Below are 57,671 nucleotides of genomic sequence, written 5' to 3'. Positions count from 1 at the left end.
CTTTCAATTTGGAATTGGACGGGTCGACATTATCGGGAAGGCTGCCTTCCTTGATGATCCATTCGGCCGGATCCTCATAAGCGGGCAGTACAAGATCAGGCTCTATGCCAAGCTGCGTGGCGATACCGTTCAGTAATCGCTGCGCATCTTCGGGCAGGACCTTGGTGTCTGAGCCTTCCTCGGCGATCAGTGCCGGGTTTTGCCAGATCGGCAGGCCGTCCTTTCGCCAATAGAGCGAAAAGGTCCAGCGCGGCAGGCTTTCGCCCGGATACCATTTGCCCTGCCCATAATGCAGAAAGCCGCCCGGCGCGAAACGCTCGCGCAGGCGGCGTATCAGGGCGTCTGCCTTCTCGCGTTTTGTCGGTCCAACCGCGCCGGTGTTCCATTCTTCGGATTCGAAATCGTCGATGGAAACGAAGGTGGGCTCGCCGCCCATGGTCAGCCGGACGTCATGCGCGTTCAGGACGTTATCGACCGCCTCGCCAAGCGTGTTGAGGTCTTCCCAGCTGTCATCGGAAAACGGCTTGGTGATGCGCGGGGTTTCGGCAACGCGCCGGACCTGCATGTCGAAGGCGAATTCGGTATTGGCGTGGCCGAAATAACCGCCCGAAATCGGTGCGGCGTTGCGATAATGTGGTGTTGCCGCCAGTGGAATATGGCTTTCACCGGTCAGAAGCCCCGATGTGGGGTCAAGACCGATCCAGCCAGCGCCTGGCATATAGACCTCGGCCCAGGCGTGCAGGTCGGTGAAATCCACCTCGGTGCCGGAAGGGCCGTCCAGCGCCTTCAGATCGGGCGTCAACTGGATGAGGTATCCGGATACGAAACGCGTGGCGAGACCAAGATGCCTCAGAACCTGTACGAGCAGCCAACTGGTGTCGCGACACGATCCCTTGCCGGAGGCCAGTGTTTCCTCCGGCGTCTGGACGCCCGGTTCCATGCGGATGACATAACCGATTTCCTGTTGCAGGCGGGCATTGAGGCCCACGACCATATCGACCGTCGGCTGGCCGGGCGTGTGGTCGACGGTCGCCATGAAGGCGGCGAGCAGCGGGCCGGTCGGCTCCGGTTTCATGTAGATGGATAAGTCGTCCCGCAATTCCTGCGGATAATCGAACGGCCATTTGGTCGCTTCTTCCTCGACGAAGAAATCGAACGGATTATAAACCGTCATATCGGCGACAAGATCGACCTCGATCTTGAATTCCGTTGCCGGCTCGGGAAAGACGAAGCGGGCGAGGTAATTGCCGTAGGGATCCTGCTGCAGGTTTACGAAATGATTGGATGGCGAAACCTTGAGCGAATGGCTGATAACGCGGGTTCTGGAGTGCGAGGCGGGCTTTAATCTGATGATTTGTGGTCCAAGGCGAACCGGATTGTCATATTTATAATGCGTCAGATGATAGATGCTCGCTTTGATCGCCATTAATCTGCCTTGCCCGGTTTTTCCGGTCTATGCGGTTTATCCGCCCCTCTGAAATTATTTGGATTTTGTGCAATGCAGGAAAAGAAAGCAAGGATCATTTCCAGGGACATCCGCATTGTTGCTACGGGCCGAAAGGTTTGCTCGCGCGAAGATTTATCCGCGCTTTTCAATCGCCGCCGCCGGGATTTCGCCGGGATTGTGGACAAGGTCGAACGGCGTGTTATTGCTTGGCATCGCAAGGCGCAGAATCGCGACCCGCTTTCTTTGCCGACAGACGTTTCGGAATGGAATGAATGGCAACAACGGTGACCGACGATCAGCGCAAGAGCGCGGCTAACCCTTCGGGCTTCGATCTCGATTTTCCTGCGCAATTGCGCATGATGGGCAATGCCTTCTGGACCTCGCCGGTGCGCAACCGGCTGATATTGCTGTCGTTTGCCCTATTGACGGTAATATTGCTGACGGCCTATGGCCAGATCCGCCTCAACGAGTGGAACGCGCCTTTCTACAATGCGCTGGAGCGGCGCGATCTTGATGCCTTCATTCACCAACTCGAGGTCTTCGCGATCATTGCCGGGCTGTTGCTGCTGCTCAACGTCATCCAGACCTGGCTCAACCAGATGACGGCGCTGAACATGCGCGAGGGTCTTGCCAAGGATATGGTGGACCAATGGCTGAAACCGGGCCGCGCCGCCCGTCTTGCCGGTTTCGGCACGATTGCCATCAACCCCGACCAGCGTTTGCACGATGATGTCCGCAACCTTGCCGAAAGCAGCACCGCGTTGTCCATCGGTCTCGTGAACGCAACAATCCTGCTTATCAGCTTCATCGGTGTTCTCTGGGGCCTGTCAGCGGGCTTTTCCATCACCATCAACGGCGATCTTGTCCCTATTCCCGGCTATATGGTTTGGGCGGCGATCCTTTATGCCGGTTCCGCATCTTTGCTGAGCAACCTTGTCGGTTATCGTCTGGTTGGGCTGAACGCTGAACGTTATTCGAAAGAGGCGGAACTGCGCTTTTCCCTGATGCGCGCCAGCGAAAATCTGGCCGCGATCGCTTTGGCGCGCGGTGAAAAAAACGAGCGGCGGCGGATCGGGGTCGATATTGATGCCGTGCTCGGTGTGATCCGGGGGCTGGCCATGGCGCTGACGCATCTAACCTGGGTCTCGTCGGGTTATGGTTGGCTGGCGGTCGTTGCGCCGATCCTGATCGCGGCGCCGGTCTATTTTTCCGGCAACCTCACCTTTGGCGGGCTGATGATGGCTGTCGGCGCCTTCAACCAGGTCAATACCGCGCTTCGCTGGTACATCGACAATTTCGGCCCGATTGCCAGCTGGAAGGCGACGTTGCAGCGCGTCTCGGTGTTTCGCAACGCCTTGATCCAGATGGATAGTGTCGAACAGCACGGGCTGGCGATCGATCTGCAGCGGAGCGCGGAGAATGAAAAGGTCCGCCTTCAGTCGGTCACCATCTGCCGCGATGCAGGCGGGCAGGATGTTGAGCGCGGTTTCAGGCTGCGCGAGGCGAATGTGGAGATCGGGCCGGGCGAGCGGCTGATGATCAATGGCGAGCAGGGCGTGAACCGGCGGCTGTTATTTGCCGCCATGGCGGGACTGTGGCCCTGGGGGCAGGGCAGAATAGAAATGCCCGAGCAATCCGACACGCTGTTCATTGCCCAGCATGGCTATTTGCCGACGGGTTCGCTGCGCGAAATTCTCGCCTATCCGCGCGCGCCGCAGCGGTTTGCCGAGGAGGATTATGTCGCGGCGCTCACCGCGTGCGGGCTGGGCGATATGGCGCCCCGTCTCGATGAAAACATCCGCTGGGACAAGAAACTGGATCCGGATGAGCAGGCCAGCATCCGTGTCGCCAATGCCCTGTTGCTGAAGCCGAAATTTGTCGTCATCGACGATTTGCTGGAAGGGCTGGAGAAACAGACGCAGGATACGCTGGCTGCAGTTCTGAACGGCATCGATGGCGCGGCGATCATCTATATTGGTCGCTCAGAGACGTTTCTGTCGGTTCTTTCTCCGGCTGTGGCGCATCTCGACCACGCCGTACCGAAGGAAAATATCGCCAAGCGTGATGGCAATTCGCAATAGCCGTTTCGCTATGTCATCATTTGGGTCGGTTGCGGCGGATCAAAGCCGCAAATGCCACTTTTCCAGGTCGAGCCGCTGCTGTTTGGCGAGATTTATGGTGGTCTCCGGTCCCGCCTGCGAGCGCAGCGCAATGGTTCCGGTCGCCAGACTAACTGCGATAACGCTTGCGACCACCACAATGATGCGGTCGTAACGTTGCTGTATCGTGTTGTTCCCACTCCAGTCATAGGCCATTCGCACGCCCTCGCGTTTTTTGGAATCGTGCCCCATCATGGTTAACCGAAGCTTACGATGGCTTTGTGATTCCTTGCTGTTTTGGAAGGGCTGCCGCGATAAATCGGCTATTGGCTGATGAGGCGCGGTTGTCTAAATCCGGCAGCGGGAGGTTTGTGAAAGGAATTTGACATATGGACCAGCAACCGCCCGCCGACATGGAACTTACCCTCAGAACGCTTGCCATGCCCGCCGACGCCAACCCGGCCGGCGATATTTTCGGCGGCTGGGTGATGTCGCAGATGGACCTTGCCGCTTTCGTCCGCGCCAATGATGTGGCCGGCGGCCGCACCGTGACCGTGGCTGTCAACGAAATCGTCTTCAAGAAGCCGGTCAAGATCGGCGATACATTGTGCGTCTATACCCGGATAGAGAAGGTCGGACGCACCTCCGTCACGCTCAAGATCGAAGCCTGGACCCGCAGGCATTATCAGGATTCACGCGAAAAGGTCACGGAAGCCGTCTTCATCATGGTCGCGGTGGACGATAAGGGCGAGCCACGTCCCGTCCGCAAAGAGGTGTGATGCCGTTCCAGTTCAGTTCGAAGCAAATTTCGAAGCGCTGAAAGAAGCTCAGGAGAGTAAGAAGCGCTTCGGCTCCGGCAATTCGATCGTCGACCGCTCAATACTTTAGAAATATCCAATTTATTTATCAATTTTTGCGATCAAGGTATGGAATAGGACGGGGATCAGGCTTTGACCATTCCAGGTGTTGTTATTGTCGGCGGTGCTCACGGCACGCTTGCCCTTGCCCGCAGCCTCGGCGCCCTGAATGTGCCTGTCTATTATCTCACCCATGATTCACCTCTGCCGGGCTGGTCGCGCTTCGTGCGGGAGACGATCCGCTGGGCCGGCCCGCACGATGCCGGGGCGTTGCCCTTTTTGCGGGAAATGGCCGAGAAACGTCATCTGAAGGGCTGTCTGCTCGTGCCATCCGGGGATGGCGAGGTACAACTCGTTTCGCAACATCGCGACGAACTCTCCGCCCTTTACAAGATCATCCTGCCGGATTGGCCATCCCTGCAATGGTTGTGTGAGAAGCCGCTGCTCTACAAACGCGCGGCGGAGCTTGGCGTCTCGTTCCCCCGGACCTATGCGCTGACATCGGCCGATGACATCGATGCGCTGGACGTTACGTTTCCCGTTATCCTCAAGCCGAATATGGGTGGCGGGGATACCGTGATTTCCCGCGCGAAGGTGATCCGCGCCGATGACCGGCAGGCGTTGAAAACCGCCTTTGCGGATGCGAGCGCGGAGATCGGCGCGGGCAATGTCGTGGTGCAGGAACTCATCCCCGGTGGGGGAGAATGCCAGTTTTCCTATGCGGCGCTATGGCGCGACGGCAATCCGGTTGCCGAGTTCACCGCCCGGCGCACGCGTCAATATCCCGTCGATTTCGGATATACCAGCACCTGCGTCGAGGTTGTCGACAACCAACAGGCGATCAAGGCGGCCCGGACGATATTAAAATCGGCCGGTCACAGCGGTCTGGTCGAGGTGGAATTCAAACGCGACGGCAGGGATGGTTCGCTGAAGCTTCTCGATGTCAATCCGCGCCCATGGTCTTGGTTCGGCCTCAGTTCGGCGGCTGGCGTCGATCTTGGCGCGTTATTATGGCAGGTTGCCAATGACGTGCCCACCGGCCCGTCCCAGGCTGCGCGACAAGGCGTCTCGTGGTCCTATCTTGTCCGTGATACGGTTGCCGCCTTTACATTAAGCCGGCGCGGCAAGGCAAATATCGGCGACTACGTCGCATCTCTGGGCAAAATCCGCAGCTGGGCCGCTTTTGCGCTGAATGATCCCTTGCCGGGTCTTATCGATCTGCCGCTCACCGCCTGGAGAGTCGCCAAAAAACGGGTTCTGCCCGGCCTGAAGTCAAAACAATCCGCAACGGTTTCCGGACAGGCGGCAAAGCGCCTGTTGAAATACGGAGCCATAAGGGCCGGGCTGGAGGTGAGTTCTCTCCCCGTGGTCCGCGCTGCATTTCCGTCGCTTGCCGGGCGTGGCGTGATTTTTACGCTTCATCATGTGCGCCAAGGGGAGGCCATCTCGCCTTTTGCGGCCAATGTGCAATTGTCCGTCACGCCGCAGTTTCTGGAAGAGGCGATACAGGCAGCGCTCGAATGTGGTCTCGTTCCCGTCCACCTGCATGATTTACCGGCATTGCTTGCCGACAATCGCGAAGGCCGGTCGTTTTGCGCCTTCACGCTTGATGACGGTTATCGCAATAATGCCGTTCATGCCGCGCCGGTCTTCCGCAAATATGCCGTTCCCTACACGATTTTCATCACACCGGGTTTTGTTGAACGGACGCGCAGCCTGTGGTGGGAAACCGCGGCTGCACTGACGCAGAAAGCCGCATCGTTTGACTTCGATTTCGGCTCCGGGCCGGAACATGTGGCATCCGCCACGCCTCAACAGAAGGCGGAAGCATTCACGCGCCTTGAAAATTTCGTGCAGAACTTTTCAGAGGATGAGGCAGTGGAAAGGATCGACCGCGCCGCGAGACAGCACGCCATCGATCCAATCGCGATCGTGGACGAGCTTGTCATGGATGCGGATGAACTCAGGGCGTTGTCGAACGATCCTCTGGTGCATTTCGGCGCACACACCATGACGCATGTGAACATGCGCAAGATCGATGCGGCGCGTCTGGCGCACGAGATCGAGGAATCGACCCGCCGGGTGGAGGCCTATGTCGGCCGTCGGCCACAATCCTTTTCTTATCCCTATGGCTGGACAAAAGCAGTGGCAGAGCGCGAGGCAAAGGCGGTGTTCGAGGCGGGATTTTCCGTGGCGGTCACCACGCAGGCCGGTGTTCTTGGCCCTCATAGCCTCGAAAAGCCAACGCAGTTGCCGCGTGTTTCGCTGAACGGGCGCTTTCAAAAGAAGCGTTTTGTCAAAGGGCTTATCTCAGGGCTGCCTTTCCGGTTTATCTAGCGGCGATACCCTGTTTGCCGTCTTTCGCCTTGCCTGCGGAGCCGCATGCGTATTGGCCGCGTTTGCCCTTTTCTGAATCTAGCGATGGCCTAGCGGTTCGCTTCATCGCCAGCAGGCCAATTCGAAAGTCTGCATAATAATTTTTGTTATTCACATCTGTTTATCTATTGATTATAAATAAATTTATTGAGGTAAAACATTACAACTTTTTTGAAGGCTTCGCCCGTGCTGCTGATTTTCGCCGATGATCTGACAGGCGCGCTCGACGCCGCCGCACCCTTTGCCGGGCGTAGGCTGGCGACCGAGGTTGCGATCGGGCTTGACGGTGTGCCCACGGCCCTCGCGGATGCGCCTGCTGTCCTCAGCGTTAACCTGGGTTGTCGAGACGGTGATGCGGAAGAAGCCAATCAACGCACGCGGTCACTATTGGCGCTGGTTCCAGCGGATACGATCCTGTTCAAGAAGGTCGACTCCCGGCTGAAGGGGCACATTGCGGCTGAAATGGATGCGATGTCCTATCGGCACGCACTTGTCGCGCCCGCCATCCCCGATTTCGGACGTGTCGTTATGGGCGGGGCCGTATCCGGCTTTGGCGTTGACGTCGCCATTCCAGTTCATGAGAAGCTCGGCGGACACGCTGGTCGCTGCACGATACCCGATACGCGATCGCAGGGTGACATCCGCGAAGCTCTCGCCGTCGCACAGGCTAAAGGCGTCGATCTTCTGGTCGGCGCACGTGGGCTTGCCGAGGCTCTTGCCGAGGCTATGACGGGTCGGACTGTTGCCGAAACGGCGATTATTCCGGCTGGCAAGGGACTTTTCGTCGTCGGTTCGCGTGATCCGATTACGGTAGAGCAAATGGAAGCGCTTGAGCGGGCCGGGCTTGTGTCGGTTATCGATGCGCCCAACGGTGTCGTATCCTCCCCTACACATAATGGTTCCGGCCTGACACTTGTTCGTGCAACGCAAGGGGCAGAAGATCTTTCACCACTTATCGTTTCCGATCGGCTGGCGGAAGGCGTCGTACCGCGCTTCACGGCGGCTGCCGGCAGGCTGCTTCTCTCGGGCGGGGCGACGGCCGAAGCCGTGCTGTGCGCCATGGGCATTTCTCGCCTGCGTCTTGCTGGCGAATGTCTGCCGGGTCTGGGCGTCGGCTGGGCGGGCGACCAATGCATCATTGCGAAGTCCGGCGGTTTTGGGCAAGCTGACACGTTGAAACACATTGCGAAAATGATGCTTGGCGTAAACGACGCCGGAGAGAGCTGACCAGATGGGGCTGATGAAAGAAACGGCGCGTAAGGCACTTCCGGACATTATTTTCGAGAGAATGCACCGGGCGATCAAATCCGGTGCCTACAAGCCGGACGAACGGCTGCCGACCGAACATGAACTCGCGATGGAATTCGAGGTCTCGAGACCAGTGGTGCGCGAGGCTTTGCGGCGGCTGCGCGAGCAGGGCTTCATCTATTCCCGAAGAGGTTCCGGCAGCTATGTGCGGGCTTTTGGCCTGCGCGAGCCGCTTGGCTTCGGGCAGCTGGAAAATGTCGCCGACCTTCTGAATTGCTACGAATTCCGGCTGACGCTGGAGCCGGCCGCGGCCGCTGCGGCGGCATTACGGCATGATGGCGAGAGGCTTGCGGCGATCAAGAAGGCGCTCGAATTGATGCGGGACGCCACCAATCGCCAGTCCCACCGTGAGGATGCCGACTATCAGTTCCACCTCGCCATCGCGCGGGCGGCAAGGAACAGTTATTTCTCCACTGCGATGGAGGCTCTGAAAGATCATATCGCGATGGGCATGAAGTTCCACGGCATGTCGGTAAAGCGCGAGGCCTCCGGCCTGACGCGTGTTTTTGCCGAACATGAGGCCATTGCAAAGGCTATCGCCGATGGGGATGCGGAGGCGGCGCGTCAGCTGATGCTCCAGCATCTGACGGGATCGCGCGACCGTCTGTTCGAATCTTCGCATTCGGATTGAGGCCGGTACGCCCGGAGGCGTGCCGCCCCTTCTTTCAAAAGGCGCGTCGGTAAATGCCGAGCACGTCTTCAAGGCTCATATCGACCGGATTATTGTCCATCAGCCGGCGGATGGCGTGTGCGTCCTCGGCATAACGGGGAAGATCGGTCTCGGTTGCCCCGTGCCTTGCCAGTGACATTTCGATGCCGAGCCCGGCGCAGAAATCCGTTGCCGCCTTGCGCAGGTCATCCGGCGAAAGATGCTCGCGAAGGCCGAGCGCACCTGCCACTTCCGCCGTTTTTGCCGAAACAGAGGGCTGGTTGAAGGCCAGGACATGCGGAAAAACAATGGCATTCGCCAGCCCGTGCGGCAGGTTGAGGAGCGTGCCGAGCGGATAGGCGATGGCGTGGCCGGCGGCCGTATTCACCGGGCCGAGGCAGATGCCGCCATAATAGGAGGCGAGCATCATGCCTTCCCGCGCTTCAGTATCCGTGCCATCGCGGACGGCGCGTGCCAGATATTTGCCGACCAGCGCAAAACCCATGCGGGCAAAACCGTCGATCATCGGGTGAGCCTTGCGGTTGGTGAAGGCTTCGACGCAATGGGCCATGGCATCCACGCCCGTTGCCGCCGTCACGGCCGGCGGCACGGAATAGGTGAGTTCCGGATCGAGCACGGCGAAATCGGCGATGAGGTGGGGGCTTTCGACTGCGATCTTAACGCCCTTGACGGGATCGGTGATCAGCGAGCGAATGCCGGCTTCCGAGCCGGTGCCGGCGGTCGTGGCGATCTGCACCAGCCTGGCGTCGCGCTCGATGACCCTGTTCGGTCCGGCCACATCCTCAAGCGTCTGGTCTGATTTCCACAATGCGGCAACCAGCTTTGCCACATCCATTACCGAACCGCCGCCGAGGCCGATGACGAGATCGGGTTTGGCATTGCGTGCCGCGTCGAGTGCTGCATCGAGTGTCGCCGTGTCCGGCTCGCCGGGAATGGCATCAAACACCGTGAATGGACCCTGCAATTGCAAACGGTCGACGAATTTCGCTGTCAGCGGCGTGGCGATCACTAAGGTCGAGGCAGTTTTGCCGGCGAAGGCGCCGACCTGTGCGATGGTGCCGGCGCCAACGGCAAGCCTGCGCGGCTGATGGATGAGAATGGGAGCTGTGGACATGGTGCTTATCCTTTCGCGCTCTTGCCCGCCACGAGTTTGCGGGCATAGGCGATGGCCTCTTTCATATTGCCGTGATTGGCGATGCCCTTGCCGGCAATGTCGAAGGCCGTGCCGTGATCGACGGAGGTACGGTCTATCGGCAGATCGACCGAAACATTGACGGCCGTATCGAAGGCGACAAGCTTGATCGGGATATGGCCCTGATCGTGATATTGCGCGACAACGAGATCAAAAGCGCCGGAATAGGCCCGGTGGAAAACGGTATCGGCGGAAATCGGTCCATGCACCTCGATGCCTTCGGCGCGGGCAGCGGCGACTGCGGGCGCGATCTGATCGTCATCTTCGGTGCCGAACAGGCCGTTCTCACCGCAATGCGGATTGATGCCAGCGACCGCGATGCGCGGCCGCTCGTAACCGATGCGTTTCAGGTGTGCATTGCCGGCGCGGATGGTCGCCAGCACCCGTTCCGTCGTCGCCCGGGCAATGGCGTCCTGCAGGGAAACATGGGTCGAAACGTGAATGACCTTCAGCCGCTCGGAGGCGAGCAGCATATAGGCGGCCGAAGAGCCGGTGAGGCTGCGTAACATGCCGGTGTGGCCGTCATAATGGTGGCCGGCAAGGTTAAGCGCCTCCTTGTTGATCGGTGCGGTGACGATACAGCCGATTTCGCCCGCTTCTGCATCACGCACGGCCTTTTCGATGAAACGAAAAGCGGCGTCTCCGGCGACCGGCGATAGTGTACCCCACGGCAGCGGCGCGCCCTCGATGGGCAGGTCGACCACATGCCGTGTCAGATCGATATCGACGCCAAGCGCATCCCGTGCCGCCTGAAGCGTGGCCAGATTGCCGTAAATCCGCGTGGCGGCCTGGTCCGGGGCGGACATTTCGGCAAGCGCCCTGACGGTGATTTCCGGACCGACGCCGCAGGGGTCGCCCATGGTGATGCCAATGATGTTGCTCATGTTTTTCTCCCGTCCCTGGCCTCGGCCCAGCCGGGCGCCAGCCGGACATATTTGATTGCGCGGCGATGATAGGTGTAGCTGGCGTGCAGCGTACCGTCCGGTGCTTCCAGAAGCCATGGATAGGACATTTCCAGATTGCGACCATCAGTCGAATCGTTCGACAGGCAGGTGCCGGGACCGTCCTCGATCAGGATACGGGTGGGGAAGCTGAGCCCGTCGTCATCGGAGATGCAGATGGAAACCGGCGCGCGCGGCACGCCCCAGACCGGCACACATCCGCCTGTCGGATCGGCATCCGGTCTGCCGTCATCCTCGCCCAATTCGTCATAAAGCGAGGCACGCCGGTCGCTCGATTGCGCGGCGCTGACGGGGTTGCAGATCATCGCCAGCCGGCCGTCGCCGAGCCTGATTGCGGCAATGGAGGAATTGTTGTTCGGCACGTCGGTCGGCTGCGGCTTTGACCATGAGCGGCCGCCATCAGCGCTTTCCGTGCGATAAACGAAATCGGCCTGACGACGGCGGAAGAAGGCGGAGTAGCGTGCATCACCGCCGGAAACCGGACTCATATGCACGCAGCCGGTCGAATTTTCGAGCTCCTGCAATTGCCATGTCAGGCCATTGTCCTTGGAGATGCCAAGTGCTGCGGTGTCGTGGCTGCCGTTCCATTTCTGGCCGGGGCGCTGGATGCAGCGGAAGATTGGTAGCAGCCATGCGCCGTCATCACGAATGCGCAGCGGGGCGCGGATGAAGCAGCCCTTCGGAAGATCGAGAAAACGACCCTCTTCGGAGATGAGCTTTTCCGGTGCCGTCATATCACGGGTAACTCGCGCCATGCGAATGCGGCATTCGTCCTGGTTGCCGGAAGGCTGGGCGGTGTGAAACAGCCACAGGGCACCATCCGGCGCGGTGAAAAGAACCGGGTTCTGTTCGGAATGGGCAGGGTCGTAGCTCAGGCGCTGTGGTGCGCCCCAGCTTGTCGCGCCGGGCATCAACACGGAAGCGAAGATCGAAATGTCCGATTTTCCTTCCAGCGTGCCGCCGAACCATGCACACAGCAAGGCGCCGTCATCAGCCAGGTGCAGAAAGCTTGCATGGTTCTGGATCATCGGCGACGGCAGCAGCGCTTCCTGCCGATTTTCTGACGTGGTGCGGATGGCTCCGGTCATGGCGTGAGCGATGTCATCAGGGGTCATCGTGGTCTCCTCTTGGCCTGATGAAAATGACATATTCGAAAAGTTGTCAAGTTTATTTAGATACAAATCGAACATTAGATTTTTTGATTTTTCAATTTAATTATTTGTTTTAAAACAATAAAAATTGCTATTTTGGCGCTGGTAAAAAATGCTTACGAAAAATAAATTGACAAAAAATGTGATAGCATCGATGCTCTGTTCACGGGTGGAGGAGACAATCATCCGCACGCCATGCTCCTCGATGCAGGAGGCGGGGCTTTTTTTAAAACCCCTTGCGGCACGCCGCCATGTTGCTGAATTTCTGATCTGGGAGGAGAACGGAATGAAGAAGTCATTGATTGTGGGCGCCCTTGTCTTGGGTTCCCTCAGCGCCGCGGTTTCGCCGGCGCTTGCGGCCTCGGGGCCGATCAAGATCGTGCTGGCGGAAGAGGCTGATCTGCTGGAGCCCTGCATGGCGACCCGCTCCAATATCGGCCGCATCATCATGGAAAATGTCAGCGAAACGCTGACCGAGCTTGATGTGCGCGGCAAGAACGGCGTTCAGCCGCGGCTTGCCGAGAAATGGGAGCAGAATGCCGATGGCAGCTGGCGCTTCCATCTGCGTGAAGGCGTGAAGTTTTCCGATGGCACCACCTTCGACGCCAAGGACGTGAAGCACAGCTTCGAACGCATCATGAGCGACAAGAACGCCTGTGAATCCCGCCGTTATTTTGGTGGGATGACGGTGACGCCTTCGATTGTTGACGATCACACAATCGACTTCAAGACCGACCCGGCCCAGCCAATTCTGCCGTTGCTGATGTCACTGCTCACTATCGTTCCCGAAGAAACCAAGATGGAATTCATCCGCGAGCCTGTTGGCACCGGACCTTACAAGCTGACCAACTGGACACCAGGCCAGCAGATCGTTCTGACTGCCCGTGACGATTATTGGGGCAAGAAGCCGCAGGTGACGGAAGCGACCTATCTTTTCCGTGCCGATCCCTCGGTTCGAGCCGCCATGGTGCAGACCGGGGAGGCTGATCTTTCGCCCTCCATTTCCCAGCTCGACGCGACCAATCCGAAGACCGATTTTTCCTATCTCGATAGTGAGACGGTCTATATGCGCCTCGACCACAACATCGCGCCGCTGAACGATGTGCGGGTGCGCCGCGCGCTCAACCTCGCCATCGACCGGCAGGCCTTCCTCGGCACGCTGGTTCCCGAAGGTGCGGTGCTGGCGACCGCGCTCGTTCCGCCGACCACGCTTGGCTGGAACCCCGACGTCAAGGTTTTCCCTTACGATCCGGATGGCGCAAAGAAGCTGCTCGAGGAAGCCAAGGCTGCCGGCGTGAAGGTGGATACGCCGATCACCATCATCGCGCGCACGGCGAATTTCCCGAATGTCACCGAAATCATGGAGGCGATCCAGCAGCAATTGCAGGACGTCGGCTTCAAGATCGACCTGAAATTCGTGGAAGTGGCCGAACACGAGAGCTATTATTCCAAGCCCTTCAAGGAAGGTCGTGGACCGCAGATCGTCGCTGCCATGCACGACAACTCCAAGGGCGATCCGTCCTTCACCATGTTCTTCAAATATGCCACCAAGGGCACGCAGTCCGGCTTCTCGGACCCCAAGGTGGATGACCTGATCGAACGTGCTTCCGCAGCCGTCGGTGACGAGCGCGCCAAGCTCTGGTCAGAACTCATCGCCTACCTGCATGATGATGTCGTGGCGGATGTGCTGCTGTTCCACATGGTCGGTTTCTCCCGCGTTTCCGAACGTCTGGACTTCAAGCCCACCATCGCCACCAACTCGATGCTGCAGCTTTCGGAAATCGGCATCAAGTAAAGCCCGCATCTTATAAGCCAATGAGCGGCGGCAGGGCGAAAGCCTTGCCGCCGCGTTGAAACCCGGAGGCAACCATGCTGAGCTTCATCCGAAAACGATCCATTGCGAGCCTGATCTCCCTGATCGGCCTCATCGTAATGGTTTTCTTCCTCTCCCGCCTGACGGGAGACCCGGCCGCGCTGTTTCTGCCGGTGGAGGCTTCGGAGGAGTTGAAGCAGCAGTTTCGTGCGCTGCACGGGCTAAATGATCCGCTGATGGTTCAGTTCCTGCGTTATGCGGGCGATGTGATGACGGGAGATCTGGGTGAATCACTCAGAAAAGCCCGTCCGGCGCTGGATGTGGTGCTGGAGGCCTTCGTCTGGACGCTCTGGCTTGCAGTCATCACCATGTCGCTGGTCACCACCGCGGCCATCGTCGTCGGCTCGCTTGCGGCTTTCCGCTCCGGCGGCTTTTTCGATCGCATGGCCTCGACCATTTCGTTGATCGGCGCTTCGGTTCCGGATTTCTGGCTGGCCATCGTCGCGATCGTCGTCTTTTCCGTCAATCTCGCCTGGCTGCCCACATCAGGCACGGGCTCGGTGCTGCACTGGATCTTGCCGATCTCGGTGCTGTTCGTGCGCCCCTTCGGCATCATCGTGCAGGTGGTGCGCGGCTCGATGATCGGCGCTTTATCTTCCGCTTACGTCAAAACGGCGCGCGCCAAGGGCGTGAAATCCGGGCCGATCATCTTCATCCATGCCCTGCGCAACGCAATGCTGCCGGTCATTACCGTCATCGGTGATCAGGCCGCAAGCCTTCTTAACGGCGCCGTCATCGTTGAAACCATCTTCGGGTTTCCGGGCGTCGGCAAGCTGATGATCGACTCCATTCTGCAGCGGGATTTTAATGTCGTTCTGGCCGCCATTCTCGTCACCGCGCTGGCGATCTTCCTGATGAACCTCCTGATCGATATCGCCTATGCGCTGCTCGATCCGCGTATCCGGCATTGAGGGGGACATTTAGCCATGAGCCTTTTGAACGCCGATACCGAGATCATCGATGAGCCATCCTTCGCAATGCGCATGCTGCGCATGTTGTGGGCGGATAAATTCGCGCTCTGTGCCGCGATCTTTCTCGTCGTCATCGTCATACTCGCCTTTGTCGGCCCGGCCTGGCTTGGCGATCTCGCGACCAAACAGAACCTGCGCGGACGCAATCTCGCGCCATTCGACTGGCAGCGTGAATGGTACTTCTGGCTGGGAGCGGATGCGCTCGGCCGGTCACTTCTGGCGCGCATCGTTGCCGCCACGCAAAACACGCTGATGATTGCAGCCGGCGCCGTGCTTCTCTCCGCAGTCACCGGCACGGTACTCGGCCTTATCGCCGGGTTTTCCTCCAACCGCGTCGGCCAGATCATCATGCGGCTTGCCGATGTGATCATGTCGTTTCCGTCGCTGCTGATCGCGGTCATCGTCCTTTATCTGCTCGGTTCCTCCATCCTCAACCTGATGCTGGTTCTGGCGATCACCCGCACTCCCGTTTACATCCGCACCACCAGGGCGGAGGTGCTGGAGGTGCGCGAGCGCATGTTCGTGCAGGCGGCGCGCGTCATGGGCGCATCCGGCAAACGCATCCTGTTTCGCCACATCCTGCCCGTGGTGCTGTCGACGCTGACGACGCTTGCGACGCTCGATTTCGCTTATGTGATGCTGGCGGAAAGCGCGCTGTCCTTCCTTGGCATCGGCATTCAGCCTCCGGAAATCACCTGGGGCCTGATGATTTCGCAGGGGCGGCAATATCTCACCAATGCCTGGTGGCTGTCCTTCTGGCCCGGGCTTGCCATCATTCTCACCACCCTGTCGCTTAACCTGCTGTCCAACTGGCTGCGCATCGCGCTTGACCCCGTGCAGCGCTGGCGGCTGGAAATGAAGGGCCGCAAGCATGGCTGACCACCTTCTCGACGTGCGCAACCTTTCCGTGGAGTTCCACACCGCAAGCGGTGTCGTCCATGCGGTGAAGGATGTCTCCTACCATATCGACCGTGGCGAAACGCTGGCTATCCTCGGCGAAAGCGGTTCCGGCAAGTCGGTATCGTCCTCGGCCATCATGAACCTCATCGACATGCCGCCCGGATATATCAGCAGCGGCCGGATATTGCTTCATGGCAAAGACCTTCTGACCATGCCGGCAGAAGCGCGTCGCGAGGTCAACGGCCGGCGCATCGCCATGATCTTTCAGGATCCGCTCAGCCACCTAAATCCCGTCTATACCGTCGGCTGGCAGATCCGCGAGGCGATGACCACCCATGGCATGGGCAAGGCGGAAGCTGAGGCGGAGGCAAGGCGGCTTGTCGCCCGTGTCGGCATTCCTGATCCTGATGGAGCCCTGAAGAAATATCCGCATGAATTTTCCGGCGGACAACGCCAGCGCGTCATGATTGCAATGGCGCTGGCGCTGCGGCCCGACCTGCTGATCGCTGACGAACCGACCACGGCGCTTGACGTGACGGTGCAGGCCGAGGTGCTTTCCCTGCTCAAGGAGCTGCAGCGGGAAACCGGCATGGCCGTGCTCATCATCACCCATGATCTCGGCGTCGTCGCCGAGATAGCCGACCGGGTGGTGGTGATGGAAAAGGGCGTGCTGGTGGAGGCCGGCACCGTTCGCGAAGTTTACCGCAATCCGCAACACCCCTATACCCGCAAGCTCATCAGCGCCGCCCCCGGCCGGGGCGAAATGCACGAACCGAAAGCAGGGGGTGAACCCTTGCTCAGTGTGCGCGATGTGCGCAAGCGCTACGGCACCTTCGAGGCCTTGAAGGGTGTTTCCTTCGACCTGATGGCCGGCGAGACCATTGCCGTCGTCGGCGAAAGCGGCTCCGGCAAGTCAACGCTGGCGCGCATTCTGCTGCGGCTCGACGAGCCGGATGCCGGCAGCGCCCTGTGGAAGGGGCAGGATCTCTTCCAGCTTTCGCCAGCGGAGCTCTTCGCGCTCAGGCGCGATCTGCAGATGGTGTTTCAGGATCCCACCCAATCGCTCAACCCACGCATGACGGTATTTCAGCTCATCTCCGAAGCCTGGGTCATCCACCCGAACATATTGCCCAGGACAAGATGGCGCGAACGCGCCGCGGAACTGCTGCATCAGGTCGGCCTGTCTCCGGAACATATGCGCCGTTATCCGCACCAGTTCTCTGGCGGCCAGCGGCAAAGGATCGCCATTGCCCGCGCCTTGGCGCTGGAGCCGAAGCTCATCATCTGTGACGAGGCAGTCTCGGCGCTCGATGTGTCAGTGCAGGCGCAGGTCATCGCGCTGCTCGATAAACTGCGCCGCGAAATGGGCCTCTCCTTCATCTTCATCGCCCATGACCTGCCGGTGGTTCGGGATTTCGCCGATCACGTCATGGTCATGCAGCGCGGCGAGGTGGTGGAATTCGGTACCGTCCGGCAGGTTTTCGAAGCGCCACGTGAGGCCTATACCCGCGCGCTGCTTTCGGCGAGCCTCGATCCCGACCCCGATATGCATTCCGCGCGCAGCCCGGCCGATGCCGGCCATGCCGTTGGAAATTCAAGTGGAGTTCTTTCATGACCAAACAAGCCTTCGTCGCGCTCGTCACCTGTTTCAACGAAGACGAAACCATCAATTACGAAGCCACGCGCGCGCAGGTGCGCCGCCAGGTGGCGGCCGGCAACAACATCATGTGCGCCGGCACCAACGGCGATTTCACCTCGCTGACCCATGAGGAAAAAATCCGCCTGACCGAAGAGGTGGTGGACGAAGTGGCCGGCCGCGCCAAAGTCATCGTCAATGCCGGCATGCCCGCCACATTCGAGACCATACAGCTTGCCAAAGCCTTCGACCGTATCGGCGTCGATGGTATCGCCGTTATCACGCCCTTCTTCATCGCCTGCACGCAGGATGGCCTGATCCGCCATTTCTCGACGGTGGCCGATGCCGTTGAGACCCCGACCTATCTCTACGATATCCCCGCCCGCACCCAGAACCACATAGAGCCGGAAACCGCGCGTAAACTTGCAACCCATGGCAATATCGCCGGCATCAAGGATTCCGGTGGCGCGCAGCAGACGCTTGAAGCCTATCTCCAGGTGGCGAAGGAGATGCCCGGTTTCGAGGTCTATTCCGGCCCTGATCACCTCGTCTTGTGGTCGTTACAGAACGGTGCCGCAGGCTGTATTTCCGGCCTTGGCAATGCAATGCCGGATGTGCTTGCCGGCATTCTCAACGCATTCAACGCCGGCAATATCATAGAGGCCGAACGCCAGCAGGCGATCTACACAGCCTTCCGCACCGATCTCTATGCGCTGGGTTTTGCGCCCGCCATGGTCAAGCGCTCACTCTACCTGCAGGACCCGTCCGTCGGCGCCAGCCGTCAGCCGGCCCTGCTGCCGGACCAGCAACAGGACGACCAGATTGTGAAAATCCTGCAGCGCTATCAACTGCTCTGACACCATTGCCGAATGTGACGCGCACGGCTGGAGGTCGATGCGTGTCATCTTGAAAATGCCTGTGAAAACCGCCGAAAGCCGAAGCATTTCTCCAGTCTTCTCTATGACGAATAATTTGTGACATAAACACGAAATTCCGCTTGTCAGCCCGGCCATTGATGTTTAAGAGGAGCGCGCAACGCAAGCGTTCGCGCATGCGGAGAGGTGGCAGAGTGGTCGAATGCACCGCACTCGAAATGCGGCATACCTGCAAGGGTATCGTGGGTTCGAATCCCACCCTCTCCGCCATAATTTTCCTTGGGTAGGCAAGGTTTCTCCGTTAGCAAATGAAATCTGAGCTGATTAGTATCGGCATCCATGTGCACTTTTATCTACCAAAGGGCCACACTCCCGGCACGTTCTTACCCTTGGATTTCGATTTCCTGATAGCTGAGCGGCCCATAGGGTCGTCTGATAGCCAACTGCGCTTGCATGTTAATGGTTGTTTTGTATCTTTAGCATAATCTCCTTAAACGTGTATCGCGGATCGGGTGGTCTTTTTGCATAATACTAGCGTTTATCTTTCAGTTCTCCTTCGTTTGATGAAATTGACTCTCGCAGATAAGATCGACCTAAGATCTTCAGAAGGGATTGAAGCGCTTTCGGTGCTGACCGAGCAGACGAAATCAGTTGCCCAATTGGCTGCATCTGAGGTTAATGGCATGCGTGTATCGGACAGCCTTCCTGTTGGCTATTTAGTAAAGCCTTGCGGCGCCTGGACTGTGGCGGTTCCATGGCCCTTGGTCGAAAGCTGCCCCTCGGAAGATCTTTTGTCTGAATTTTGCAACTTCGCCTCCGAGGCGCGTGTCGGAAGTGATAGCATCATGTGCATATCTGGAACTTCGGCTCGAGCAGGTGGGGTAGGGCAGATAGGCGACATCGACCTATCCGAGTATGTGTTCGACGATGTTGAGGCAATTTCCGCTCGTTATGTGGGACTTCTAACCATGCAGCGATCATTCACTCTCGACGTGCAGGCAATGATTTTTTCTCATGTGCCAGCCGAAAGAGTAAACATACTGTGCCCTTGGCCCGATGACGTTAATAAATATGAAGCAGAACATCACCTTTTCCTGGAACGAGTTAAATCAATTCAAACAAAATTAGATTTCATCGGAAATTCTTCTTCTTATGGATATATACCTATTACAAATATGATATTCCCATGCGGGGTGGCGGGCGCCACCGAAAATTATTCGATGAAAACTCCTATGGCATATTCAAGTTTTAGTTTTCAGGAGGCCGTTCTATTTGAGACTGAATCAACTTGGAAAGCGTGGCCTCTTATAGATGTCCACGAATACGTTTATTACGTTAAGTTTCTAGTCAAAGATACTTTGTCATATCTAGATAAACGTCCCGTAAAAGCCCTAAAGCGCGCCAGCGCGCTTGCTAGAATGCTCCGAATTGATGAATTTGACTTGGAGTTTGAGGAGATACTTCGGTCTGATTTCGCTAACAATGATGCCGTTGCGAGTCGGATAGGTGAGGTGCGAAGGCTTGCTGCAATGCGCGGGAATGGAAGCTTGTCTTATTTTGACAGCGAAACGGTGCTTGCTGCCTTGGACAACGCAGCGTCTGACGCAGGGTTGACCGTAAGCGATTTGACTTTTGACCGGTTTAGGTGTCGTCAGGTTGTTGAACGGCTGCTCAGCCACATTAGATCTAATGTGAAAACGGTTGATGATCGTCTTGAGATAGATCTTTTTGGCACGTCTACGGTGGGTATGGTAAGATGATTGAAAGAGCTGAACGTTATGGTGACTTGGAAGAGATTATTGAGCTCGCTCTCAACGAGATCGAGGTTGCTCCAAGCCTTCGCGATCGGGCCCGGGAGAATCTTCGACGCATAGCTAGATCGCAAGGTGTGAATTCGATTATAGAGAAGATAGAAGAAGCTCGTGATCGTAAGCACAGGGCTCAAGCTTGGTTGTCTGGCGTTATGGCGCCTGAGTCCGATATCGACTGGAAATTGCGCCAAGCGAGAAACTTAGACCCTGCATTGGTTCAACAAAAAGCATGGATGGCACTTGCTCGGTTGGCGCAAAAAAAGCCTACCAAAGCATGGGCGCAGCTTGTTTCTAACGCTGTAGCAACATTATCGAGCCTTGACGAAGTATCGGTGCTGCGAGACGTAAATGGAGCAGAGAGGGCATGTATAGACCTTATCGCTGCTGCAGAGGCTCCTGATTTTAAAGACGAGTCTGACGTTATTCAAGGTCTTGTATTCGCGGAAACGGCGAACCTTTACACAATCTGTGCCAAGGTAACGCGGGAAAAGTCTTTCGTTGAAAGAGGACTGTTTCTTTACAGTATGGCTGCAGATGCCATTTCCAAAGGAAGCTCGCCACTTGCGCTGATGGTCGTGCAGATCAACCGGGGGGCCGCCTTAACTTGTTATGCTCACCTAATACAGAAACAGCATTTTGATAAATATAAACGTGATATATTTGAAGTATTTCAATACATAGGTGACGAGGTAATGCATTCGAATAATAGTAACGAATATAATGATTTGGCGAAGAGTGTTTATGATGATTTAGGTATAATTTCCAGCTTTGGCAATAGTTTTTCGGAATGGAGCAGGTGGTCTGACATCGGAAGCTGTTCGATAGATATGCTTGTTGACAACGAAGCTGAGAAAATCGGCTAAAATATCAATATATTGCGGTAATGCTTAGCGCACCCTCAGGTGCGCCCCACGTGTGATCTTCAATATCTGATTGGAGGTCACATGGCGACGATCCGGAAGCTCAGTGAAATTTTGCAAGCGCTTGGATATTATCTCTGCACGTCATTAAAACTTAAAGCTGTCCAGTTCATTAGGGCTTACAGAGATCAGCAGTGTCCCAGGTGGCATTGAATTCGATCCTTCCAGTAACGCCGAAGCCAGCGGAGACGTCGACTACAGTTCCAAACTCTTTGGGACGGGCGGGCATCCCACAAACAGCCATCTTCGCGTTTGTCATCAGCTCGCTCATCACTTCGGTCATGCTCTCGGTGCTGGGCATGTAACCCTGAAGTGCGCTGACACCCTTAATTTTCGAGACTGTCTCACCCTCACCAACATTATCAAGCATAGTCTCGGGAGGATTGACGCCGCGTGGAACGACGTAGACCGAAGAGATCGCCCCGCCTGGCTCAGACTTAACCCAAAACTCCTGTTCCTTGAGTTGCTCAAGTAACTGCTGCCGGTTCAGGTTCAAATTCAGCGCCTCCGCCATCAGCGTCTGCTGCTTATCCGCTGGTGATTGTTCGGATCGGATCGGTGGTGTGGGTTCTGTGCCAGGCACGACCTTGAGCGAACCATCAAGTTGCTTTTCAACACTAAAGCGCAGGTGCTCCTTGGCTTCCTGCGCAAAAGCGGCTGAAGGGAGGACCGCACACGTCAACATGCATACTACGTATTTCAGCATCAGATATTCCATCTCTCAGTCCAAGCTTATGATCTTGGCGGGTGCAAACCGTTCTAGCTTTTTCAATCCGGATACCATCCCTTTGCCCGACATGGGCGTTCCAACCGCGCCTTTCAGCCAGCATTCTTTTTTCGGCTTGATATAGGTGAAGGCGACGCACTGCTTCTCGTCAATGCAAGCCAGACGACATTCCAGAGGGGTTTTCGCCGAACGTTCTGGACGTCGGGATAAATCGCCACCCTGTAAATCGACGTCATCAAACAGCGCTGATTGCGGATCGATCGTTCCAAGCGTGATGGCAGATGGATCTGCTTCGGCTCCACTCAGAAAGCGGCCCGAAAATGCAATGCTATTTCCATCGGCTCGTCCTGCGTTCGATTTCAGGAAGCAGTTCGGGCCTCTCTTGATTTTGGGATTGGCATTGTATGTAAAAGCTTTGCACTGGCCGTTCATAGTCAGGCAACGTTGAGCACATTCGCTGGCGTCGGCGACACGCTGCGATGAGATGTCGTCACCAAATAGGTCTAGCCCAGTGTAGATCGCAATGCGATTGGGTCGCTTGGTAAATTCGTCGAGGGTCGATAGTTTTGCCTGCTGTTTTGAGTCTGGCGCAGGGGTTAACGTGCGACTATCTTCCAGAAGGTTCGCATCACTTGGTTTCTGGTCGCTATATTGGCCAGCGACTGCGACGGGAACATCAATAGTCGTGGGTGTCGTTAATTGTTCCTGCGCCGTTCGATTGAGCTTGTATTTATCCACCTCGTCTTGGCTGAATATATGCATGTCATCAGGGGGCGTCTTAAACATGACGTGCATCACATCCACCGGCGTCCCAAAGCGATTGAGGACGTCGATGATGTCCGAGATCGCGAGTTGTGCGCCCACTAGGTCCGGCGAGTCGGACGAAATCTGATGAACACCCAAGGCTCCATCGACCTTCCGCTCATTACCGGCGAGAAAGACGAACGCACAGGCGGATAAGCACTTGCTTTCTTTTGGAATGTAGGTCACCAGCTTGCGTTGATGGATATCGTCTGCAATGAGCAAGCCCATCTGGACATTACCACCGTGACTATTGAGGGTGACGAGCTTCGCATTTGGCGCTGCTTGAAGCGCGCGACGAAAATTTAGACCAGAGTTGACGTCGATATCGCCATTCAAAGCAATCACGTCCGGACTTGCGTCACTTACAGCAAAAGGGCCGAATGTTCTCTCTCCGGCAAACGCTCCGGAAAAAGTTGCCACCAGAATAACGCTGGCACTAACAAAGCGAAGTAATCCACGCATACTCGATACCCTTTACCCATGCATATCAAACTATACTGACGTCGCGCGTGCAAGGCGCTCAATCATAAATCGCCTATGATTTTTGATTGCAGTTAATGCGTGTGATTGCTGCGCCCGGATAATCCTTGGTTCCTTCTCCGGGGCATCCTACGCATGATCGACAATGAACGTTGGAGATCACGATGGCGACAATCAGAAAACTCAGAGGACGCTGGCAAGCACAGGTTCGTCGTCGTGGCTTGAAGCCCAGATGCAAATCCTTCGACACGAAGCTCGAAGCCGAGAAGTGGGCGCGCGATCTCGAAGCACAGGTCGATAGGTTCGGCGCTGCCCCGGACACGAAAATCCTTGAAAGCACGACGCTCGGGCAGCTTCTCGAACGTTACCAACGCGAAGTTTCGCCTCTGAAGCGCGGGTCCGTCCAAGAGATACAGCGGATCGACGTGCTTCGTCGCCACGAACTCGCATACAGGACGATGATCGGACCGAGCCAGCAGGACATTGCGTCCTTTCGTGACGAGCGGCTTCAGTCGGTAGCTCCATCTACCGCTGTCCGCGAACTAGCGATCCTAAGCCACGTCCTTGAGGTCTCCATCCGCGATTGGGGGCTACCGCTCGCAAAGAACGTCGTGAAGTTGGTTCGTCGTCCTGTGATCCGTAACGAGCGCAGCCGACGTCTGACTGGCAACGAAGAGCAGTGTCTGTTGGACGCATGTGACAGTGGCAAGATATCTTTCTTCAAGGCGCTCCTGATCCTCGCCATCGAGACAGGGATGCGCCGGGGCGAGATCCTGGGGATGCGGTGGTCTGACATCTCTCACAATCGGCGGGTCATCACGCTCGCCGTGACCAAAAATGGATACGGACGCCAGGTGCCGCTGTCACAGCGAGCATTCGACGCGCTCTCCGAATGGAAGTCTCGCGCCGACGGCGATCAGCTCAGGGTTTTCCCCATTAGCGCTAGTTCGCTGGAGCAGGTCTGGCGCCGTCTGCTGATACGTGCCGACATAAAGGGGCTGCGCTTCCACGATCTGCGCCACGAAGGCGTCAGCCGTCTGTTCGAGCGCGGTCTCAACGTAATTGAGGTGAGCAGCATTTCCGGTCATAAGGAGCTGCGGATGCTGAAGCGCTACACTCATTTGAGCGCCGACGATCTCGTAGGTCGCCTGGGTTAGATGGTCTAAAATCACAATATACACGCTCAGGTATGTTGCACTAAGTTTACATTCTTCCATTGATTGCGGTCGAATGACAACATTGAGCGCGTTTTGACGGACGAAATGTCAACTTTTCAGACCTTTAGACAGCCAAAATCGCACTTTTGGTTGCGCTACGTTTACGTTTGGTTGACTGTTTTCGACAGAATTGCTGTTTTTCCCGAAGTGTAAACTTAAGCATTTTCTAAATTAACTCTGCCCCAGACCTCAAGGATCGGGCGATCTTCAATACATCAAATTCGTCCGCGCGCGAACAGCTGTTGGAGTGCCTTCCGGTCCAGTCGTCATCGCGGAAGCCTTGCCGGGCAGCGTTAAAAACATATTCAAGCGGTTGCCGATGAGCGCGTCAAGACGACGCCCCGAGTGTTATCACTCAGCACTGAAGCCCACAGATACTGACATCGAGAGCCACCAGTGCCATGAGGTGTTTTACCTTCAATACATTATGGACGTTGTGGATTTGCGCACCGCTCTTTTGTGGGCAACCTTCTTTTTGCCGTGACCCTCCTGCGCCGCGAGATTCTGCCGTTCATCTTCCATGACGCAGTGCTGCCGCCAGGACACGAAGTCCTAGAGGGTTTCAAGGCGCTCCATGGGGATGGCTTTTGTATCCACCAAGATCCGACCTCGGATCCTCCCTCCCCACAGAAATCACCGCAGGCGCTTACAGACGCGCTTCAGTCTACAGAGCGAGTGCTTATCGGAAAAGTTATCGGGTCGCACCAGGTGATCAACCCTGAGTCAAAGCGCAGCCGCCGCGCGCAATCTCCTGCATCTCATGAGGTTCTGGCTATAAAGTAAGTAAGGCGAGGAGGCTGTGACTTGCGTCACCGCTAGCTGACAGTCGCCCGCTCACGACTTGCGTCATCTCACACAGCACAGCGCTATAAGAAATATAGCCGCTACAAAACGAACTTTCACAATGGATACCCAAGTATCCAAAGGAGAACCTGTGACCGGAAATCACCATTCATTCGAAGATCGTCTTCGCGATAATATCACGGCCCTCAGGCTTGTCATGCCCGACGTCCTCATGCGGGAACGAGAGCGCGCTCACACGAAGTGGTATGCATATCGCTTTATGTCGCCGCTCGAGGCGACAAAGCTTTTCGCGGATTTGTATCGAGCCGCATTTAAGCGGTATGTGCGCACCCATCGTGATGTTAGTGACGCCGACGCCGCCAATGGCCTCGGAACCAGGATTTTTGGTCGGCCGAACAGCTCACTCACCGAGGTCTGGAACGCGAGACAGCGCCGACGAACTTGGCTTGCCTTATAACCTGTTGATGGATTTCAGCTTTGATTTCGCAGGTCGCCGCACAAGGAAGCGCGCACCTCGCCCTGGCCAGCTGTTCGATAGTGGAGAGGCCGGCATTGCATGGCCGCTCGAACTTGAAAAGTGGATTGTGGATCCGTTGCATCTTGAGGTTCAGCGCCTCAGCATGCCGCAGTATCGGCATGAGAATTATCGGTCCTTTCCTGTTCAGAGAGAGTTTCACGAATACATTCTGGAGAGCATTGAGGAGAGGGTAGGGGCCTGGGGCCCAAAGTTGGCCCACCATTGCGTGAGCCGCCATCATCTTCCCATCAGTAAGGCAATAAAGCTTGTGCCGAAGGGAGCGCGCGCGAATGCCCTCCGCCACATTCGCGGTGAGCTTGAGCTTGCCATCGAAGAGAATGGTGAAGTTGAGTGGTTGCCCGACATCGCCGTTGCCCCAGCATGCTTCGGTCTCCCCTTTGCTACGCACGTGACGTCACCGGAATGTATGGCATGTCCTCTGGCCGATCTCTGCTCTAACGCAGTGCGTGTGGCGTCCGACCACATGCATGGCAGCTATGGCGCTCTTTCTCCGGTCCAGCAGAACCGGAAGATGAACACGAGGCAGAAGACGAAGTTGCGGGTCCGAAAGTTCCGGGCGGGGAAGCAGACGCTTGCTTCAGACTGCTCTCAGCAGCCGGAGGGCATCCCGATGTAACGCTCAGCCAAATAGGGTTTCTTTTAAAGAGAGATATAAACTTAGGTTGAGCGTTACATCTCCTTCCTTCTCCGGGAAACGGAGAATCCTTATCCCCAACCGCCGAACAGATAATACCACGCCGCCTTCCGGCGTCGTGGACCATGGCTTGCAAACAGAAGGAATCCACGATGAAGAACGAAATGTTGAACCTCCGCCGGTTTTTTCGGAACCGGTTCGAGTGTCTGATCGACCATAATGACGCGGACGGCTCCGGCACTGGTGACGGTTCCGCCATCGGATTGGCTGAGGTGTGCGAACTCTTAGCCAATGATGACGAGAGTTTCCCGCGAAACTACGACCAGGATCTTCGACGATTTTGCGGTCACGAGGCTTCTATCTGGTTTCGCGAAGTGCGCAGCTACGGCGATGTCGCCCGGCATGTAATTTGTATGCTGGAAGCGGGCAGCAACGGAAATACTCGCCCTACTGGCTTTTGGGTCAGTAAGGTTCTCCATTGCGACAGTCCCATCATCCATATGCGTAGCGTAGAGAATTTCAATTGGGAGCGAAACAATGTTGAGCGCTGAGCTGAGAGAGCGAGTGTCCGCAATGGCGGAAAAGTATCGTCAGCATGAACTGGACTTCCTCGAGATGCTCGGGAGAATCGATAACCGCAGAATGCAGCACCTCAAGCCCAGGATCCGCGTGAGTGCTACATCGTATCGGTGGTCGATTGCGGATAATTCAGAGACCGGCATCGCAAAGGGGCAATAGTCCTTGCTTGAGGCCCCGCACGAGGGTGCGGGGATGCACCTGGTATCGCTCGGCAAGATCGCCAAGTGATACCTTGTCGATCGTCATGGCGTCCCGTGCTTCAATGATCTGCTGTGGCGTGAGTGCTGGGGGACGGCCGATGAAACTCCCCCTTGATCGTGCAGCCGACATCCCTGCCTTCGTCCGCTCGCTGATGATGGCGCGCTCAAATTCAGCCATCGCCGCCATGATGTGGAATGTCAGCCGCCCGCCCGAGGTAGACGTATCGATAGCCTCGTTAAGCGAACGGAACTCGACCTCTCGCTTTCCCAGATCGTTGATCGCACCGATAAGGTCAATCAGTGATCGGCCAAGTCTGTCGAGTCTCCATACGATGAACATGTCACCTGCACGAACTGCATTTAACGCCTCCGCCAATCCGGGCCGATCGAACGTGGAGCCTGATATACCTTGATCTGTAAACGTGCGATGACAGCCATTGGCTTCCAGTGCCTTGAGCTGGAGGTCCAGATGCTGCTCATTTGTCGAGACTCGGGCATATCCAATTTTCTGCACGACAACCTTCAATTCTGCTCTTCAATAGTCGGCACTATACCCGGTAACCCATTGACTAAAAGGAACCTTTTTGTCCGACGACGGGTTTCTTGTGCACCTTGAACGCGAGCCAAATGGAAACAACGGCTTACGTCGAGGACGATTATGGTTGCGAGCTATGGGATAAAGGTTCCCTTTTGTCGGGCTGAAATCCTCGGATCGCCAAGTGAAAATCTTCAAAATGCTAACCGTCGTTGCTGCTGTCTCGTCTCTCTGGACTTCGGCCAGCGCTGGCGAAGCTCCAATCCATCTTTTCCTCAACGAGGACTCCGCAGAAACGAAAATCGACGGAATGAACGTCAGGCTGCGAGCTGAACTTTCAGACAAGGATCGGAAAGAACGTGATTTCGCTCGAACCCCGCGTGTGTGGATTACCTGTTTTGACAATGGTCGGCAGATTATGAGCATCGATACCGCTGACGATCTCGATCCATGGCCGTCTGTTACCGACGGCCAGGATGTCAGAGCAAGCGCGGTTCTGAAATCCCAGACTGGCTCGTTCAAAGATCTCACCACTCAAGTCAATGCATCGCGAGTAAACGATCTTTTACAGATCAATGTAGACATTACCGGGCGAGCAGAGGACGTTGCGCGCTCTTGGCTCCAAGGCTTTCCGATCAAACTTACCGCCTCGCCCGACGGCGGGGAACTGGAGGCTCTTGAACTCGTCATTTTCCCTGAATCGAGAAGCTCTGTATTCAGAACAGAAGCCTCAGCACTCGTTCGAGTGTGCGAGGTTCTGGGTGGTTAGTAAGTGGCACGCGCCAGGGCGACTCACCGGCGCGCTCGGCATATCCAGAGCGACAAAGCGACATCCAGCTGCACCAAGCCAGCCAGCAAGCTCCCCTGAGTCAAATAGCGCTACGCCAGAGCCAACCTGTTCTTCTCAAGCGCTGCCTGCGCCCATCCTGCCCATTGATCCTGGGGTGGCAGCCAAAACCAGCCGCCTTTATCGTCGCCCACGACCTCAGCTTCGCCAGTTGCGGCGCATCCCGCGGTGAGTAAGCAGATCCATGCAGCCCGCTTTTCGTGGTCGCGCTCGCCAAGAACTGCGGTCAACAGCTGAGGATTACGCCAGCCAATCTTTTGAAACAGGTCTGAAAGAACGCCGCTATCGACGGCATGCTCATACAGCCAATCAAACTTCTTGCGTTTACCTGCTTTCGGCAGGGCAAAACGTGCCTCTGGCAGCAGAACCCCCCAAAAAGGCGTTTGGAAATGCTTCAATCATGAAGGTGTCCTGCCGGATCGCCCTCGATGCGCCTGCACTGTGTTCTGCCAGATGGAGCACTTGATTTGCAGTTTCCGCCGCAGCCCGACGTAAATCTTTGCCGTAACCATGATTACTCAGACCAGGCTTGCATCGCGTCTGGAATGCGCCGCGAATGAACAGGCGTTCGCAGAGACGGTCCAAGCTATCATCGGAACCGACAGGGACGAGCGGCCCGTCGATGGCTATCACCGAGAACTTCGTAGACGCTGGGATGTGCTGGCTACGGCGTTCCCAATCGGCGTGCGTCCTGGCTGCTCCAAAATCGCCATTCTTGCTCCATGCGATGCCGGTGGTCGCCCTCGATTTCGAGAAGCCCACGTCGATGCCAAGAAGAGCGATGCGGCTGAGATCGACTGAGGGCTCACTCATCCCACCGCACTTTCGTTAAGCCCGTTGATCACCTCGATCAGACGCTTCGTCCTCTCAAAATCAAAGACCTGCTGCGGTCCCTCCGGGGCCTTGTCGATGAAGGGGCTCTCATAGAGCATGCCGGGATCCATGGTTCCCTTCTCCGTCAGATGCTCAATCACCATATCAACGAATTCGATCTGCTGGGCGGTGGCAGCGCCCTCTGCAAGGAATTCGCCAAAAGCTTCCACAACGGCATGGCGATCCAGACCGACAATCGATCGGATGAACGCGCCAAAACCATGCGCCAGCTCTGTCGCCTTGTCGAAATGTTCCTGATCGCCGATCCCGGCTGTAATCAACATCTGCTGCAATTCGGCAATGTCGGTGGGGGTCAGCGGTTTGCCGTGACGTAGCTTGGCGATCGCAATGTGATCCTCGTGGTTGCGCAGAAAATGCCGTGCCTTCTTCTTGAAACGGGCGAAATCCACCTCACCAACCTGCGGCATGTCTAGCTCTGTCGCAACACCCAACTCATCCTCGAAATTGGTGTAGACAATCGCCTTCCTTCCCTTCTCGATGTGCAGCACAAGGCCACGCAAACGAAGCCGCACAAGCTCCAGCAGCGGCACCGTGACACCTTCCCACCAAACATCAGAGAGGATGTCGAGGATAAGCGAATGCTGAGCTGCAATGACAGGAATTGCCGTCTGTTCATCAAGCGCCGACGCGATATCGACGAGTTGCTTCTTCAACCGGTCGAAGCGTTTGGAGCCCTTCAGGAGGGCGATTTCCAGGTTGAACATCAGCAGGTCGAAGCGCTTGGCCTCTTCCGGCTCACTCTTCATGGCATTGGGAAGCGGCGCCACCTCCTCGACGAGCTCATCGCGCACCTCATCGGAAAGCGTGCCCCAGACATCCGGCACCTGATATTTTTCCACCAGCCTGCGTTTGGTCCGAACCACGAAATTGTCGAGGTTCATCGTTCCGACATAGGTCTTCAGGAAGTCCAGCGCGGCATCTCGGATCTGTTGCTCGCTCGGCGGTGCGTCCGGTCCTGCATCATAGACAGCGCCATCCTCCGCCACGCCGGGCGGTCGGTCTGCCGCAGCCATCTCGTCGAGTCCCCGCACCAGATCGAAGCGGGCGGCGAAAAGCCGCTCGCTGAGCGATTTCGCTGTCGAACCTTCATCGGGCTTCAGGTTCTGGCGGAAGAATTCGAGGTTCTGGCAATAGTCGAAAACCCGGAAAAATTCCTTGTCTTCGCCCGGCCCGAAGAGGTTGGGGCAAAGACGTGTCCCGCGCCCGATGATCTGCCAGAACTTGGTCTTGGAACGGATCAGCTTGAAAAGAACGAGGTTCACCACCTCTGGCACGTCGATGCCGGTGTCGAGCATATCGACGGAAATCGCGATATGCGGCGCGCCATCCTTCTTCGAGAAATCATCGATGAGCGACTGCGCATATTCAGTCTTGAAGGTAATGATCCGGGCAAAATGGCCGGCGAGATGCGGATAGGCGAGATTGAACCGTTGCTCGATGAACTCTGCATGAGCCTGGTTCTTGGCAAAGATAATCGTTTTGCCGATGCGGTCACCGCCAGCAACTTTTACGCCGTCCGTCATCACATGGGCTAGCACCTTGTCGACAGTATCGGCATTGAACAGCCATTTGTTGACGGCCTGCGCATCGACGCTATCAGGCGGATCTCCATCTTCCTCATCCCATTCCAGCATGTCCCATTGCTCTTGTTCCGTCTCGGACAGATCGTCATAGCGAATGCCTTCGCGCACGAATTTGAGCGGCACGGACACAGCTACAGGCGGCACCAGCCATTCATCGGAAATGGCCTGATCGAGCGAATAAGCATCCGTCGGCACGCCTTCTTCCAGATCGAACAAGCCATAGGTATTGCGGTCGATCTCCTCGCGCGGCGTGGCGGTCAATCCCACCAGCAGGCTGTCGAAATAATCGAAAATGGCACCATAGCGCTGGTAGACGGAGCGATGCGCCTCATCGATGACCACAAGATCGAAATGCCCCGGCCCAAAGCGCGCCGTGCCGCCCTTGCGCTCGTCGATCAGGTTCATCATGGTCGGATAGGTGGAGAGAAAAACGCGGCCCTCCCCGGTCTTTTCCGTTATGAGATTGACGGGCGAGGATTCTGGCAAATGTGCCTTGAAGGCTTTCACCGCCTGGTTCACCAGCGCTATCCGGTCCGCCATGAACAGAACGCGTTTCACCCAACCGGCACGCATCAACACGTCGATCAGCGCAATCACCGTGCGAGTCTTGCCAGAGCCGGTGGCCATCACCAGCAGGCCCTTGCGTTGCTGGCGCACCTCGAAGGCTTCCTTCACCCGCGCAATCGCCCGTTCCTGATAATAGCGCTCGACAATCTTTCGGTCGATCGCCACGCCCGCCATCGGCTTGCGGGTGCTGCGCCGCTGGATCAGCAGTTGCAGTTCATCCTTCTTGTAGAAGCCGGAAACTTCGCGTGGCGGATAGGCAAGATCATCCCAGATCCAGTGCTGATAACCGTTAGTGTAGAAAATCACCGGACGCTGGCCGAATTGTTGCTCCAGGCAATCGGCATAAAGCTTGGCCTGATGTTGACCTTCACGCGGGTTGCGCTTGCTGCGCTTCGCTTCCACCAGCGCCAGCGGCTTGCCATCATCTCCCCAGAGAACGTAATCGACAAAGCCCTGGCCCTGATTGTTGGGCATGCCGGAGACGGGAAATTCCCGGTCTCGCGCCGCGTTCAGCGCCCAGCCTGCTTCCTTCAAAAGAAGGTCGATAAAGGTATCGCGCGTCTGCGCCTCAGAATAATCGTGATGGTCTGGCCGTTGCTCATTCTCGCGGCGAATGCGGTCGCGCTCGGCACGTGACGCCATCAGCTCTGCATCCAGATCACCCTTGTCGCGCAATAGCTCGGTGAAAGCCTTGTCCTTGGCCTCCATCTCGCTTTTAAGCCGCGTCAACTTGGCAAAGGCGCGCTTAACGAGATCATCCGTGCGCTGAAGCTGCGCTGTCTCAAAACTCAAGCCATCCGGCGGCGGGGCCTTGGCATAGGTGCGGGCCAGCCAGAAACAGAGGTGAAACAGCTCGCGCACCGCATCACCGGCGTCCTTGGCCGAGGTCTCGCGGGTCTCGTGAACCGCCAGATTACCAATGCGGATGATGAGCTTCGCCTTGGTGAAGATCGCCTGTCCGGCGCGCTGCTGAAAGCTCGGCTCGTGGATCAGCGCCGAGATCCTGTCATCATAGGGGAAGGACAGCCCACTATCGTTCTTGTAAGCCCATTGCACCGCCAGTTCCACCGTGCGCCGGGCATAAAAAGCCGCCGTGCGCGGATCGCCCGCCACATAGCCTTCCGCCTTCTTCGCGCTCTCGAAGATTTCGGGAAATTCAGCAGCGAGAAAAGCGAAATTGGACATGGGCGACCTCAGAGTTGTCCGGTGAAGGCGCGGTGTTGGAGAGAGGCGAAGAGGGCTTCGTGACGTTGCACTTGGATTTCTTTAAGTTGTAGCAATTTTGCCTGCTGTTCAATTTTCTCGGCAAACTCAATCTGTAATTCTTCCGGCGGCAACATGACGGGAAATTTCTTTAAATCGCCCAAATTTATTCCTCGAACGGCTACTCCCTTAGTTCTCCTCGCCATCCAATGCTGGCTCGCATCGGATGCCAGTTGAGCACCTATAAAACGTGAGTTCGCGGCGACTATTGCTAGCCGTGCAGTATCCTGTGTGATGTTAGCTCCATCACACAAAGGTGGAGTCACCGCAATTCGTCCAACATGACCCCTGATAGATATCAATAAATCACCGGCTTTAAGGGCCGAGCGGCGATACTCACGGGCGATCGCAGGTGTGGTTCGGCGAAGTTGGTTGCTTAGAACCATACCATCACGCATATCGACCACCCTAACATAAGGAATGCCCCCGGGAATATCTGGGCCTGGCATAAGAATACCATATGTAATTTTTCTATTAGGGTCGATTATCTCTTGAAGTTCTCTAACGGCGTATCCATTCGGATTGCTCACCGGATCGCCAAACATCTCATGAAAGATTGATTGGGTGAGGCTGTCGAGCAGGGCGATGGCCTGACGGCGCTTGGCGCGCAGCGCATCGGCCTTGTCCAGGATCGCCGCAATCCGCTTCTGCTCGTTGAGGGGTGGAAACGGGATGCGGAGCTCCTTTAGCACATCGAGCGTAATACCCTTGACCGTTGCTCCCGTAGCCTGCCTCTCCAACACACTGGAGTTTGCCAACAACGCTTGTAGTAAATATTGAGGGTCGATCCCCGGTCGAGGGAACAGCGCCTTGATGTCCTGATTGATTGCCATTGCTGTTTTGTTGATGGCCGCCTTGCCGACAGCCATACGCGTAGGAACCAAGATATTCCCGGCCGGAATAATGTTCGTCGCAGAATTGCGAACACCAGCCTCGGTAACAGCATCAACAGTTTCAGCGATCTCCGCCGACTTGAAATCTTTGACTGAAGCCCACGGAATAGATCCACCCCAGTATTCCGGAATGTCTTTACTAGGGGTGCCGCCGCCTCGGATATCCACGACGTCCCCCAATCGGACCATCCGATCACTCACAGCATCGCCTCCAGCTCTTTCAGCCCCGCCGCAATCTCGTCCTCCAGCGCCAGCAGTTCGGCAATGATCTCCCTCGGCGGGCGGTGCTCGGCAGCCTCGTGCACCACTTCCTTGTAGCGATGGAGCGAAAGGTCGTAATCTGCTGCTGCAATGTCATCTCGGCTGACAGTAAAGCTCTGGCCGGTGCGCGGGTTAGCCAGTTCTTTGCCGTCTCGCTCCTTCCAGCGCGTCACCACATCCGGCAGGTTGTTCTTGACATGCTCCTCTACGGAAAGCGCTGCCTTTGGCACGGGGCCGAATTTTTCCTCGCTCACCAGCATCTGGCGCTTGTCATCCAGGCTCATGCCATCGGCCTGCACATCATAGAACCAGACGTTTTTAGTGCCGCCGGAATTGGTTTTGGTGAAGAAGATGATAGCGGTGGACACGCCGGCATAGGGCTTAAACACGCCCGACGGCAGTTTCACGATGGCGTCCAGCTTGTGGTCATCCACAAGCATCTTGCGGATGGCCTTATGCGCCGTGGAGGAGCCAAACAGCACGCCATCCGGCACGATGACGGCGGCGCGCCCACCCGGTTTCAGGAGCTTGAGGAACAGCGCCATGAATAGAAGCTCGGTCTTCTTCGTCTTGACGATGGCGCGCAGATCAGCCGACGCCGTTTCCTCATCCAGCGAACCGGCAAAAGGTGGGTTGGCAAGGACCAGTGAATATTTGTCGGCATCATCCCCATGGGAAGAGGCAAGCGAGTCCCGGTATCGGATATCGGCACCCTCGACGCCATGCAGCTGCATATTCATGGAGCCGATGCGCAGCATCGTCTGGTCGAAATCGTAACCGTGGAACATGCCGGCGTGGAAATGCTCGCGGCTCGCCTTATCCTGAAACAGCTTCGGATGGTTATGCCGCAGATATTCGCCAGCCGCGACCAGAAAGCCGCACGTGCCGCTGGCAGGATCGCAGATGACGTCCTTTTCCGTCGGCGCCGTCAGCTCCACCATCAGCTTGATGATGTGGCGCGGCGTGCGGAACTGGCCATTCTGCCCGGCGCTGGCAATCTTGCCCAGCATATATTCATAGAGATCGCCCTTGGTATCGCGATCCTCCATTGGGATTTCCGCCAGCATGTCCACAACCTTGGCCAGCAGGCCCGGTGTCGGGATGGTGAAGCGCGCACCCTTCATGTGCTCCGCATGCGCCGTGCCCTTCTCGCCCATCTCACGCAAGAAGGGGAAGACATTCTCCGAGACGATGAAGAACATACGGGCCGGATCATCATTGCGGAAATGCGACCAGCGCAGCATGGAATAGGTGATCTCTTCCTTCACTTCGCCGGTCTCTTCATCGCGCACTGTGCGATAGACCCCATCCGGGAAAATCACCCGCTCCATCGGACGGCCCAGCATATTTGCCTTGTTCTCTTCCCGCGTCTGGATGTCATCCAGCCCGCGCATGAACAGTAGATAAGTGATCTGCTCGATTACCTCCAGCGGATTGGCAATCCCGCCCGCCCAGAAGGCATTCCAAACCTGATCGACCTTCGAGCGAATTTCACCTGTGAGCATGCGTAGTCCCTGTCATCATCCGAATCAGGTTGCACCTTAGTGGCCTTCTCTCCTTGATTGGAATCTAATTTTCCGGATGAATTGCTTCACTTTATCGATTGAGTTCCAAACTATTTCCATCTTGGAAGACAAAGCCGTTTGTATTGCATGGATAGAAAACAAAATTGATTGACTTTCAAAAATCTATTTTTTTGGTAGTCAAGGCGTATTGACTGCCACCCGAGCAAATCAAACGCCCTTGAGTTCTAAAAATAGCGTTTTTTGGTAGACAAGCCGACTTGTCTTCTGCATTACGAAGACAACACCCTTTGTGCGTCAGAAATATTGGAATTTGGAAATCAAAATGACATTGCGCCCCGGCCTGGATCTCTCGGAAGCAGTCGAATATCACTACGACCAATTTCCGCCTCGGCAAATCGATGCTGGCCGTCTTATCATGCCGGTGGCGTCGGCATCCGCCGCCTTGGCGCGTTACGATCAAATGCTCAAGAGCATGCATAACAGTGAGATTCTGCTCGCACCACTGAGAAACCAGGAAGCTGTCGTGTCTTCGCGCATGGAAGGCACGGTGAGCACGCTGGATGAAGTTCTAAGATATGAAGCCGATCAGGAAGAAAGTGGTGACGAGGCTGGTGGTCACTATCGTAACGAAGCGATCGAGGTCTTCCTATATAGCCGCGCACTGACGGCGGCGCAGCGCAGTATTGAACAAGGAGCTCCCTTATCGAGCTTTCTCATCAAGAGCGCGCATCGGGTCCTACTTGGTTTTGGGCGTGGTGCTCACCTATCTCCCGGCGAATTCAAAACAGAGCAGAATTATCTGGCCGATCGGATGCGGCGCAAGGTCCATTTTGTGCCTATGCGGCCGGAGCAACTTCAAGATGGGATGGACCGCCTCTTCGCTTTTATCGAGTCGGAGGATTGGCAGATTCTGATCAAGACAGCAGTTGCTCACCTCGAGTTCGAAGCGTTGCATCCATTCAAGGATGGCAACGGTCGAATTGGCCGAATGCTGATCACTCTCATGCTCTGGAAGTCCGGAGCAATCTCTGCCCCGCATTTCTATATTAGTAGTTATTTTGAAGACCGCCGCGACGAATATATAGATCGGATGCGCGAAGTATCTAAATCAGGCGCCTGGACCGATTGGATCATTTTCTTCTTGGAAGCGCTGGAAGCGCAGGCGCAAAAGAACTTGGCAACGGCCGAGCGAATTCGCGACCTCTATGAGGAGCTGAAACGAGAGTTTCCCCAAATCCTGACATCGCAGTGGAGCACAGCGGCTTTGGACTTTCTCTTTTCTCGTCCGGTTTTCAGGAATAACGTCTTTACGAAAAAATCCGGCATTCCGGAGACTTCGGCGCACCGATTTACGCGCATCCTGTCTGAACGTGGCCTCATTCGAACAGTGGAGCCCGCTGCTGGCAGACGGCCAGCACTATATAGCTTCGAACCGCTTTTGCAGATCGTCCGTGACTAGCCACAACGCCGGCACATGCGGCTCACGGATGGTTAAGGTTCCGCGAGCCTATGTCCGTCAGCCCGGCCATTGATGTTTAAGAGGAGCGCGCAACGCAAGCGTTCGCGCATGCGGAGAGGTGGCAGAGTGGTCGAATGCACCGCACTCGAAATGCGGCATACCTGCAAGGGTATCGTGGGTTCGAATCCCACCCTCTCCGCCATAATTTTCCTTGGGTAGGTAGGGTTTCTCCCTCACGCGATTTGATTTTGCGAGGCATTGACCCACAATCCGTTTTCGCATTTGACGATCAGGGCCACATCCAAGGCACTACTCGCTCTAAATAATCGAAAAATGCCTGAGCGCGGTTTCAATTGCCTCTCGTTTCTCTCCCGGACATGCGTATTTTCTTCCGTTGCTGTCGATCCGATTGGGAGCGTCTTGGCTCGTTTTTCCATAAGCCGCCGTCACATCAGCGATCCAACAGGTTTTGGAAACGAAGTCATGCTGTTCTTTGACCCATGACTGAATTTGTTTGTAAGTCGCCATCTGCTTTGCCTCAACAATTCCAAAAGCGAATCGGGTTCTGAACATGCTTTAAGTCTGGATTGGTGATCCTCTTACCGCGATCACCCACATACAAATCCCAGATTTCTCTTGACGCCGGTTCCCCAATAAATGCAACTCGATGACCTTCGGAATCTGTCACGTGAGGCACGTCTCCGAAATGTTCACGCGTCGCTGGTAACCAAACTTCCGGTTTGAAGGCGCCAACGGTGACGCCACGAACTACGGCGATTACATACTCGGCCGCTTCGGCACGCGTCTTACTCATTCTCCAGCAATATCGAACGAGGTCGTAGACGGCCCGTTGGTTGAAGCGCTCTTCCAGTTTGTTAATGCAGATGAGAACCAAAGGGTGCGCAGGTCTATCTGGAAATTCTGGCAGACTATATTTGTCGACCAATTCGATATGGTTCATTGGCCCTCTGTCGGTGCTCGCATGGCCCCCTTGAAGATTCGTGAGTCCGGGATAGGCGTCTATCACTGCCGCCTCGACTTCGAAAACGGCCTCATCAGGTATTTCGTGTCTATGGATTACGTGAAGGACCTCCAGGCCCGCGTTTTTTATCGCGCGGATACGATCTAGCTTTGCCCCTAACTGTTGAGAGGCATCGTCGGCGACCTCCTGCAGGCCCGCTGCATGATCAAAGACGCGGTTGTTGCGGCCCTTTCCGACGTAAAAAGTTTCTCCGTTTCGCGGATCGATTAGGCGATACACGTAGTTGCCTAGCTTTTCGCAAACTTCAGCTGGGAAGCGGGTAGTCGATGACATGGAATGCAACCTCTATTTGCCCTCCAAATGCCACTCGAATAGAAGATTCGCAACGATATCCTTTGCGCCGGGATAATCCTTGGCCCCTCGTCGGGGCATCCTAAGCATGATTGACAACAACGTTGGAGATCACCATGGCAACGATCAGAAAACTCAGAGGGCGCTGGCAAGCACAAGTGCGAAGGCGCGGTATGAAGCCCCGCTGCAAGAGCTTCGACACCAAACTCGAAGCCGAAAAGTGGGCACGCGACCTCTAAGCACAGGTCGATAGGTTCGGCGCTGCCCCAGACACGAAAATCCTTGATAGCGCGAGGCTCGGGCAGCTTCTCGAACGTTACCAGCGCGAAGTGTCGCCTCTGAAGCGCGGGTCCATCCAAGAGATACAGCGGATCGACGTGCTCCGTCACCACGAACTCGCATACAGGGCGATGATCGGACTGAGCCAGCAGGACATTGCGTCGTACCGTGACGAGCGGCTTCAGAGTGTAGCTCCATCTACTGCTGTCCGCGAACTTGCGATTCTTAGCCACGTCCTCGAGGTCGCAATCCGCGATTGGGGCCTGCCGCTCGCAAAGAACGTCGTAAAGATGGTTCGTCGTCCGGTGATACGCAACGAGCGAAGCCGTCGCCTCGCATCCGACGAGGAGCAACAGCTGCTTGATGCTTGCGACGCCGGAAAAATACCTTTTCTCCTCACACTGTTGGTCGTTGCCGTCGAAACCGGGATGCGCCGTGGCGAGCTTCTCGGACTGAAGTGGAGTGATTTCTCTCACAATCGTCGAGTGCTTTCACTCGCTCTTACCAAGAACGGTTCCGGTCGTGACGTTCCTCTGTCACGGCGAGCATTTGATACATTGAAAGCTTGGAAGGAACACCCGGACGTAGATCAATCTACTATATTCCCAATGCGTCCCGGGACGCTGGAACAGGCATGGCGAAGGTTACTGGTGCGTGCTGACATAAAGAGGTTGCGCTTCCATGATCTCCGCCATGAAGGTGTCAGCCGTCTGTTTGAACGCGGTTTGAATGTGATTGAGGTCAGCAGCGTGAGCGGGCACAAAGAATTACGAATGCTGCGCAGATACACGCACTTGAACGCTGACGATCTGGTTGCTCGCTTAGGATAGATCAATCTACCACCTCAATGCGTCGCGCAGCCTTCCGCGACCTTTACGTTTCCCTGCAAGGCGACAAGATTCGTCAAGTTGCAGCCGGACTTTCCTGCGGAGTTGTTCTATTGGTTGCATAAACGCTGCGAAACAACGCTTAGACCTGACAAACCTTTACGCCACCTTGCCTTTTTTTGATGAAATTGCGCGATTTCAGCGTTTTTTGTCGAAACGTCAAGGTTCATGAACCTCTCTGGGTTGTATCTGCCGCTGCAAATGCCTTCAGGCTCCGGACCGTGTGCGCTGGTCGCTCAGGCATGGTGATCAGTCTGCCGCATTTGCAAATCAGCCGAGCTAGAAATCCTTGCTCGCCAACGCAGAAAACATATCCGCGCTTGTCGCAGGCTAATGCTTAGGTAGATTGATCTATGATCACGCTGCGGTCTGAGCTACCGCCCAAGTAGGATGGACGGGGACGGATTGGTCTGGTCGATGTGAAGGATAAGCTCGCCTACCTGACTTGGTTTCGTGAACAGCGCACCTATGGCGATGTTGCCCGTTTGCTAAGCCGCAAGTTGGCGGGCGAAGATGGAAGGATGCCGCGCGTTGGGGGACGGTGGGTGTATGCGGTGTTGAAGGCCGCACGTCAGTCGTCAACTCAGATTTCTTGATTAGGCGGTATGCTCTCAAGCATGCCAAGGTTCAGTTGCCGCTTATGCTTCGGGAGATGCATGACAACCCCGGGGCAAAGTCCTCGACGACCCGCCAAAGTAGCCATCTCCTCAAAACAAAACTCCCCGGACTGAGGACCAGGGAGTAACCTGAATCTCATCAGGCGCGCTTTGACTGGAGTTAGTGGCTCACCCCGTAGGGACGGGTTGGATCGAGCATTCAACCCCAACACTGCAAGTAAATTTAATGTATATTTCCTAGATATAGCTCCGATAATATTGATTCTATTCTTTTGTTAAATTACCTGATACGGCTTCAAAAAATATATTAAACTATTCTCGGCCATGCACGAAAAGCCCGACTCAAAGAGCCAGGCTTCCCGTTTATCCAATCTCGGAGGTCTGATCGGATCAGAACGAACGCTGAAGACGTACGAAGCCCGTCCAGCGAGCATCCAGCTCTCCGCCCTCGATATCAAAGTCTTCGTAGTTGACTGCAACCTTGGTGGAGAGACCTTCGGTGATCTTGTAGTCAACCGTCACGCCGACCTTCCAGGCATTGACGTCAGACCAGTAGTTGGTGCCGTAGTAGGTATCTGTAGGCTTGCTGTCAGGAATCAAACCACCGGCTGCCGCAAACTCTGCTGCGGTGCCCTTGTAGGCGATATTGCCGGAATACTGGACGCCGGGGGTGATCGTCAGCTTGTCAGTTGCCTTGACGGCATATTCAGCGGCAACTGCCCACTCGGATTCAGCATAATAGGCGTTGACGCCGGACGCCCAGACGCCTGCCAGGCCGAAGGTGCCCGGGCCCACGTCAGCCGTTGCAATCAGGCGGATAGCGCCTTCTTCCTGGTCGGTGTCGTAGCCGCCGATCAGCTGCAGCGTGGCAGCACCGAACTTGGCGCCGAGCCCTGCGGAGATGCCGACATGGTTGTAACCTTTGTACACGCTTCCGATGCGTTCATCGTCGAACTCTACGAATTTGGAGCCAGTGCCTTCAAGTTCGTCAAGCGAAACACCGCCCCAGAAAGAACCCGTGTCGTAAACGTAGCGAATGGAGTTGAACTTCGCGTTCGTGGAGAGCGTGTCGGCTTCACCAGATAGGCCATCATCCCACCAGTTATAGAACTGGCCAACCTTTAGGCCGCCGAGTTCGATGAAGGCTTGGTCGACGTTAACGCCACGGCTGGATTCCTTGTCGGCATCGCCGCGCAGACCAATGAAGCCACGCAGAGCGCCGAGCTCGGTATCGGTGCGGGTGTCGACCTCAAACTGCGCACGGCTGACGCTATTCCAGTCGGATGCATCGGACTTGTCACGGCCGAAGCTGGTTTGGAAACGGATGTAACCGCCGAATTTCAGGCAGGTTTCGGTCCCGGGGATATAGAAGAAACCCGTGCCAAACGCGTCACAAACGCGGACATATTCCAGGGCCTCGGGTTCGGTGGCGACGATAGCGTCGGCAGCCTGTGCGCCGGATACTGCTGCTAGAGCCGCAGTGGAGCCGATAAGAAAACTCTTAATGTTCATGATTGAACTCCAGTCATATCAATTGACAAAACTGCAAGACTGAAACCAGGAATAACGTGCACTTCAAATCTTAACCGGCACACAGATATCGTATACCACAGAGTAATATCAATACATATCGACAAATCTGGTGGATTACTTAATATATTTGATGGATAAACGTAGCAATTGTGCCACATAGGTAAAACTACTCATTGACTATGCCTTAAATAATGCAATTTGTACTATGACAATACTTTTATTGGCAGGTGACGACCAATCTGCGACAGCTCCAGCATGAGACAAGAGGAACTGGGCCAGCAGCTCTTCTCCACCTATTGAATTCCAGTCAGTTTGATTTTCCATCAACGCACGTCCTCTGAGATGGTCGTCCCCTCCTGACGCTTGAGGATAGTTGACTTATTGGTTCCGCAGAACATAATAAGAACATCATTTGACACCGCGGCGTGTGCCTATCGGAAAATCAAGGACGATTTGGACTCTTGAACCGGAGAATGGAAACGTGCGCCCAGAGAGAAGAGAACCGGAAGCCGATCCGGTGGACCACATTATCGCATGGCACGACGGCGATAGCCGTGCTGCCATCGAGACCCTGATGGAAGATATCCAGCATTTGTGAATGCAGCTGGCCTTGGCGACGGCTGCAATGGGCAGAGGATTTACGTCGGGATGGCTACCGGACGCCGAGCGAAAATGAAATGCGCCACCGTCGCGGGACCTTACCGGCGGCAGCAACGATGCAGCCAAAACCCACTGGCATCTTTGTTCACCAGCGCGACCACTCAGCCACCTTGGCCGATCTCGCACAATGATACATGGTGGCTTCGCCTTAACCGGGCGGTTGGAGTTGAGTTGATATCAAGGTTCCATGACACCCATGACCGAAGCCCCGCATACCCACTTCAGACGCCACCTCTCGGCGGGAAAGCGATGGTGGCGGTAGAGTGGGTTACGGTCTGTCATCGACCGTCGTTCGCACGTCTATGTCCGCATTCCGTTAAGTTGACGACGCTCATCACACCTAGCACGGGCGTTTTATCAAACTACTGAATCTAGGGTCTGCGATCAGATCCCGTGCATCATTTTCGATTCTTGAGAAATTACGCCTAACGAACTCCCGATAGAAATTGAGAGTCCCATCACCCGCTATTGTCTCCGGAGAATAGATACTTAACAATAACATTGCGTCATAGCGACAAATATTCCAAACGTTATCCCTTGCCCACTTCTTTCTATACTTTGTTTCTGAACCTTCATCCCCACTCGCGATAAAAAAATTATATCGCTCCTCAATAAGGGATCGAGGCGTGAATTTTACCCCGACGTCTGCGGCTAGTAAAAGGAGTTGCAATAACTCTTGCTGAATTACATTGGAAGCAATTACGCTATCAAAAACACTTTCACTGCGATTGAATTGATCGACAGACATATACATTCTGGGTCGTGGGCTAGGTAGGATAAAGCCCATCCCAGATCTGCTCAAATTCACACTCATAGGCGAAAACATATCATTCATCTTCTGAATATAAGAAATATCTCCAACAATATCGGAAAGGACAGATTTCTCGCCTGAATGGAATTTGACGTAAAGCGTTGCTGTGTCAGAACATTCAGTAATATTACTCACATGCTTTGTGGTGAAATCAAGATAAGTCAATTCCCCGAACATTGTGAATAAAGTAGACAGATTTCTGTTAGAATAAGTACTCGCTTCTCCGAACACGCATACTTCGATATGGCTGCCCCAACGAGATACGACACCGTTATCATTTATGGCATTGTCGCCAATCACCTTGTCAAAAAATAGCATGAAGCCCTCCCGATCACGTTCCTCAGAGGAACGTCCGGGAGAAAATAGTGCAGCAAAAAAGAAAATTATGATTATGAATAAAAGAAAAAATAAGTATCTCAGTAGGTATATTTTATTTCCGAGCATACACTTCTCCGATAAAACTGAGCAAGAGAAATAATATTGACTTGCCATACCTCTGATAAAAACGGCCATGCGAAAAGCACATGGCCGTCCTTAACTTATTTATTTGCGATAATTACGCGAATTTCTTGCCGGATCATGGCAAGAAGAGCAATTGAAAGTGCCCGATATCGAAGGACCATCCTTAGAAAACGAAATGCTGGGCTGCATTTGTCCGGCAATATGTCCCAGAGTTTGGCCGAAGTTCATACTTTTGGTGCCGTCGCGATTAACTTTATCGGCCCGATTTACACCGGACGATCTTCCGCCACGTGACTTTCCGCCTCCTGAACCTCCACGACTTCCCATGCCACCCGAAACGAAATGCATCTGTTCTTCGTCCAATGTATACATTCAAGTCCCCTTTTTTTAAAAAAAGCTTACAGGAACAAGCTTCCCTTCAGCCACTTTCAAGACACGATCTGCCATGGCAATCGTACTTGATCTGTGCGCAACGATTACCCGAGTGATCGGCAACCGTGCCAAGTTTTCATTAAGAATAGCCTCGTTTGCCTCGTCGAGATGGCTGCTAGCCTCATCAAGAAAAAGAATACATGGTTGTCGATAAAGTGCTCTGGCAATCAAAAGACGTTGCTTCTGTCCGCCTGACAGGAGATGTCCCATATCCCCAACGAGAGTTTCGTACCCCATGGGAAGGCGTTCGATGTCACCGGCGATTACTGCAAGGCGAGCACACTCCTCAATTCTTTCCTGATCTGCATATACATCAAACCCAGCAATGTTCTCGGCGAGAGAGCCTGCAAATAGGCTATCATCTTGCAGAACACACGCGATCTGTCGTCTGTACTGCTCAAGGTAAGAGAAATGTATGTGCTGATTATCCACCAAAACTTGACCTGAGCTGGGTGGAATAAGTCCTGCCAAAACCTTCAGAAGACTGCTTTTACCGCAGCCAGAAGGTCCGACAAACGCTATGCACTCTCCGGGGACGACTTTGAGATCGATACCGTTTAAAATATCAAATCCAGCTTCATCGTACCGGAATCGGACATTACGCATTTCTAAAATAGAATCTTTCGAGACGCTGAGGTTTTTGCTTGCACCGACAATCTCCGGATTCTCCAACGCAATATCGGCCAGGCGCGATCCATGAAGAGTCAACATCCGCAATTTGAAAACGATTCCAATTAGGTTGCCAGAACGTTGAACAAATTGCTGTTGAAAAGACAAAAATGCCAGCAGCATGCCGACACTCATGGTGTTCGCGACTACAAAGTGGCTCCCAAACCAAAGTATTGCTAGATGGCCAGCGCCAGAAATCAAAGTATTCATCGAGGCGAAGAAAATATCCAGCTTGTCCGTTTTTATATCTTCGTTTTGTGTTGCTACGACGGCCTGAAACCAGACGCGAAAACGATGTTGCTCGAGACCCATCGCCTTAATACTAATGACGCCGCGGACAGATTCGATAAAATGAGTTTCCTCTTGTGCGCTGCACAAGATTTCTGCTTCCGAAGCAGATCGGTAGGCGGGATAAAACCCAAGACGAAGTAGAGTTTCGAAAACAACTAAAAAAAATGCGATAATTGACAGCTTACCGCTGTATAATAGCATCATTCCCAGCATGCCAAGGGTGAGCATTGCATCCATCGCGAATGCAACTAGGTCGGTGGTAAGCGTCTTCTGAATTGCACCCAAAGCATTAAAACGGGAGACAACGTCACCTACGTGTCGCTTCTCAAACCAAGACAATGGTAACTTTAACAAATGAGAGAAAAGACTTGCATTCCAGCCCAAAGAGATGCGTGCCATAAGCGTCATAATGATCCATGACCGCAATACTTCGAATACTATCTGAAACAAGAGAAGTAAGCTAAGTCCCACGACAACAACAGAGACTAAGTCCATGTCCGCCGCGACGATCGCATGATCGACTATCACCTGCATTCCGAGTGGGTTGATTATTGCGACCACTTCCAAACACAACGAAAACGCAAAAACATTCGCCGTCGCCTTCTTCAGCCCTGCCACATTTTTAAAAAGACTTAGAAAGGGAAATTGTTCACGTATGGTCGCCTTGGTAAATTGGTCGCTCGGCCATAGCTCGAGGGCCACGCCTGTAAAATTACGATCTACTTCATTTAAGGAGACTCGACGACGCCCGCGCGCAGGATCATGAATTATAGCCCCTTTACGAAAAACTTTCTCGAGTACGACAAAATGCGACAAGTCCCAGTGCAAGATGCATGGGAGCCGTAAGTGATGTATTTCTGACAGTTCCAGCTTAACGGCTCTACTTGAAAGCGAAAGATGATTAGCGATGTTCGAGAGTTGGAAGAGCGTCGTGCCCTTTAACGACGAGCTAAATCTTCGGCGCATCACGTGGAGATCGATCTTTTTCCCATAAAACCAAGAAATCATCGCGATGCTTGCTAAGCCGCACTCAGCCACTTCCGTTTGCAATATGACGGGAAGCCTTCGAAGCGAAAAGGAGAAATTTGCGTCTTTAATCATCTCTTGTCACATGGGTGTATTCAACGCGCCTCGGAACCCGTAGATTGGCTCCAAAAGCCACTGATAAATTGGTCGTTGGTCTAGAAAAATATCAGCGTCGACACTCATACCAGGCCGAATTGGCTCGTTTTTTCCGTAGGCGACGATGAAATTTCTCTCAGGTATTACAATAACTTGATATCTTTGTTTCAAATTTTCGGCCGGGTTTTCGCTCTGCCTTTCAAAATTCACGCCAATATCCTCTTGCTTAATGGTAACCCGTGAGAACTCGGAAACAACGCCTGGATAAAGGCCAAATTTCTGATAGGGATAAGCTGCAAAGCGAAGCATCACCCTCGATTTCTGCCGCATGAAACCTATGGCGCGACTATCCGCAAACAGATGTATTTCAATACGCGAATCCTCTGGAAGGATTGTCAATAACTGCGAACCGGCTCCAACTATCTGCCCTGGTTTTGCAAGAACAGCCGTCACAGTTCCAGCCGCCGGAGCAACTATTTCAATTTCGCGCTTTGCTTCGCTCTCGATTACCTCCCGCTCAATGGCGAGAGCTTGACGCGTCAATTGACTAATTTCCGTATGTGATTTTTCATCGAATACATTGAGTTTCACCCGGAGAACGGCAATTTTCTCCTCAAGCTGTATTGCTTCTCGCTTGAGAGCCTCGACTTCTTGTTCTCTACGCATTCTGTTCTCGAGTCGATCGACAGCTTCTTTTCGCAAAATCAACCCTCTATTGGCCAGATCCTCATAACTAGTCGCTGTTGCTTTCAGAAATTTCGTGTACTCCCCACCTGTGTCTATCTGGGAGTGCACTTGTTCGATTTCCCTCAGAAGGACATCATGTTGTTGTAGAAGGCCGTCTTTCTCCTTTTTGTCGATTGTCTGCTTGTTACGGATCTCTGCATCGAGCTCTGTCTTCTGCTGGAAAAGTTTCTCTCGTATAACCGCTTGGGTTTCCCCCTGTGCGGTTCGAACGTCCGAGCTGACAACATAAAGTAGTTGGCCTTTCGTAACGCGATCTCCCTCGCGAACATCAGTACGGGTGAGGCGGCCTGTGGTTGCAGCCACAATTCGAATAATTCCGGCCTCGGGGACGACCACTCCGAATAAACGAACACGGTGCGTATATTTGCCAAGCGCCAGAAATAGGGAAATCGCCAAAATCAGCGATATTCCTAAGGCAGCCGCAACCGTGACCGGCAGCCGTGTTACGGCTGAGACGTCCCCCATCCATTTTAGATTACGAGATAAAGATACTTCTTTTCTGAACAGCAAATTTCGCGCTTTCGAGCGGTTCACCTTAACAACGGTCTTCTCATTTACAGACTAAAAATGCTGTCTCGTGCACTTTGCCCAGAAGACACGCGATTAACGGTCCTAAGCAGTCATTTGCGCCCATGCCGGTTCAGAGTGATTTACTGAATCCTGAAAGACAATGACGTTGTCATGGCGCCACTGACAAATAACGCGCAGATAATGACAAAATATTCTTAAAGGTAAATGCGTATAATTGCCTACTTTGAGCGGCATTGCCAAGTAGTTTAACGTTGGGTGCCATCGACGCCGTATCGCCAGTGACCAGCCAAGATAGAGTGAGTGGTGGCAGCGATCCCGGAATGCAGCTACTGTGCCGCTTGCATGATCTGCAGTAACTCGACAGCGGACGTGGTTCCTAGTTTGTCGCAGATATTCGCCCTGTGGTTGTCGACCGTTCGTGCCGAGATTGCCAACCCTGAGGAAATGTCTTTCGTTCCGAAGCCGCGGCAAACGAGGTCAAGAATTTCGCGCTCACGGGGCGTCAGGCGCCCGAGCAAGATGCGTGCATCGTCCCGCTCCCGCAGTGTATCGAGCGCGCGCTCGGCTTTCTTCAGAGCAGCGAACAGATCCTTCTCGTCGATCGGCTTTGTCAAAAAATCGACAACCCCTGATCGGAAAGCCGCGCGGCAAGAGTGAATATCGCCATCCCCCGTGATGACAATGACGGGCCACTCGACACCCCGCTGCAGCAGCTGGGTGTGTAACTCCAGGCCTGTGACCTGTGGCATGTTCAGGTCAATCAGGAGTGGACCGAGATTGTTCGCGTCGAATTCCGCAAGAAGGTGTGCCGAATCCCTGAACGCTGCGACTGCAAAACCGTGTGCCTCGAACAATAGAGAAAGACCCTCGCGCACGGCTTCGTCGTCGTCAACCAGATGGATTGTGTAGCGGCTATTCATGATTGCGCTTCTGCTCTCGGTAGCATGATCTTGAAGATCGCTCCCTGGTCGTTTCTGGCTTCAAGTCTTCCACCCACACGCTCCAGAAGCTTTGCACAAAGCGATAGGCCCAGGCCCAAGCCATCAATTTTGGTTGTGTAGAAAGGCTGAAAGATATCATCGATATTCTCCGACCTTATACCTGGTCCGTTGTCACGAACTTCGATCAAATTCCTGTCGGGAACACTATAGGTATGGATGGCGATCGTGCGCGTTGCAGCCGCGTTCTCTTCCAGAGCATCCATCGCATTGCGAACCAGATTGTAGATGACTTGCTCAAGTTCGATTTCTCCAACGATCGAGTGAAGAGGCGCTGGGTCGAGTACCACGACCAGATGAATCTTGCGCTTCTTCAGCTCCATTTCGAGAAGGTCAATGACATCTTGGACGATACGATTAAGATTGCAAGCGCAGGACGTCACCTCACGCGCCGAAACATATTCCCGCATTTTGCCCAGGATCCGGCCGGCCCGCTTAGCTTCGCGCACATTTGCCAACAGGACTCGCTGAACCATGTCTTTATTGAATTCATCCGCTTCGAAGGCTTTTAACCCTGCTTGGCTTTGGCTGAGCATCGCCGTCAATGGCTGCGTTAATTCATGTGCTATGCCCGAGGCCAAGTCCCCCATGGCGTTTACACGTGATGCGTGCGCCAGCCTGTTCTCAAGCTCTAGCTGAACGAGGCGCCGCTTCGTACCTTCTTCGAATAGGCGTAGTTTCCCCGCGATTGCTGCCTCTGCTCCCAACGCCCGAAGTACCCCGAGCATTGCAGCGCTCAGCGCCGCAATGACAAGCAAGGGCTTCCAGGGTAATAAGTCACTGATCGTGACAGGAAGCTCCATATGAAGGACAAAAGGCAGGCCTTGTCTTCCGAGATCAATCTCTTCAATTGTTCTTCCGATAATATGGGTGATCCAGGATTCAATATGCCGGTTTTGCGCTACGATGGTCGTATCGCCAATCTTCAGGATTCGCTCGATATTTAACGGTTGCTCCCCGCAGGAAAGCAATTCTGCACCGTCGATCGTCAGAAGGAAGCCTGCCTCTTCGCCCGCGTGCCAAAAAGATTGGGTGTAGAACCTCGTTCCGCCCGGAAGTGGATGGATCTGGGGCGATGCGATAGCTTCGGCTAGAAGGCCGTCGATCACCTGCTTGTAGTCTTGCTGACGCGGCAGATCGTACCTGTCGGTCGTGATATCTTGGTCGAACACGAGTCTCGGTGGAGAGGTGCGCGAATCAATACTAAAGCGTTGGATTCTCTTGATCCTCGGATAGGACTCGAGAATGGAGCGGGAAACACGCAAAAAACCGGCTTCAGCAATCGGGCCCTCCGAATCTGACAAGGCGGCGAGTGCTGCTATGTTAGTATCGTGTTGGGCAATCTTTACAGCCAGTTTTCGCTTCATGCTGCTCACTTCAGCAGCAAAAGCTCTTCTCAAACTGCCAGCCTCGATATTAGCCACGACGCTCGCCGCTACCATCTGGAAGACAATCCAGATTGTCAGCAACTGAAACCGGTTCAATTTCCCGAACAGACGAACTATAATTATCTATCCTCTGGCTTGTCATCGCAGCCTTCGATGGCCCGAGATGGTATCGCGGTGGCTGGACGGTCTCGCAGCGCTTTGGCTCTACGGCTGAGGTCATTCCATACCCTTGTTCTACCGTGGGGTATCACATCGTAGCACTGCCACCAGGTACATAAGTAGAATTACTCATATCACCGTTTTCTTGCGGCAATGTAGAGCAAAGGTGAGGGACGCTATCAAACTTTTCCAATTTGCCATCCTAATTTGATAACACCTCTGTTTACATTCGCACGTGGTCTGTGTTTGGAACGCCGTTCTGTCAATTGCCACTGAGAACTAACCCGGCGGGGGTGCGGAGGGGGGCTGACGAAAACTTGGACCACCAGGAGTTAGTTCATGTATTCCTACGCAGACAGACTTCGGGCCGTTGAGCTTTATATCCGGCTCGGCTATGCCACGTCGCATGACGTTCATGTTACGTTCGACCTTATCGTGTCGCTGGGAACAGTTCTTGTTCCGACTCCCATACCGCAAGACGGCCTTCATCGTGGGTATTGCCAAGTTGTTTGAGTTTGTTGTTTCGGGTATCGAGGCGCCATGAAATTACCAAGCGCCTTTCCCCGCCTGAAGGGGTTTCGCTTTGCGCGTGACGTTATCGCCTATGCGGTGTGGACCTATCACCGATTTGCCCTAAGTGCGGCGGATGTGGAAGACCTGCTTGCCGAGCGCGGGGTGATCGTCAGCCGTGAAACGGTTTGCCTCTGGGTCAATCGCTTTGGCCGCCATTTTGCTGGCTGCCTTCGTAAGGACCGGCCCAAACCAAACGACAAATGGCATATGGACGAGGCCGTCATTACGATGAGCGGACGGAAATTCTGGCTCTGGCGGGCGATCGATGCCGACGGCGATGTTCTCGACATCCTGGTTCAAACCCGCCGCAACACAAAGGCTGCCACGCGTTTCTTCTCAAGGCTGGTGCGGCATTTTGGTAGGCCGCGCGTCATCGTGACGGACAAGCTCGGCGGCTACGTCAAGCAAATACACAACCTGGCGCCCGATGCCGATCATCGCGTGCATAAGGGCTTGAACAACAGAATTGAAAATTCGCACCGCCAGACCAGGAAGCGAGAGAAAATCATGGGTCGGTTCAAATTACCCCAGGCGCAACGCTTCCTGTCAGCCCACGACCAAATCAACACGATCTTTCGGCCCCGTCGCTACAATCTCTCAGCCGCCTCATATCGCAACGCAAGGGCTGACGCATTCTGCCTGTGGGCCGAATACACCGCGGAAATGGTAGCTTGAAAAACAGCGGACCTGCCAACTCGACACCAAAATCAAACAACTTGGCAATACCGTGGGGGGCCCTCGCTATATCCTCCTGCGGAGAGGGAGATGTACGATAAAAGGGGTGCCGACGGGTCCGCAAGTCTCTTCTTGACAGATCGGGGTCACGAAAACGCTGGGACGCACGTGCACCTCGATCTATGTATTCCGACGCAGGGGATGGGTTTACGCCTCAGTTGCCCCTCGGTTCAACAGAAACTGTCGCAGTCCTCCCCGCAATCAGGTTGACCGACTTTGGAACGTCGTCGATCTCAATCCGCACCGGAATCCTCTGGGCCAGACGGACCCATGAAAATGTTGGAGCAACGCTAGCGAGCGAACCTGCAGTATCGCTCCGCTCGCGATCCTCAATCCCGGCGGCAACACCTGCGACATGGCCGATAATCGGTTGCTGTTCTCCCATGATCTCGATCTTCACGCGATCTCCGACGTGGATCCGCGGGAGCTTTGTTTCTTCAAAGTACCCCGCAACGTAGATGGCGTCACTTTCTACTAGCACCCCGACCGCATTTCCGACGGAGACATAGGTGCCCCGACGTAAAGGGAAATTCGTGATTTTGCCTGAGACTGGCGCTTTCACGGTTGTCCGGTCAAGGTTCAGCTTCGCCAGATCAAGGGCGACGAGTGCCGATTGGTAAGCGGCGTCTGCCTGGTACCGCAGGCTTTCTGCGTGCTGCCGCTCCTTGAGGCTGGCGGCTTCTTTAGAAGCGAGCAGTTGATATCGTTCGAATTCGATCTTAGCCAGATCCGCTGCGGCCTTACTGCTCCGCACTTGGGCCTCTGCCTGGCGCAGCGAGAGTTCAAAACGGTCTGCTTCGATCCGAAACAGGGGCATCCCTTTCTCGACTTGCGCGTTGTCGGATACCAAAACCTCCGTGACGGGTCCCGACACATCTGGCGCCAGACGAACGATATCTGCCCGGATATGAGCGTCGCGTGTCCACGGTGCTTCCATGTAGAAAGACCACAGGTGCCAGCTTAGAACCGCTGCGCAGCATACCATGGATAAGGTCAACAGGGCTGTGCCCAAGGTGATGGTAAAATTTGTCATGTCTGCAACCAGTTGAGAATAGCGGAAAGCACGCCAAGGAGGGTGATATAAAGCGCGAGGTTGAACAGCGAGCGATGCCACACCGCTGAATAAAGCCCCAGCCTGCCGAACACCGGTATGAGTACCCGGAGCAGACCGTATGCACACACCGCGAGAGCGGATAACCAAGGCAGGAAGACACCATAGAGGTCGAATTGTCCGGTCACCTGGCATTCCTATTCGATGGAGACGTTGTCGAAACCGGAGGATCCGTCTCCGGTGCAAGGCACAGACGAAGAGCGGCCGCGTGCACCATGAGTTCCGTGTCGGCGTCCGTTAGGGAAAGGCCCGCGGTTGAAAGCATAAAGGCGTCCAGCATACCAAGTGCACGCTCCATGGCCTCGCCACGCTTGGCGGGTGTAATCCGATACAAGAGCTCCAACGCCGAGAAGATGACTTCGGCCCGGACACAAACAGGTATCGAGGCTTCATCCGAACGCACCTGCATTGCCGTTATGTGCAGCCCCGCGCGCAGGTCCCTCATCAGGTCAGCATCGGAGGTGCCGGAGGTGGCAGGTAATTTCGCCGCCCTGACTGCAAACATGCCTGCCACGTCGATGACGTGATGGCGCGTGACATGCGCGTCGGCATGCTGGCCCGCCGCGATCCCGGCAACATGCGCCTGTGTCACTGAGAAAAGCCTCCTGGCATTCGTCTCTGCTCTCACAGATCGGAAGATGCCGCACACCACGATCGCCCAGACCATACCAAGAACAGTCGCGGTACCCGAGTTTGCAAACATTATGAAGTCGCTGCTCTGGTGTGCCTGAAGAGTAAGAAGAAGTGGAAAGTTTATACAAAGGCCCATGCCGACGATCGCAAGCGAAGGCACGGCAAGGCAAATCCCTGCAGGTATCAGGAAGAGGCCTAGTGCAGCGACAAGCGGCACAAAACCATCGATCAGCGGAAGGATCGCGAAGGCATAGACGGACGCAGCGATGACCGACCAGAGGGTGACATACGCGAATTTGCGCATGGCTGGCACCGGATCGTCCATCGTCGCCAGAAGGCAGCAAAGTACGCCGGAAATCTGGGCAAATGCCATGCCATCGGGCCACGTGCTGGCGATCCAGAAGGTGATTGATGTGGTGAGGCAGATCGCAACCGTCAGTGCCGAAAGCAACGCCATGGCGATGTCAGCGTGCTGGGCTGGGATGTTTTCCCGAGACGCGAAGCGACCAACTGTCCTCGCTGCATTCTCTTCCTTCAAAGCGTCTCGAAGCGACTGATACTCATGAGAAATTTGAGCAATATTCCGCAAGTTCCGCGAAACATTAGCAAGAAGAAGCACTTCCCATGATCGAGGCGCTTCGAAAGAGGCTGGCGCATCGGTTTTGATCCCGAAGAATTCCGGGGAGATTAATGATGTTGATCCGATCGCCGTAATCATCGACATGGCCTGCTCCGTGCCCGGAGTATCGAGCCTGGCCAATGCCCTTCGCTGATCCTCGAGTTCGCTCAACAACGGAAGAATGGCGACCATGCGATGCTGCAGTGACCTCACAAGCGAAACGGCAGATCGATATCTCGATCCGTCATATCGAAGGTGGACTGTGAACGACCGCAGGTCCGCCGCTTCTGCCGCCAAGGCGTATCGTTCCGCTCTGTTTCGGGCTTGATCCGCCTTGGCGGTTGCAGTTGCCGCAAGGAGCGCCTGGGCCCTTGCCATCCAAGCATCGATCCGCCCGAGCAGTGTAGTGCCGACATGGACTGGAAAAACAACGTGGCTGACGATCGAGGCACACAGGATCGCAAGTCCGATCTCCTCGACCCGCGCAACGACAGTGTCAAACGTGCTTGCCGGCGCCGTGACAAGTGGCAATCCTGCGAGAAGCACGGTGTATCCGGCCAGCAGGGAAACATAGCTGCGGGGTGTGCGATCAAGAAGGCTGATGAACGTGCATCCTGACACCCAGAAGATAATCGCTGCGGAAAGCAGTGCGGGCGAGTTCGCGAGATTTGGGACCATGATGATGGTCGCGCCGCCCCCGATCAGCGTTCCTAGCAGTCGATAGAACGATTTTGATGAGATGGCGCCCGAGAGGGGATGAGCAACGATGTAGACGGTTGAAACGGCCCAAAACGGTCGCGGCAGATCGAACCGTATCGCGATGTAATAAGCAAGCATTGCCGCCAGGAATGTCTTCAATGAAAAGATCACGTTCCCGGGGGTGACAAAGGTTCGAACGCTCATAAGTCATCCACCGCGTGAGCGTCGACCTGCGTCGTGCCTCTGTCACCCATGGAGGTGGTCAGTCCGTAGAGTTCAGGCGAGACGTAGCAAAAAAACGGCGTCGCTAAGCATGCATGCATATAAGCATCAGACAGATCAGCGCTTGAAACGACCGACGGTGTCCGTGATCGGCAGGCAAACCAAACGCCAACTCTCTCAAGGAAGGCTTTCACGGCCATTTGTGCGATAGCTATGCGGCTGACCCTGCGCCCCACGCTGTCTGAAAGCATGATGCAATGCTTGGAATCGCATGTCTGAGGCAATCGAATTTCTGTCTGAAAGACATCAGACCAGTATCCAGGCTCATGATGTTGCACTGACATCGTCATTCTCCGAATTATCTGGGATGACTCTATCGACAAAGCCTGTTGATGAATTTAGATATCCTCTCAAATGATGACTAAATTCCACCATTCGCCCTTATCCCTTTCAGCAGCCCTGGGCGACCACGAACTAGAAAAGTCCGCGGCGCGAGTGCAGGCTGTGAGGATCGACGTATCCCAGAACGAACGGGAGGCACCTGAACACCGCCACCAAAAAGGGCAGCTTGTCATGGCCTCACGGGGCGGCGTGACATGTCGCGTTCCAAGCGGGATGTGGATGGTGCCGCCCCATTGCGGCGTCTGGGTTCCCGGCGGCATGCCGCATAGCAACGTGGCAACCGCCAACGCCCGTTTGTTTTTTCTGTTCATCGAGCCGGGCGCCGCCGATCTGCCGGACCGGTGCTGCACACTGTCTCTATCCCCGCTCATCCGGGAACTTATCATTGAGATGGCTAATCAGCCCGCAGCAGTGACCGCAGATTCAGAACTCATGGCAACATTGCTTCTGTCGGCATTGCCGCGGATGCCGATAGAGCATCTTCATCTCCCGCTTACAGATGAGCCCCGGCTTGTGCGAATTGCATCGGAGCTGGCCGACGATCCCGCCGATCGCAGTACGATGGCGCTATGGGCAAGGCGGGTCGGGATGAGTGAGAACTCGCTCGCACGCCTCGTCCAGCACCAGACCGGCCTCACATTCGGTCGTTGGCGACAGCAGCTGCAATTGATCGTCGCAATCCGCAGTCTTGCGTCCGGGTCGACAGTTCAGCAGGTTTCGGGCGACCTTGGATATGAATCCGTGTCTGCATTTATCACCATGTTCAAGAAAGCGCTCGGCACATCGCCAGCCAGATATTTAGGTAACTTCGAGCGATAGCGTCATGAAATTCAGCTATCACCTGAGAGGAGATAAAGCATGTTCACCCACGTCATGATCGGCAGTAACGACCTGGAACGATCCAGAAAATTCTACGACGCAACCTTTGTTGCCCTGGGGGGCAAGCCCGGCGAGATGGATGCGAGAGGTCGACTGATCTACGCGCATGAAGGAGGGCGGTTGATGATAACGAAACCGATCGACGGGAAGCCGGCGACCGCTGCCAATGGTGGAACGATCGGTATTGCGGCGACGACCCCCGACCATGTCGTGGCATGGCATGCCGCTGGTGTGGCACATGGCGGCATGGCAATCGAGAGCCCGCCCACGGAACGTCCGAACGGCGCGTTCGTCGCATATCTTCGCGACCCCGACGGAAACAAACTTTCCGCGCGGACGCATCAGCTGAAATGAGGTCGCTGTGAGTCGCCCCTGGTGATCAAGGACAGGAGGGTTACATTGGCCACAGCGGCAGCAAACGCCCTAGTGATCGCAACTCGTGACACAAGCCATTTTTGAGGCTGCAGGGCTGAAGGTGATCAATCCCTGGTCCAGATAATGATAGTGTTCATCTGAGTGTGGTAAGTTCAGGTCCCTTCAAAAGCTGGAGACTACGTTCTCGCGGAGGCATCTTGAATCGGAATTGCCACGTTGATTGGCGTTGGGTGCCAGCGGCGCGGTGTCGCCAGTTTCGGACTGTCATTTCAGCGGCATACTCAGCCCACAGGCTGAACGCATCAGCCTGGGCGTGCGGTATGAAATGGCGGGTAGAGTGTAAGCGGCGGGGGCGGAAGATTGTGTTGATTTGATCGTGGGCCGAGAGGAAGCGCTGTGCCTGAAGCGGTGTTTGAACCGACCCGTGATCTTCTCGCACTTTCGGGTCTGCCGGTGGGAGTTTTCAATTCGGTTGTTCAGCTCATTGTGCGTCCGATGATTGGACAGGCAAGGTTTCTCCGTAATTTATGAACTCCGTTTATTTGATACTGATGGCGGAAATGGCTATGGCCATGCCCCGCACTATATGAAGTCGCTGATGGGAGCATGCGCCGTCCCCCTTAGTGAAGATCGATGCCATGCGAGGGCATCCGATGCGTGATCTTTCATAATAATCTGGAGATCATGCGGCATCGACCTGGAAGAATAGGGGCAGGCTGTCGCGCACAGGTTCATATCCGCCATTGCCTCTCGCGGTGGAGGCGCTATCATAATTATGTTGTAAGGTGGTAGGCTTTGGGAGGAGCGATACGTGAGACGGATGTGGCCAGATGAATTTGCCTTTCTGCTTGATGGTGCGGAAGAGGTTGACCTGCATATTCCACCGATGGAGCACAAAGATGGTTCGCCCGGGGAAACGATATGCCGGAAGGCCTTGAAAGCCCGTATCAGCCAACAGGATTTTGAGAAGATTTGGCCCCTGGCAGAGGCTCGTTATCGGTTGAGCGGCCGGCTCTCGGGCAAGGCGATCACGCTGATTGCCAACAACCCTCATTACCAGAAATGGCACCCCTCCGACGGTGGCAGCGTCGAGAGCGTGTCTGATAGCGGCCAGAAATACACGACACGTTATGTGACCGTGCATTTTCTTCTGGATGATGTTCACGAGCCTGTCGAAGCCTGAAGGTCGCAGTGGCGGTTCTTGCCAGTGGATTGGTCGAGTGGCGTCGAGGTCATTTCAGTCTTCGACGCCATTTTCGTGCCGGTTTCGATCTCCGGCACATCTCACCGTCAAAGGCACATGAGCCCCACGTGATCAGACCTTGGGCTGCTCGTGGGTGGCGCAATGGATGCCGCCGCCTACCTCGCCTACCGGGTCGATATTTAACGTGATGATCTCCCGGCCGGGATAAAGCTTGCCAAGAATCGCTGCGGCTCGTTCGTCGGCTTCCCGATCGCCGAATTCGGCGGCGATGACCGCACCGTTGCAGACATAATAATTGACGTAGGAAGATACGAAATCGGCGCTGTCGACACGAATGTCGTAGGGTTCCGGCAAAATGATCATATCCAGCTTGCGGCCCTCGGCATCGGTGGCTGCGGCCAGAATATCATGGGTTTCGAAGGCTGCCACCGACCACGGGTC

The 57,671-nt window shown here is 55.2% G+C and carries 48 protein-coding genes, 2 tRNA genes and 2 pseudogenes (2 of these 52 running past the window's edge); 25 read left to right on the top strand and 27 right to left on the bottom strand.

The window, feature by feature from the left end; genetic code table 11:
* A protein-coding gene (locus PL640_RS11410) for a transglutaminase family protein (protein WP_271361966.1) crosses the window boundary here: on the bottom strand, positions 1 to 1,426 show its beginning. 1,901 nt of this gene lie to the left of the window's left edge; the window shows 1,426 of its 3,327 coding nt (coding positions 1–1,426); the start codon lies at positions 1,424 to 1,426; its stop codon lies off the left edge, out of view.
* 72 nt (positions 1,427 to 1,498) lie between these two features.
* On the opposite strand from PL640_RS11410, the gene PL640_RS11405 reads away from it, so the two are divergent.
* Both PL640_RS11405 and PL640_RS11400 read left to right on the top strand, forming a co-directional pair.
* On the top strand, positions 1,499 to 1,735 hold the full coding sequence (locus PL640_RS11405) for a hypothetical protein (protein WP_271361965.1): 237 nt from the start codon (positions 1,499 to 1,501) through the stop codon (positions 1,733 to 1,735).
* Positions 1,720 to 3,528, top strand: a complete 1,809-nt coding sequence (locus PL640_RS11400) for an ABC transporter ATP-binding protein/permease (RefSeq protein WP_271361964.1) — start codon at positions 1,720 to 1,722, stop codon at positions 3,526 to 3,528. The genes PL640_RS11405 and PL640_RS11400 overlap by 16 nt, the downstream gene beginning before the upstream one ends.
* 39 nt (positions 3,529 to 3,567) lie before the next feature.
* On the opposite strand, the gene PL640_RS11395 is transcribed toward PL640_RS11400, so the two are convergent.
* Positions 3,568 to 3,762 carry a hypothetical protein gene (locus PL640_RS11395; protein ID WP_046799408.1) on the bottom strand — a complete coding sequence of 65 codons (195 nt, stop codon included), beginning with the start codon at positions 3,760 to 3,762 and terminating at the stop codon, positions 3,568 to 3,570.
* Between the two features lie 173 nt (positions 3,763 to 3,935).
* Between PL640_RS11395 and PL640_RS11390 the strand changes: the two genes are divergently transcribed.
* The 4 genes from PL640_RS11390 (at position 3,936) to PL640_RS11375 (ending at position 8,718) form a co-directional block, all read left to right on the top strand.
* Positions 3,936 to 4,325 (top strand): acyl-CoA thioesterase, encoded by a 390-nt coding sequence (locus tag PL640_RS11390; protein WP_142841649.1) that lies wholly within the window; start codon positions 3,936 to 3,938, stop codon positions 4,323 to 4,325.
* Positions 4,326 to 4,496: 171 nt separating this feature from the next.
* Positions 4,497 to 6,740: a polysaccharide deacetylase family protein gene (locus PL640_RS11385; RefSeq protein WP_271361961.1), complete on the top strand. Its 2,244-nt coding sequence runs from the start codon at positions 4,497 to 4,499 to the stop codon at positions 6,738 to 6,740.
* A gap of 225 nt (positions 6,741 to 6,965) precedes the next feature.
* Positions 6,966 to 8,006 (top strand): four-carbon acid sugar kinase family protein, encoded by a 1,041-nt coding sequence (locus PL640_RS11380; protein WP_271361959.1) that lies wholly within the window; start codon positions 6,966 to 6,968, stop codon positions 8,004 to 8,006.
* A gap of 4 nt (positions 8,007 to 8,010) precedes the next feature.
* Positions 8,011 to 8,718 (top strand): FadR/GntR family transcriptional regulator, encoded by a 708-nt coding sequence (locus PL640_RS11375; RefSeq protein WP_046798992.1) that lies wholly within the window; start codon positions 8,011 to 8,013, stop codon positions 8,716 to 8,718.
* Positions 8,719 to 8,752: 34 nt separating this feature from the next.
* Here PL640_RS11375 and PL640_RS11370 read toward each other — a convergent pair whose 3' ends face one another.
* From PL640_RS11370 to PL640_RS11360, 3 genes are read right to left on the bottom strand one after another with little or no spacing between them, the layout of a single operon-like run.
* A complete protein-coding gene (locus tag PL640_RS11370) occupies positions 8,753 to 9,871 on the bottom strand; it encodes an iron-containing alcohol dehydrogenase (protein WP_271361957.1) in 1,119 nt (372 codons plus the stop codon).
* Between the two features lie 5 nt (positions 9,872 to 9,876).
* Positions 9,877 to 10,833 (bottom strand): 4-hydroxythreonine-4-phosphate dehydrogenase PdxA, encoded by a 957-nt coding sequence (pdxA, locus tag PL640_RS11365; RefSeq protein WP_271361956.1) that lies wholly within the window; start codon positions 10,831 to 10,833, stop codon positions 9,877 to 9,879.
* A complete protein-coding gene (locus tag PL640_RS11360) occupies positions 10,830 to 12,026 on the bottom strand; it encodes a sialidase family protein (protein WP_271361954.1) in 1,197 nt (398 codons plus the stop codon). Before PL640_RS11360 ends, pdxA begins: the two co-directional genes overlap by 4 nt.
* 322 nt (positions 12,027 to 12,348) lie before the next feature.
* Between PL640_RS11360 and PL640_RS11355 the strand changes: the two genes are divergently transcribed.
* The 8 genes from PL640_RS11355 (at position 12,349) to PL640_RS11320 (ending at position 20,991) form a co-directional block, all read left to right on the top strand.
* Positions 12,349 to 13,857: an ABC transporter substrate-binding protein gene (locus PL640_RS11355; protein WP_271361953.1), complete on the top strand. Its 1,509-nt coding sequence runs from the start codon at positions 12,349 to 12,351 to the stop codon at positions 13,855 to 13,857.
* Between the two features lie 74 nt (positions 13,858 to 13,931).
* Complete coding sequence (locus tag PL640_RS11350; protein WP_271361951.1) at positions 13,932 to 14,846, top strand: ABC transporter permease; 915 nt, start codon at positions 13,932 to 13,934, stop codon at positions 14,844 to 14,846.
* A gap of 15 nt (positions 14,847 to 14,861) precedes the next feature.
* Positions 14,862 to 15,785 (top strand): ABC transporter permease, encoded by a 924-nt coding sequence (locus tag PL640_RS11345; RefSeq protein WP_271361950.1) that lies wholly within the window; start codon positions 14,862 to 14,864, stop codon positions 15,783 to 15,785.
* Entirely contained in the window at positions 15,778 to 17,421 is a 1,644-nt protein-coding gene (locus PL640_RS11340) for an ABC transporter ATP-binding protein (protein ID WP_271361949.1), read from the top strand. The genes PL640_RS11345 and PL640_RS11340 overlap by 8 nt, the downstream gene beginning before the upstream one ends.
* Positions 17,418 to 18,299: a dihydrodipicolinate synthase family protein gene (locus PL640_RS11335; protein ID WP_271361947.1), complete on the top strand. Its 882-nt coding sequence runs from the start codon at positions 17,418 to 17,420 to the stop codon at positions 18,297 to 18,299. Before PL640_RS11340 ends, PL640_RS11335 begins: the two co-directional genes overlap by 4 nt.
* Before the next feature lie 198 nt (positions 18,300 to 18,497).
* A tRNA-Ser gene (locus PL640_RS11330) sits at positions 18,498 to 18,587 on the top strand.
* A gap of 251 nt (positions 18,588 to 18,838) precedes the next feature.
* Positions 18,839 to 20,077: a hypothetical protein gene (locus PL640_RS11325; protein ID WP_271361945.1), complete on the top strand. Its 1,239-nt coding sequence runs from the start codon at positions 18,839 to 18,841 to the stop codon at positions 20,075 to 20,077.
* Positions 20,074 to 20,991, top strand: a complete 918-nt coding sequence (locus PL640_RS11320) for a hypothetical protein (protein WP_271361944.1) — start codon at positions 20,074 to 20,076, stop codon at positions 20,989 to 20,991. The genes PL640_RS11325 and PL640_RS11320 overlap by 4 nt, the downstream gene beginning before the upstream one ends.
* Positions 20,992 to 21,160: 169 nt before the next feature.
* Here PL640_RS11320 and PL640_RS11315 read toward each other — a convergent pair whose 3' ends face one another.
* Positions 21,161 to 21,766, bottom strand: a complete 606-nt coding sequence (locus tag PL640_RS11315) for a hypothetical protein (RefSeq protein ID WP_271361943.1) — start codon at positions 21,764 to 21,766, stop codon at positions 21,161 to 21,163.
* Positions 21,767 to 21,769: 3 nt separating this feature from the next.
* Entirely contained in the window at positions 21,770 to 23,041 is a 1,272-nt protein-coding gene (locus tag PL640_RS11310) for a PAN domain-containing protein (RefSeq protein WP_271361942.1), read from the bottom strand.
* Positions 23,042 to 23,223: 182 nt separating this feature from the next.
* Here PL640_RS11310 and PL640_RS11305 point away from each other — a divergent pair, with 182 nt between their 5' ends.
* The 3 genes from PL640_RS11305 (at position 23,224) to PL640_RS11295 (ending at position 26,803) form a co-directional block, all read left to right on the top strand.
* Entirely contained in the window at positions 23,224 to 24,216 is a 993-nt protein-coding gene (locus tag PL640_RS11305) for a site-specific integrase (RefSeq protein WP_271361940.1), read from the top strand.
* A gap of 1,310 nt (positions 24,217 to 25,526) precedes the next feature.
* Positions 25,527 to 26,234: a hypothetical protein gene (locus PL640_RS11300; protein ID WP_271361939.1), complete on the top strand. Its 708-nt coding sequence runs from the start codon at positions 25,527 to 25,529 to the stop codon at positions 26,232 to 26,234.
* A gap of 170 nt (positions 26,235 to 26,404) precedes the next feature.
* Positions 26,405 to 26,803: a hypothetical protein gene (locus tag PL640_RS11295; protein WP_271361938.1), complete on the top strand. Its 399-nt coding sequence runs from the start codon at positions 26,405 to 26,407 to the stop codon at positions 26,801 to 26,803.
* 157 nt (positions 26,804 to 26,960) lie between these two features.
* Here the strand turns inward: PL640_RS11295 and PL640_RS11290 are convergent, their stop codons facing one another.
* Positions 26,961 to 27,545: a recombinase family protein gene (locus PL640_RS11290; RefSeq protein WP_271362100.1), complete on the bottom strand. Its 585-nt coding sequence runs from the start codon at positions 27,543 to 27,545 to the stop codon at positions 26,961 to 26,963.
* 205 nt (positions 27,546 to 27,750) lie between these two features.
* On the opposite strand from PL640_RS11290, the gene PL640_RS11285 reads away from it, so the two are divergent.
* Complete coding sequence (locus PL640_RS11285; protein ID WP_271361937.1) at positions 27,751 to 28,335, top strand: hypothetical protein; 585 nt, start codon at positions 27,751 to 27,753, stop codon at positions 28,333 to 28,335.
* 110 nt (positions 28,336 to 28,445) lie between these two features.
* On the opposite strand, the gene PL640_RS11280 is transcribed toward PL640_RS11285, so the two are convergent.
* From PL640_RS11280 to PL640_RS11265, 4 genes are all read right to left on the bottom strand, one after another.
* Entirely contained in the window at positions 28,446 to 28,811 is a 366-nt protein-coding gene (locus PL640_RS11280; RefSeq protein WP_271361936.1) for a hypothetical protein, read from the bottom strand.
* Between the two features lie 411 nt (positions 28,812 to 29,222).
* Complete coding sequence (locus tag PL640_RS11275) at positions 29,223 to 32,642, bottom strand: DEAD/DEAH box helicase family protein (RefSeq protein ID WP_271361934.1); 3,420 nt, start codon at positions 32,640 to 32,642, stop codon at positions 29,223 to 29,225.
* An 8-nt stretch (positions 32,643 to 32,650) separates the two neighbouring features.
* Positions 32,651 to 33,781, bottom strand: coding sequence for a restriction endonuclease subunit S (locus PL640_RS11270; protein ID WP_405049212.1), 1,131 nt, complete (start codon positions 33,779 to 33,781; stop codon positions 32,651 to 32,653).
* A 29-nt stretch (positions 33,782 to 33,810) separates the two neighbouring features.
* Entirely contained in the window at positions 33,811 to 35,379 is a 1,569-nt protein-coding gene (locus PL640_RS11265; protein WP_271361933.1) for a type I restriction-modification system subunit M, read from the bottom strand.
* A gap of 343 nt (positions 35,380 to 35,722) precedes the next feature.
* Here PL640_RS11265 and PL640_RS11260 point away from each other — a divergent pair, with 343 nt between their 5' ends.
* Complete coding sequence (locus PL640_RS11260; RefSeq protein ID WP_271361932.1) at positions 35,723 to 36,859, top strand: Fic family protein; 1,137 nt, start codon at positions 35,723 to 35,725, stop codon at positions 36,857 to 36,859.
* 112 nt (positions 36,860 to 36,971) lie between these two features.
* Positions 36,972 to 37,061: transfer RNA gene (locus PL640_RS11255), tRNA-Ser, on the top strand.
* Positions 37,062 to 37,177: 116 nt separating this feature from the next.
* On the opposite strand, the gene PL640_RS11250 is transcribed toward PL640_RS11255, so the two are convergent.
* Both PL640_RS11250 and PL640_RS11245 read right to left on the bottom strand, forming a co-directional pair.
* Positions 37,178 to 37,387: a hypothetical protein gene (locus PL640_RS11250; protein ID WP_271361931.1), complete on the bottom strand. Its 210-nt coding sequence runs from the start codon at positions 37,385 to 37,387 to the stop codon at positions 37,178 to 37,180.
* Between the two features lie 10 nt (positions 37,388 to 37,397).
* A complete protein-coding gene (locus tag PL640_RS11245) occupies positions 37,398 to 38,174 on the bottom strand; it encodes an LEM-3-like GIY-YIG domain-containing protein (protein WP_271361930.1) in 777 nt (258 codons plus the stop codon).
* A 134-nt stretch (positions 38,175 to 38,308) separates the two neighbouring features.
* Between PL640_RS11245 and PL640_RS11240 the strand changes: the two are divergent.
* Positions 38,309 to 39,301, top strand: a pseudogene (locus PL640_RS11240) (site-specific integrase).
* 1,064 nt (positions 39,302 to 40,365) lie between these two features.
* On the opposite strand, the gene PL640_RS11235 reads toward PL640_RS11240, so the two are convergent.
* The 8 genes from PL640_RS11235 to PL640_RS11195 all read right to left on the bottom strand — a co-directional run bounded on the left by PL640_RS11235 (position 40,366) and on the right by PL640_RS11195 (position 49,655).
* Positions 40,366 to 41,487 carry a porin gene (locus PL640_RS11235; RefSeq protein WP_271361928.1) on the bottom strand — a complete coding sequence of 374 codons (1,122 nt, stop codon included), beginning with the start codon at positions 41,485 to 41,487 and terminating at the stop codon, positions 40,366 to 40,368.
* 198 nt (positions 41,488 to 41,685) lie between these two features.
* Positions 41,686 to 41,832, bottom strand: a complete 147-nt coding sequence (locus PL640_RS11230; protein WP_271361927.1) for a hypothetical protein — start codon at positions 41,830 to 41,832, stop codon at positions 41,686 to 41,688.
* A gap of 676 nt (positions 41,833 to 42,508) precedes the next feature.
* Entirely contained in the window at positions 42,509 to 43,297 is a 789-nt protein-coding gene (locus PL640_RS11220; protein ID WP_271361925.1) for a hypothetical protein, read from the bottom strand.
* A 225-nt stretch (positions 43,298 to 43,522) separates the two neighbouring features.
* Positions 43,523 to 43,813 carry a hypothetical protein gene (locus PL640_RS11215; RefSeq protein ID WP_271361923.1) on the bottom strand — a complete coding sequence of 97 codons (291 nt, stop codon included), beginning with the start codon at positions 43,811 to 43,813 and terminating at the stop codon, positions 43,523 to 43,525.
* A gap of 15 nt (positions 43,814 to 43,828) precedes the next feature.
* On the bottom strand, positions 43,829 to 45,934 hold the full coding sequence (locus PL640_RS11210; RefSeq protein WP_271361921.1) for a peptidase domain-containing ABC transporter: 2,106 nt from the start codon (positions 45,932 to 45,934) through the stop codon (positions 43,829 to 43,831).
* Between the two features lie 6 nt (positions 45,935 to 45,940).
* Positions 45,941 to 47,236 carry an HlyD family secretion protein gene (locus tag PL640_RS11205; protein ID WP_271361919.1) on the bottom strand — a complete coding sequence of 432 codons (1,296 nt, stop codon included), beginning with the start codon at positions 47,234 to 47,236 and terminating at the stop codon, positions 45,941 to 45,943.
* 323 nt (positions 47,237 to 47,559) lie between these two features.
* Positions 47,560 to 48,153 (bottom strand): response regulator transcription factor, encoded by a 594-nt coding sequence (locus PL640_RS11200; protein WP_271361917.1) that lies wholly within the window; start codon positions 48,151 to 48,153, stop codon positions 47,560 to 47,562.
* Positions 48,150 to 49,655 (bottom strand): sensor histidine kinase, encoded by a 1,506-nt coding sequence (locus PL640_RS11195; RefSeq protein WP_271361915.1) that lies wholly within the window; start codon positions 49,653 to 49,655, stop codon positions 48,150 to 48,152. The genes PL640_RS11200 and PL640_RS11195 overlap by 4 nt, the downstream gene beginning before the upstream one ends.
* Before the next feature lie 663 nt (positions 49,656 to 50,318).
* On the opposite strand from PL640_RS11195, the gene PL640_RS11190 reads away from it, so the two are divergent.
* Positions 50,319 to 51,026 carry an IS6 family transposase gene (locus PL640_RS11190; protein WP_271361913.1) on the top strand — a complete coding sequence of 236 codons (708 nt, stop codon included), beginning with the start codon at positions 50,319 to 50,321 and terminating at the stop codon, positions 51,024 to 51,026.
* A gap of 214 nt (positions 51,027 to 51,240) precedes the next feature.
* Here the strand turns inward: PL640_RS11190 and PL640_RS11185 are convergent, their stop codons facing one another.
* From PL640_RS11185 to PL640_RS11175, 3 genes are read right to left on the bottom strand one after another with little or no spacing between them, the layout of a single operon-like run.
* Complete coding sequence (locus PL640_RS11185) at positions 51,241 to 52,119, bottom strand: efflux RND transporter periplasmic adaptor subunit (RefSeq protein ID WP_271361912.1); 879 nt, start codon at positions 52,117 to 52,119, stop codon at positions 51,241 to 51,243.
* Positions 52,116 to 52,325 carry a DUF1656 domain-containing protein gene (locus PL640_RS11180; RefSeq protein ID WP_080843179.1) on the bottom strand — a complete coding sequence of 70 codons (210 nt, stop codon included), beginning with the start codon at positions 52,323 to 52,325 and terminating at the stop codon, positions 52,116 to 52,118. The genes PL640_RS11185 and PL640_RS11180 overlap by 4 nt, the downstream gene beginning before the upstream one ends.
* Entirely contained in the window at positions 52,322 to 54,352 is a 2,031-nt protein-coding gene (locus PL640_RS11175) for an FUSC family protein (protein ID WP_271361911.1), read from the bottom strand. The genes PL640_RS11180 and PL640_RS11175 overlap by 4 nt, the downstream gene beginning before the upstream one ends.
* A gap of 432 nt (positions 54,353 to 54,784) precedes the next feature.
* Between PL640_RS11175 and PL640_RS11170 the strand changes: the two genes are divergently transcribed.
* Together PL640_RS11170 and PL640_RS11165 are read left to right on the top strand one after the other, a co-directional pair.
* Positions 54,785 to 55,591: an AraC family transcriptional regulator gene (locus tag PL640_RS11170; RefSeq protein WP_271361909.1), complete on the top strand. Its 807-nt coding sequence runs from the start codon at positions 54,785 to 54,787 to the stop codon at positions 55,589 to 55,591.
* Between the two features lie 39 nt (positions 55,592 to 55,630).
* The gene (locus tag PL640_RS11165; RefSeq protein WP_142841626.1) at positions 55,631 to 56,005 is read left to right on the top strand and encodes a VOC family protein; all 375 of its coding nucleotides are present in this window, start codon (positions 55,631 to 55,633) and stop codon (positions 56,003 to 56,005) included.
* 286 nt (positions 56,006 to 56,291) lie between these two features.
* Here PL640_RS11165 and PL640_RS11160 read toward each other — a convergent pair.
* Positions 56,292 to 56,530 (bottom strand): annotated as a pseudogene (locus PL640_RS11160) (DDE-type integrase/transposase/recombinase); the annotation flags it as partial.
* 316 nt (positions 56,531 to 56,846) lie between these two features.
* Here PL640_RS11160 and PL640_RS11155 point away from each other — a divergent pair.
* Positions 56,847 to 57,209 (top strand): hypothetical protein, encoded by a 363-nt coding sequence (locus PL640_RS11155; protein WP_271361906.1) that lies wholly within the window; start codon positions 56,847 to 56,849, stop codon positions 57,207 to 57,209.
* 132 nt (positions 57,210 to 57,341) lie between these two features.
* Here PL640_RS11155 and PL640_RS11150 read toward each other — a convergent pair whose 3' ends face one another.
* On the bottom strand, positions 57,342 to 57,671 hold the 3' end of the coding sequence (locus tag PL640_RS11150) for an agmatine deiminase family protein (protein WP_271361905.1). The gene runs 777 nt beyond the window's last position; the window shows 330 of its 1,107 coding nt (coding positions 778–1,107); the start codon falls outside the window, past its right edge — the gene reads right to left on this strand; the stop codon is at positions 57,342 to 57,344.

Source organism: Agrobacterium sp. ST15.16.024, assembly GCF_027956545.1.
Taxonomy (GTDB): Bacteria; Pseudomonadota; Alphaproteobacteria; order Rhizobiales; family Rhizobiaceae; genus Agrobacterium; species Agrobacterium cucumeris.
This window is presented reverse-complemented; position numbering and strand designations above follow the sequence as displayed.

Bases quoted from the DNA above. Each gene is read 5' to 3' on its own strand.
- PL640_RS11405 (WP_271361965.1), top strand. From the start codon at position 1,499: ATGCAGGAAAAGAAAGCAAGGATCATTTCCAGGGACATCCGCATTGTT.
- PL640_RS11400 (WP_271361964.1), top strand. From the start codon at position 1,720: ATGGCAACAACGGTGACCGACGATCAGCGCAAGAGCGCGGCTAACCCT.
- PL640_RS11395 (WP_046799408.1), bottom strand. From the start codon at position 3,762: ATGGCCTATGACTGGAGTGGGAACAACACGATACAGCAACGTTACGAC.
- PL640_RS11390 (WP_142841649.1), top strand. From the start codon at position 3,936: ATGGACCAGCAACCGCCCGCCGACATGGAACTTACCCTCAGAACGCTT.
- PL640_RS11375 (WP_046798992.1), top strand. From the start codon at position 8,011: ATGGGGCTGATGAAAGAAACGGCGCGTAAGGCACTTCCGGACATTATT.
- PL640_RS11370 (WP_271361957.1), bottom strand. From the start codon at position 9,871: ATGTCCACAGCTCCCATTCTCATCCATCAGCCGCGCAGGCTTGCCGTT.
- pdxA (WP_271361956.1), bottom strand. From the start codon at position 10,833: ATGAGCAACATCATTGGCATCACCATGGGCGACCCCTGCGGCGTCGGT.
- PL640_RS11360 (WP_271361954.1), bottom strand. From the start codon at position 12,026: ATGACCCCTGATGACATCGCTCACGCCATGACCGGAGCCATCCGCACC.
- PL640_RS11355 (WP_271361953.1), top strand. From the start codon at position 12,349: ATGAAGAAGTCATTGATTGTGGGCGCCCTTGTCTTGGGTTCCCTCAGC.
- PL640_RS11350 (WP_271361951.1), top strand. From the start codon at position 13,932: ATGCTGAGCTTCATCCGAAAACGATCCATTGCGAGCCTGATCTCCCTG.
- PL640_RS11345 (WP_271361950.1), top strand. From the start codon at position 14,862: ATGAGCCTTTTGAACGCCGATACCGAGATCATCGATGAGCCATCCTTC.
- PL640_RS11340 (WP_271361949.1), top strand. From the start codon at position 15,778: ATGGCTGACCACCTTCTCGACGTGCGCAACCTTTCCGTGGAGTTCCAC.
- PL640_RS11335 (WP_271361947.1), top strand. From the start codon at position 17,418: ATGACCAAACAAGCCTTCGTCGCGCTCGTCACCTGTTTCAACGAAGAC.
- PL640_RS11320 (WP_271361944.1), top strand. From the start codon at position 20,074: ATGATTGAAAGAGCTGAACGTTATGGTGACTTGGAAGAGATTATTGAG.
- PL640_RS11315 (WP_271361943.1), bottom strand. From the start codon at position 21,766: ATGGAATATCTGATGCTGAAATACGTAGTATGCATGTTGACGTGTGCG.
- PL640_RS11310 (WP_271361942.1), bottom strand. From the start codon at position 23,041: ATGCGTGGATTACTTCGCTTTGTTAGTGCCAGCGTTATTCTGGTGGCA.
- PL640_RS11305 (WP_271361940.1), top strand. From the start codon at position 23,224: ATGGCGACAATCAGAAAACTCAGAGGACGCTGGCAAGCACAGGTTCGT.
- PL640_RS11295 (WP_271361938.1), top strand. From the start codon at position 26,405: ATGAAGAACGAAATGTTGAACCTCCGCCGGTTTTTTCGGAACCGGTTC.
- PL640_RS11275 (WP_271361934.1), bottom strand. From the start codon at position 32,642: ATGTCCAATTTCGCTTTTCTCGCTGCTGAATTTCCCGAAATCTTCGAG.
- PL640_RS11265 (WP_271361933.1), bottom strand. From the start codon at position 35,379: ATGCTCACAGGTGAAATTCGCTCGAAGGTCGATCAGGTTTGGAATGCC.
- PL640_RS11260 (WP_271361932.1), top strand. From the start codon at position 35,723: ATGACATTGCGCCCCGGCCTGGATCTCTCGGAAGCAGTCGAATATCAC.
- PL640_RS11250 (WP_271361931.1), bottom strand. From the start codon at position 37,387: ATGGCGACTTACAAACAAATTCAGTCATGGGTCAAAGAACAGCATGAC.
- PL640_RS11245 (WP_271361930.1), bottom strand. From the start codon at position 38,174: ATGTCATCGACTACCCGCTTCCCAGCTGAAGTTTGCGAAAAGCTAGGC.
- PL640_RS11235 (WP_271361928.1), bottom strand. From the start codon at position 41,487: ATGAACATTAAGAGTTTTCTTATCGGCTCCACTGCGGCTCTAGCAGCA.
- PL640_RS11230 (WP_271361927.1), bottom strand. From the start codon at position 41,832: ATGGAAAATCAAACTGACTGGAATTCAATAGGTGGAGAAGAGCTGCTG.
- PL640_RS11220 (WP_271361925.1), bottom strand. From the start codon at position 43,297: ATGCTATTTTTTGACAAGGTGATTGGCGACAATGCCATAAATGATAAC.
- PL640_RS11215 (WP_271361923.1), bottom strand. From the start codon at position 43,813: ATGTATACATTGGACGAAGAACAGATGCATTTCGTTTCGGGTGGCATG.
- PL640_RS11210 (WP_271361921.1), bottom strand. From the start codon at position 45,934: ATGATTAAAGACGCAAATTTCTCCTTTTCGCTTCGAAGGCTTCCCGTC.
- PL640_RS11200 (WP_271361917.1), bottom strand. From the start codon at position 48,153: ATGAATAGCCGCTACACAATCCATCTGGTTGACGACGACGAAGCCGTG.
- PL640_RS11190 (WP_271361913.1), top strand. From the start codon at position 50,319: ATGAAATTACCAAGCGCCTTTCCCCGCCTGAAGGGGTTTCGCTTTGCG.
- PL640_RS11185 (WP_271361912.1), bottom strand. From the start codon at position 52,119: ATGACAAATTTTACCATCACCTTGGGCACAGCCCTGTTGACCTTATCC.
- PL640_RS11175 (WP_271361911.1), bottom strand. From the start codon at position 54,352: ATGAGCGTTCGAACCTTTGTCACCCCCGGGAACGTGATCTTTTCATTG.
- PL640_RS11170 (WP_271361909.1), top strand. From the start codon at position 54,785: ATGATGACTAAATTCCACCATTCGCCCTTATCCCTTTCAGCAGCCCTG.
- PL640_RS11165 (WP_142841626.1), top strand. From the start codon at position 55,631: ATGTTCACCCACGTCATGATCGGCAGTAACGACCTGGAACGATCCAGA.
- PL640_RS11155 (WP_271361906.1), top strand. From the start codon at position 56,847: ATGTGGCCAGATGAATTTGCCTTTCTGCTTGATGGTGCGGAAGAGGTT.